The following is a 57671-nucleotide window of genomic DNA, read 5'->3' as shown; positions in this document are numbered from 1 at the left end:
ACGATCGCCAGCGCCAGCAACGCGCCGCCGACCGGGCGGATCAGCGTGTGGACCGTATCCCATGCGCTATCGATCCACATCACCTTGTCCGCGAAAAACTCCGCCAGCGCGCCAATGCCCGCCACCGCGATCACCCATGGATTGGCGAGCACATCGAGCATGTGGAGATGCGCAGGCATCGCGATCCAGCCGAAGTGCATCGCAAGCCCGGTGACGAACACGCAAACGTAGAGCCGCCACCCGCTCAACAGGCTGACGCTTGCCGCCAGCCCAAGGATCCCTGCCGCCGTCATCGTGATAATCTAACACGTTACGGGGGGACGCGCATCTGTCGCGTCCGCGGTTAGCGAACCCGCTCTACCTCGGCGCGGCGGCTCGGCGCGGCGGGAGCGTCCGCCAGCGGCATCCGCACGGTAAAGACGCTGCCCTTGCCCGGACCGCCGCTCGCTACCGTGATGGTGCCCCCATGCAGCGCGACGAGCTGCTTGACGAGCGCCAGCCCGATCCCAAGGCCGCCCTGCGCGCGCGCGCGATGATCCTCCACCTGCGCGAAGATCTGGAAGATACGCGATTGCATTTCGATCGGGATGCCGATGCCCGTATCGGCGACGACGATCTGCACCTCATCGCCCACGCAGCGCGTCGTCAGCGAAATGTCGCCACCGGCCGGGGTATATTTAGCGGCGTTGTTGAGCAAATTGCCGATGACCTGCGCCAGCCGCGTGTGATCGGCATCGATCCACACCGGCTCGTCCGGCCCTTCCTGCGTGAACACATGGCCGCCCGCCTCCAGATTGAGCCGGCTGGCTTCGACCGCTGAGCGCAGAACCTCGTTCAGCGCGATTCTTTCCCGCTTGAGCGAGATCTTGCCTTCACTGATCCGCGAGATATCGAGCAGATCTTCCACCAGCCGCGACAGGTGAAACAACTGGCGCCCCATCTGCTCGCGGATCGCCGCGGCCTGATCGGTATCACCACGCCGGTTGAGCAGATGGAGCCCCCCGCCCAGCGCCGCCACGGGATTGCGCAGCTCATGCGCAAGCACGGCGAGAAACTCGTCCTTGTGCCGATCGGCGTCCCGCAGCGCGCGGGTGGCGGCTTCCAGCTCGTCGCGTTGCGCGGCGAGTTGCTGGCGCTGGCGATGAAGATCGAAGAAGACGTTGGCCTTGCTGCGCAGGATATCCGGCTCGATCGGCTTCTGGATGAAATCCACCGCGCCCGCGCCATAGCCGCGAAAGCGCCGCTGGCTGTCGGCGCTGCCAGCCGTCACGAAGATGATCGGGATGTGGCGCGTGCGCTCGCTGCCACGCATGAATTCCGCCAGCTCGAACCCGTCCATGCCCGGCATCTGCACATCGAGCAGCGCGAGCGCGACATCATGGTGCAACAGCAGCTCCAGCGCCTCTTCGCCCGAACGCGCCTTGAGCACGACGAGATCGTCGCGCCGCAACAGCGCCTCAAGCGAAAGAAGATTGCCCTCCAGATCGTCGACCAGGAGAAAGTGGACCTGCTCCATTGTGTCCTTCATATCCCTCCGAGATCAAGCAGACGGGATGCGATCGCGTCGAGCGACAGCGCGCGCGCCGCGGTACATCCATGGAGCGCCGCTAACGGCATCGTCGATGAACAGGCGGTTGCCGGATCTTCCACCAATGCGATTCCGCCCGCCTCCTCCACCGCCGCCAGCCCGCGTGCGCCATCCTGATTGGCGCCGGTGAGCACCACCCCGGCCAGCGCCGGACCATAAGCCTCCGCCGCGCTTTCGAACAGCACGTCGATCGACGGGCGCGAATAGAGCACGGGATCGTCAGCCGATAGCGACAAGGTGCGATCAGTCTCCACCAGCAGGTGATAATCGGGCGGCGCGAAATAGACCGTACCGCCGACCACCGGCTCCTTATCGTCCGCCTCGCGCACCGCGATCCGGCATTTGGACTGGAACAGCGGCGTGAGCGAATTGCGCCGATCGGCCGGCACATGAACGACGACAAGCACCGGCAGCGGATAATCCGCCGGCAGATGCGGCAGGATTGCCGACAGGGCCTCCACCGCGCCGGCGGACGCGCCGATCACCACCGCCTCGATCCGCGTCGCGCTCATGCCTCGCGCCTTTGGTAGATTTTCTCGTCACGATCGAAATCGACGAAGGATCGCGCGTGATCGGAGAAGCGAAGGCTTTCCTTGGCGCCCAGCCCGAGGAAACCGCTACGCGCGAGCGAATCCCGAAACAGCCCGATCGCTCGGTTCTGTAACGGGCGATCGAAATAGATCAGCACGTTGCGGCAGGATATCAGGTGCATCTCGGCGAACACCGCGTCGGTGACCAGGCTGTGATCGGAAAACACCACGCGGCTGCGCAGGCTCTTGTCGAACGCCGCGCCGCCATAAGCCGTGCTGTAATAGTCCGAGAGCGACGATTTGCCGCCCGAACGCTGATGATTCTCGGTGAAGGTCTTGATCCGGTCGAGCGAATAGATGCCGCTCGACGCCGCCGCCAGCGCATCGGGATTGATATCGGTGGCATAGAATATCGTGCGCTCCTCCAGCCCCTCCTCGCGGAACAGGATGACGAACGAATATAACTCCTCGCCGTTGCTGCACCCGGCGATCCAGATGCGCAGCGACGGATAGGTGCGCAGGCGCGGAACGACCTTTTCGCGGAGCGCGCGGAAATATTGCGGATCGCGAAACATCTCGCTCACCTGCACCGTGAGATAGCCGAGCAGCGCGCTCAGCATCGCGGGATCGTGAAGCAGCGCCTCCTGCATCGCGGAGAAATTGCGCAGCCCCATCTGCTCGCGCGCCTGTCGCAATCGCCGCTTGATCGACGCACGCGCATAATTGCGGAAATCGTAGTGATAGCGCCGGTAAAGCGCGTCGAGCAGCAGCTCGATCTCGATATCCTCGATCTCGTCGCGCATCGCGGCCGGCCTTATCGCGGCATCCAGACGCGGACGAGCGAGAGCAGCTTGTCCACATCCAGCGGCTTGGCCATGTAATCGTTCGCGCCCGCCTCGATACAGCGTTCCTGATCGTCCGGCATCGCCTTCGCGGTCAGCATGATGATCGGAAGCTTGCGCCAGCGCGCATCACCCCGGATCGCGCGCGTCGCGGTCAGGCCGTCCATCACCGGCATCATCACGTCCATCAGCACGAGATCGATCGCCGGAGCGTCGTCCGCCGCCGCCTTTTCCAGCGCATCGACCGCCTCGCGCCCGTTACGCGCGATCTCCACGATCGCCCCGCGCGGCTCCAGGATGTTGGTGAGCGAATAGACGTTGCGCACGTCATCCTCGACGACGAGGATGCGCCGCCCCTCTAGGATCGCGTCGCGGCTGCGCGCCTTCTGGATCATCTTCTGCTGTTCGGGCGGCAGTTCGTTGACCACCTGATGCAGGAACAGGGAAACCTCGTCGAGCAGGCGTTCGGGCGAGCGGGCGCCCTTGATGATGATCGAATCCGAATAACGGCGCAGGCGCTGTTCCTGCTCGGACGACAGATCGTGCCCCGTATAGACGATCACCGGGGGAAAGGGGTGGGAGCCATCCGCGCTCAGCGTTTCGAGCAGCGAGAAGCCGGTCGCATCGGGCAGCGTTAGATCGAGCACCATGCAATCGAAGGTCTGCTCCTTCAGCCGCTCCAGGCACTCGGCGGCTGTGCCGGCGCCTACCGTTTCCACCTCGCTGGAAGCGAGCAGCTTGCCAACCGCCTCGCGCTGGCGCGGATCGTCCTCCACGATCAGCACGCGGCGCATCGTGCGCGTCAGCGTGGAGGAAAGCGAATCGAGCACGGTCGCCAGATCCTCACGCTTCACGGGCTTCATCAGATAGCCGATCGCGCCGAGCGACAACGCGGTCTGCGTATGATCGGCGCCCGAGATGACATGGACCGGAATGTGTCGCGTCGCGACATCGCGCTTCAGCCGATCGAGCACCGCCAGACCCGATTGATCCGGCAGGCCGACATCGAGCACCACCGCATTCGGCCGGCATTTCTTGGCCAGATCGAGCGCTTCCTCGGCGGTGCCGGCGACCAGGCATTGGAAGCCCATTTCGCGGGAGAGATCGCGCACGATGCCGGCGAAGGTCGAATCATCCTCGACGACGAGCAGGATGCGCCGACCATCGCTTAGCCCGTCGCGATCATCCTCCACCCGCCGTGGCAGTGCCGCCGGGCGTGAATCGCGGACGGGCGCCACCGGCTGGATCGCGGCGCGCGGATCGGCGGGTGTTGCCGGCGCCGCCGACATTTCGCGCGGCGCGACCAGCGCGGGATCGTAACCGAGCGGAAGGGTGACCGTGAAGCTGCTGCCCTTCCCCTCGGCGCTCGTCAGCGTGATCCTCGCGCCGAGCAGCCGCGCCAGCTCCCGCGAGATCGAAAGCCCCAGCCCGGTGCCACCGTATCGCCGGCTGATCGTGCCATCGGCCTGATGGAATGCCTCGAAGATGCCGCGCTGCTGCTCGGCCGCGATGCCGATCCCTGTATCGGTGACGGCGAACGCGAGGTGATCGTCGCCCGCGCGCTCGATCGTCAGCCGCACACTGCCCTCGGCAGTAAATTTGAAGGCATTGGACAGCAGATTCTTCAGAATCTGCTCCAGCCGCTGACGGTCGGTATCGATCGTCGGAGAGCAATCCGCCGCGATGGCGATTTCGAATTGCAGATGCCGCTCGTCCGCGACCGGCTGGAACAATGGGCGCAGATCGGCCGCCAGCCGCTCCAGCGCCACCGTTTCCGGCCGAATCTGAACATGCCCGGCCTCGATCTTCGACAGATCGAGGATATCGTTGATCAGGCCGAGCAGATCATTGCCCGACGAATGGATCGTCTGGGCATAATTCACCTGCTCTTCCGAGAGATTGTCGTCCGGATTGTCGCCGAGCAGCTTGGAAAGGATCAACAGCGAGTTGAGCGGCGTGCGCAGCTCATGGGACATGTTGGCGAGGAAATCGGATTTGTAGCGGCTCGCCTGTTCCAGCTCGCGCGCCTTCAGCTCCACCGAGGCATTGGAACGGGCGAGATCGTCGCGCTGCACTTCAAGCTGCTGCGCCTGTTCCTCGAGCTGTACGTTGGTCTGTTCCAGCTCCGCCTGTTGCTGCTCCAGCCGGCTCTGCGAGTCACGCAGCGCGCGGCCTTGCTCCTCAAGCTCCTCGTTCGAAACGCGCAGTTCCTCGCTTTGGACCTGCAATTCTTCCGACTGACGCTGGGTTTCCTCCAGCAGATTCTGCAATTCGCTGCGGTAGCGCGCGGAGCGGAGCGCGACGCCCATCGCCGAGGAGACTTCCCCAAGCAATTCCAAAACGCGGTCGTCGACCGGGTGCAGGAAACCAAGCTCGACGACGCCCTGCACCAGTTCGTCGGCGCGTGCCGGGGCGATCGCCAGATGCCGCGGGCGATCCCGCCCAAGCGCCGACCCGATCGTGAGATAGCCGTCGGGGATATCGCTCAGCACCATCGGCGCGCGATCGGCCGCGACTTGCCCCAGCAACCCCTCGCCGCGTGCGAATCCCTGGACGATCCCGGCATCCGCCGGCACGCCATAAGTCGCGACGCGGCGATAGTTTCGGCCATCGCCGACGAAGATCGCCCCCGCCTCCGCGCCCAGGAATCGCGCGAGGAAGGCGAGGATATTGTCGCCAAGCTGTTCCACGCCCGGATCGCCGAGCACCGCCGCAGCAAGCTCGAGCTGCCCGGACTGGAGCCATTCATGTCGATCGCGCGCCAGCGCGACGCGGCGGACCAGCGCGCCGATCGCGATCGCCAGCAGGATGCCGACCAGCGCGGTCAACGCGATCGTCAGCCACGCGACCCGATAGGCGGACGCCATCGCCGCGATCCCTTCGCGACGGATGCGGGATTCCTCCTGCAACATCAGGCCCAGCTGCTCGCGGATCGCATCCATCTCGGCCTTGCCGCGATCGTCGCTTACCACCGATATCGCCGCCGCCGCTCCCTTCGTACGGCGAAGTTCGATCGTTTCCGCAAGCTCCGCGAACTTGCCGCGAATATGGCGACGCAACACCACCATCCTCGCGGCTTCCGTCGGATTGTCGACCGTCAACGCCGCGACGCGCTCGACCTGCGAAGCGACACTGGAGGCAGCGTCACGATAGGGCTCAAGATAACGATCGCTGCCCGTCAGCAGATAGCCGCGCTGGCCGGTCTCTGCATCCTGCACGGTCGAGAGCAGATCGTCGATCGACCGAATAACGATATGCGAATGCTGGATCTTGGTGGAATCATCGAGCAAAACCCGCACGTTGAAATAGGTGACAACGCCGCTGACGATGAAGAACAGGATCATCGCCGCGAGGCCCAATACGGTTCGCGCGTCCAATCCGGTTTTTCTAGTCAAAGCCGAGCGCACGGGGGCAGAGTTCATTCGCATCTCGACATTTGCGGCCGAAAACTATCGGCACGGGCCTTGAGGAATAGAGAAATTACATATGTTAGCAAGCAGGTGAGGCTTTTTGGCGTCACCGCGCGACGAACCGGAGCGGTGACCGTTACATCGACGAACCGATCGCGCGCGGGGCCGCGCTCGACCGCGATAGCCGCCACCTCTCCACCAGCCGCGCCGCGCAGATCAGCGCCCCGATCAGCAACACCGGCCCGATATCGAACCGCGCACGATTATTCTCCCACACGTCGAACGAGCTGGAGATCACGATCACCCAGCCGCCGAACAGCAGGAGCGCCGCCTCGCTCGCCAGCGCCGGCGTCATGCTCGGCAACGCGCGCGCGCGGAGCAACGCGATCAACCGCACGGTGACCGACAGGGCGAAGCCGACATAGAGCAACAACGCGGCCAGTTCGGTGAGCGACACCTGAAGCAACGGCGCAGCGGTGCGCGCGGGATCGTCGATGCGCCCGAACCACGCCGCCGGCTGAAGCCCGACGACCGCATTGCCGATCCGCTCCCATGGCGCGATCACCGCGCGATTGCGCTCCAGCCCCTTGAACTCGCTCGGCGGCCGGTTGAAATGATAGAGCGAGGTCGCGAGCACGCCGACGAACCCGGCCGGATCCGCCGCCAGCCCGACCATCGCATCCCGCGCCCGCGCCGCGCCGATCTTGGTATAAAGGATGTGGTTCCAATTATCCTGGCCGGTCGATTTGCGCAGATTGTCGAGGCTCGGCTCGCCGGTCGGCGCGATCGGCGGGAGCATGGCGAGATAGACCGGCGGCGGGGAAAAGCCCTGCACCACCGCGAAGCGCGACAGCTTTCCCTCACGAATCATCACCTCACGCGTCGCCAGCGGCAGGCGATCGACGGTGGTGTGATCGACGTTGAGTGGCGCCCAGCTGCTCAGCGCGGTCGAGCCGAAAATAACGAGGTTCTTGAGCATCACTGCGCCGATCACCGCCCCGGGGAGCGCGGCGGCGATCAGCACGCGCCGCCGCTGCCCCGCGCCGGCGAGCAGGGCGATCACCAGCATCGCGACGAACAGCAGCGGGTGAATCATCGAACGCAGCAAGATCGTCGTCGCGAGCATCGCGAAACCGAACAACAGCCAGCCGAAGGAGCGGCGCGTCAGCCCGGCGTGGACGCCCCACAGCGCCATGCACAACAGCCACGGCACGAGCCCGTCGTAATAGAGCTTCTGCGAGAACAGCAGCACCGCCGGCGAGATGCACAGCCATGCCGCCACGATCAGCGCCAGCCGGGGCCGCCCGGTCAGCTCGCGCAGCAGTGCATGCACCGCGAGGATACCGCCCAACGTAACGACGGCGTAGATCGCGCCCATCACCCACGGAAACCCCGTCGCCCCGGCGCGGAGCGCCAGCCCGACGATCAGGTTGAACAGCGGCGGCTGGCTGTGGAGATACCAGAGCGTGCGCCACAGATGATCACGCAGCAGCGCGAGATCGGCGATCTGCATCCAGCTCGCGAGATTATCCGCGTCAAACCGTTGGCCGAGCGCCAGCACGATCAGCCGCACCGCGACGAACAGCGCCACCAATCCCAGCGCCGACCGCGCGTTTCTGCCCTGCGCCACCATGCCCCGCTTCTCCCCTTCTGCGAGCGCTGGTTAGCGGCGCAACGGTAAAAGCCGCGATAACGGCGCCGGGCTCAGAATATTCGTGCCGGCGCCCCCGCCGCGACATCGCTGCCCGATGCGACAAAGGCGAGCAATGCGCTGACCTTGGGCAATTCGCATTCGAAGAAGAAGCGGCAGGCGCGGAGCTTGCCATCGATGAAATCGTGATCAGGTGATCCGGCGCGCGCCTCAGCGGCAACCGCCTGATCGAGCCACAGCCACGCCATCACGACATGGCCGAATGCGTGCAGGAACGCGGTCGCATTATCGAACGCGGCCGGGCGGCCGGCCGCGCGCAACGCCTCGATCGTGATATCGACCGATTGCCACGCCGCCGCCAGCGCGCGGGCATGATCCTTCAGCGCCGCGACACCCTCAGCCGCGGCGACGGTCCGCGCGATCGCATCGCCGAGCACCGGCAATCCCGCGCCGTCGGCAAGGATCTTGCGGCCGACCAGATCGATTCCCTGAATGCCGGTGGTGCCTTCGTGGATCGGGTTCAGCCTGTTGTCCCGCCACAATTGCTCGACGTCGAAATCGCGCGTGTAGCCATAACCGCCGTGAATCTGGATCGCGATGTCGTTGGCGGCGAGGCCATATTCGGACGGCCAGGTCTTCACGACCGGCGTGAGCAGCCCAAGCAACGCGGCATCGTCCTCATTGTGCTCGGCCGTATCAACCAGCCGCGCGCAATAGAGGCACAGCGCCAGTGCGCCTTCGACATAGGTTTTCTGCTGGAGGAGCATCCGCCGCACATCGGGATGCTCGATGATCGCCACCGGCGCGCCGTTGCGCTGCCCGGCCGGCCGCCCCTGCAATCGCTCGCGCGCATATTGGACGGCGAGGCGGTGGCTGCGATAGCCGATCACGGCCGCCCCGATCCCCACGCCGATCCGCGCCTCGTTCATCATCTGGAACATCTGGCGCAGCCCCTCGCCCGGCTCGCCGACGATCCAGCCGATCGCGCCGTCCCCCTCGCCGAAATTGAGCAGGCAATTGGCGGTGCCACGATAGCCCATCTTGTGGTTCAATCCGGCGACGCTGATGTCGTTACGTGCGCCTTCCGGCAGGACTTTCGGCACGATGAACAGCGATATCCCCGCCGTCCCTTCCGGTAGCGTGCCGTCCGCGCCGGGCACCTTGGCCAGCACGAGATGGACGATATTGTCGGTGGCGTCCTGATCGCCGCCCGAAATCCACATCTTGTTGCCCGCCAAACGATAACGCTCGCCGAGCGCATCGCTGCCGTCGGGCACAGCCTTGGTGCGGATATCGGCGAGGCTCGATCCGGCCTGCGGCTCGGAAAGGCACATGGTGCCGAACCAGCGCCCCGCGATCTGCGGCCGCGCGAACGCCTCGAACTGCGCCGCGCTGCCGAAGGTCGCGATCAGCCGCGCATTGGCGACGGTGAGCATCGGATAGGCGGCAGTCGCGACATTCGCCGCCGCGAAGAAGGCGAAGGACGCGGCGCATACCAGATAGGGCAGCCCCAGGCCGCCCCGATCCTCGGGAAAGCCAGCCGAAAACAGCCCAAGCCCGGCATATTGCGCCAGCGCGTCACCGATCGCCGGGCAGATGCGAACCGTGCCGTCCTCCAGCCGCGGCTCCTCGATATCGCTGCGTTTGTAATGCGGAAGGAATTGCTCGATCGCCAGCTTTTCCGACAGATCGAGCAGCGCGTCGACCGTCTCGCGATCGGCGAGCGCACCCGCTCCCAACCACTCGTGGAGCAGGAAATCCATGTCTCGACGATCGAGCAAGGTATTGGTCATGTACGAGATAACTCCATTACCCGGCCGGCGCTATTTCTTCGCGGCGGCGGCCTGACAGATGGCGTGGAAGCCGGCCGCCATGAACGTTGCCATGTGCCGCCTGATCGAAACGAAATCGTTCGACGAGCATAGCCCTTCCGACAGATCGTCGAGCCGCCCGGTGCGCGCCATATTGTGCGTCATCGCCCCGGACAGGAAATGATAGCCCCAGAAGATCGTCTCTTCATCGCAATCCGGCATCGCTTTGCGGAGCAGATCGATCAGCGCGAGGACGACCGGATTGAAATATCTGGTCATCTTGTCGGCGCCCCAGCCATCGGCGCTGTTGGCCTGCGCGCTGATCTTGCCGAATGCGCGCCACTGGTCCTCATTCTCGATCTGCGTGTTCAGATCCGTATCGATCCATGCGTGCAGCGCGCCCTCGACGGTCACATTGTCGCCCACCTCGGCGGCATAGCGGCGCATCGCCTCCAGCCGGCTGAGCGCGGAAAACGGCGCCCGGCGCGCCCACACCGCCTCGTAGATGCTTTCCTTGCCGTTGAAATGATAATGGATCAGCGTCGAGCTGACCCCGACGCGCGTGGCGACATCCTTCAGCGTGACGCCATGATAGCCGAATTCGGCGAACAATTGCTCGGCCGCGTCGAGAATCCGCTCGATCGATGCCTCGCGCGCCCGGGCCTTGTGGTTGCGGGCCCGGGGAGCTTCCGGGGCGGACGCGCCGTCCAGCGCGGCTTGATCGACGCTGTTCATCGCGCACCACGCTGCCGACGGCGGCGCGGCGCGTCAACGCCACGCCGCCGCACCGGCCCGATCACAGATTGTAACCGACGCGTACGCCGAAGGTGCGCGGCCGCAGGATCGCATAGCGGCTGTAGATGAACGCCTCCGGATGGATATATGTCGTCGCGCGGCTGTTGCCGAGATTTTCGACGTAGAAGGTGGCGGTCAGCTTGCCGAGGTTGATCCCGGTTTGCAGGTTGATGAAGGTATAGCTGTCGGTCAGGTCATAGAGCGGGCTGACCACGCCCGGCTTCCCAGGCGTATTCGGGAAGCCGTTCGGGAACGAGCCGACATGCTGGACCTGGAAGCCGCTGAAGCCGGTCGCGCCATGGCCGAGGCCATAATTGTAGCTGCCGAACACCGATCCCTGCAGATGCGGCGACGCCAATCGCGAGCCCTTCACCGCGCCGGAGATCGCCGCCTCCTGCGCGGAAAGCCTTGTCACCTTCGCGTCATTGAGCGAGCCGTTCACCCCGAAGGTCACGCCACGCGCAGGCACCAGCACGATTTCCGCCTCCAGCCCCTTGCTCGCCGCGCGGCCGACGTTGGTGGCGAACTGCACCGAATCCGACTGACGGTTGGCCTGAACCTGGATGTTGCGCCAATCGATATAATAGGCCGCGAGGTTCGCGCTGAGCTTGCCACCCAGCCAGCGCCCCTTCAGCCCAAGCTCGTAATTGGTCAGATTGTCCGAACCCGCGCCGCCCGGAATGACCAGATCGTTCTTGTCGATAGTGCTGACGCTGCCGGCGCGCGAATTGTAAACCGGGGTGCGATAGCCGGTCGACACGGTGGCGTAGGTCGTCATGTCATGCGACGGCTTGTAGCTGACGCTCGCCTTCCAGGACGCTTTTTCCGCCGAAGGATAACGCGTGGTCGTGGCGCTGGTCGGCGTCATCGCGAGCGGGCCGTTGAGGCCATAAAGCGCATAGACGAAATATTGCGTGTCGAACCCGGCATAAGTGTCGACCGTGCCGCCATATTTGCCGTAGCGGAGGCCGCCGGTGAGCGAAAGTTCGTCGGTGAGATGATAGGTCAGCTCGCCAAAGCCCGCCAGTTCATAGGTGCGCGCATCGCTGCCGAACTTCGAGAAGGCGACGCCCGGCAGGCCGGTGATGCCACGCGCGGCGAGGAACGCCTTGTCGGTCTGGTTCTCGCCCAGGACTTCGGTGTCGCGGTGGAGATAGAAGCCGCCGACGACCCAGTCGAACTTGCCGCCCGGATCGGAGATCAGCCGGGCTTCCTGCACGAACGTCTTCGCGGTGTAGCCGTCCGCCAGATAGAAAGGCACCGTGAGCGCGAACGTGCCGGCGAGATCGACGTCGAACCGGCCCTTGCCGATCGAATAGGTCGACGAGCTGGTCAGATGCGCGCCGCCGAACTGATAATCGACGGTCGCGTTATAGATCTGCGTCTTGGTCGTATAGAGATCCGGGCGGGCGCTGTAACGCTTGCGATCGCCAAGCGACGGCGAGGTCAGCGACGCGTCCTGGGGATCGCTGTTTTCATATGATCCGAGCAGGCGGATGCTCAGCCGATCAGTCGGCTTGAACAACAGGATCGCGCGGCCACCCCAATCCTTCAGCGTGTTGGCGTTCTTCACGCCGGTGCCGATATTGTCGATATAGCCTTCTTCGTTGCGGGCATAACCGACGACGCGCAGCGCGAGCTTGTCGTTGACGATCGGCATGTTGACCATACCGTTATAGCGCTGGCGGATACCGCCGCCGTCCGGCGTCAGGCCGATATCGACCAGCGCGGAGGAATCATATTCGCCGAGATTCGGGCTCTTGGTCAGGATACGCAGCGCGCCCGAGAGCGAGCCTGATCCGAACAACGTGCCCTGCGGCCCGCGCAGGAATTCGACGCGCTCGACGTCATAGATATTGGGGTTGAGCGTCACCGTGTTGCCGATGGTGCTCAGCGGCAACTCATCGAGATAGATGGTGGTGGTGGTCTGCAGCCCGGCGCCCCAGCCATTGGTGGAGATGCCACGCGCGGTGAAGCGCGCGTTATTGTCGCTTGCCTGGTTGAGCACGACACCCGGCGTCTCGCGCGCGATGCCATCGAACCCGACGATGCCCTTCTGCGTGAGTTCCGCCTGCGAGAAAGCAGTGACGCTGACCGGCACATCGAGCAGGCGCTCGCTGCGGCGCGTCGCGGTGACGACAACGTCACCGGCGTCGATCGCGTCGCCCGGCGCAGCGCCAGTCTGCGCCGAAGCGGGCGCGGCGGCGATGGCCAGCGCGAGCAACGACGATGAGTAAGCCAAAAGGTTCATATCCCCTCCCCTATCGCCCCCGCATCTGGGTGGCGCCGTCCCACGACGGAGCGGCGACATGACATTCTTGTGACGCCCGAGTCAATATTGACTATTGAGTAAGTCAATATTGACTCGGGCGCGTTCTAGCGCCCGTATCGGCGGGAAATGAGCGGCAAACGGATCACAAAACCCCGGTTCTTCCATCGATTGAGCACGCGCCTCCGGCGAACAAATGACGGCATGCCGCCTCTTATTCATGCATATGATATTACGTGATAAATCGTTCAGCGGCGCCCTTCACCCAGCGCGCGCGAACGTCCCGGAATTGGACGTTCGATATATCGTTATAGACTCATGTATAAAACACCTGTAACTACGCTTCATGGAACGTCACACCGGCGTTTCTGCGACAAATAGTGGGACCCGTATCAGCGGGCCCACCGCGCTAAAAAAAGTCGACCAGCGAACCGCTGGCGGGGGAGGGGCGTGATTTGCGACATATTTCTTGGATGCTTGCGAGTGCCGCGTTCTTGGCGGTGCCGGTTGCGGCTCAAACACAGGACGCCGCACCGCAGACAAATCAGCCGGAGCCAGGCGCCGGGCTTGCCGATGTCATCGTCACCGCTGAAAAGCGCAGCGTAAACCTTCAGGACGTACCGCTGGCGATATCGGCGTACACGTCGGACGCGCGCCAGCTCGCGGGTATCAACACGCTGGGCGATCTCGGGAATTTCACGCCGGGGCTCAGCTATTCGGCAAGCAACGATCGCGTGTTCATTCGCGGCATCGGGCGCCAGACCAATACCAACGGCAGCGACCCCGGCGTCTCCACCTATACCGACGGCATCTATGACGCCGCGACCAATACGATCGCCGCATCGGATTTCTTCATCCAGCGGATCGAGGTGCTGCGCGGCCCACAGGGCACGCTTTACGGTCGCAACTCGATCGGCGGCGCGATCAACGCGATCTCCAAGCGCCCGACCGAGGATCTGAACGCCGATCTGCGCGGCACCTTGGGCAATTACGACGTCTATAATCTCGAAGGGTCGATTTCCGGGCAGCTCGTGAAGGGGCTCCGCGCACGGCTGGCGGGCGCGCTCTACAATCAGGATCAGGGCTATTACAAAAACCTCGCCGGCGGGATCAGCGAAGGCGGGCGCGGCAAGCGCCGCTATCTGGAGCTGCAGCTTGAGGCGGATCTCGGCCCAGATGTCGTCGCATGGGTGAAGGCCTTCACCGGCAGCACCGATTTGCACCCCCGCTCCAACAATCGCGTCGGGCCATATGATTTTGCACTTTATCCGACCGGCGCGATCACGCCGGGATCGGCATTCGGCTATCTGGTTCCGGGCGCGGTGACGGCCTATCCCGTTCCGCAGCCACCGGGCGCGACCGATATCCGCAATTTCAGCACCACGACCACCCAGCGCGAGCGGATGCGCGACAATTTCGGCGTGACCGGCGACATCAAATGGACTTTGCCGGCCTTCGACGTTCACCTGCTGGGCGGCTATCAGCATTATCTCATCGAGAATTCCTACGCGCTCGATGATACCGGGGTGGTTTCCTATACCTTGCCGGGCGCGCTATGCGGCTTCCTGCCGGGGTGTACGCCGGTGACGATCTATCCAGCGTCGCAGCTCAATCTGCGCAACAAGAAGTCGTTCGGCAGCGGCGAACTGAACCTCACCTCGAACACCAAGGGGCCGTTCCAATGGGTCGCGGGCGTCTATTATTATCAGGAGACGCTGGCGCAGGAATCGCACTTCAACGCGCCTAATCAGCCGCAATTGCGCGCGCCGGCCAACGGACCGGCCAACCCGCTCGGCGATTTCGTGTACGCGGCATCGACGCTGACCACCAAGTCGATCGCGGTGTTCGGCCAGGCCGACTATCAGATTACCGATACGCTTCGGGTGACCGGCGGCTTGCGCTACACCCACGACAAGAAGAGCGGCAGCGAATCTTTCCGTCTGCTGTGCTTCGGCTGCGGCGGCTTCTCGCCCGATCTCTACGGCTCGTACACCCCGGCGCTGGATATCACCGCGTCGCAGATTTCCTATGCGCCGGCGCCGGGTGTTACCTCCCCCGTTGCGATCGATCCGGCGACCGGCATCGCGCGTCGCGGTCTCGCGAACAGCTGGGATGCGCTGACCGGCACGGCGGCGATCGAATGGCAGCCGACACGAGACGAACTGGCGTTCGTGCGTTACAGCCGGGGCTATAAATCCGGCGGGTTCAATGCCGGCGGCATCTCAGCATTGCCACAGACCGGGGCGGAGCACGTCGACGCTTTCGAGGCGGGCTATAAGCGGACGCTGGGCGCGCAATTGCGCATCAATCTGGCCGGTTTCTACTACGATTATCAGGGTCTTCAGGTGCCGCTGACCGTCACCCAGCCCGGCGGCGCGCAGCTTACCCAGTTCTTCAACCTCGCCAGCTCGCAAAGCTATGGCGCGGAGGCGGAACTGGTGTGGCAGCCGGTGAAGGCGCTGCAATTCTCGGTCAATTATGGCTATGGCCACACGCGGATCAGCCAGGGATGCTGCTTCGTCGATGGGCAGGATCCGCTGGCGACACAGCCGGGCGCGCAGCCGTCCGGGCCGATCGTCGCGGGGCAACAACCGCAAAGTGTCGCGGGGGCGCAACTGTCCGATACGCCACGCCACAAGGTCGCGCTCAACGCGATGTATAGCCTGGATTTCGAACCGGGCACGTTCACCCTGTCGGGCAATTACGTCTGGCGCGGATCGGCCTACAGCAACATCTTCAACCGTTATTACAACCGGATGCCGTCTTACGATCAGGTTGATCTGCGCGCCATCTGGACGGGACGGAACGACAGCTATCGCGTTATCGGTTTCGTGAAGAACCTGTTCAATACCGTGGGTTATGACAGCGCGTCGGGCAGCCTGCTTGCATCGTCGCCCTCGGTCGTCGCGCAAACCTATTCGTTCACGCCGCCGCGAACTTATGGCGTGCAGCTAGAGTTCCGGTTCCGATAGGGCGCGCCGGTGTTGCGTACCACCTTGCGCCCCGCCGACGCGCTGCCACTCAAGACGCGGCTGCTCTATGGCTCCGGCATGATCGCTTTCGGGGTCAAGGATCACGGCTTCAGCGCGTTGCTGATGCTGTTCTACAATCAGGTGATCGGGCTACCGGCGGCGTGGGTGGGCTCGGCGATCATGATCGCGATGATCGCCGATGCGCTGCTTGATCCCCTGCTCGGGCAGATTTCGGACAATTTCCGCTCGCGCTGGGGGCGGCGGCACCCGTTCATGTATGCGGCGGCGGTGCCGATCGCGATCGCCTATCTGCTGCTGTGGATGCCGCCAGCGGCCTCGCATGGCGTGCAATTCGCGTGGCTGGTGGCGACCGCGATCGCTGTGCGCTTTTCGATCAGCGTGTACGAGATACCGTCCACCGCGATGCTGGCGGAATTTACCAGCGACTATGACGAGCGCACCAAGCTGGTCGCAATGCGCTACTTCTTCGGCGTGTGCGGCGCGATCGTCATGGCGGTCATCACGTTCGGATATTTTCTCCGCCCCACTCCCGCGCAGCCGGTCGGCCATCTGAACGCGGGCGGCTATACGACCTATGCCTGGGCGGCGGCGGCGATCATGCTGGTATCGGTGCTCGCGTCCGCGGTCGGCACGCAGAAAGAGATATTGAAACGCCCTCCCCCGCCGCCGCCCGAACGGGCGTCGATCGGGCAGATGCTGCGCGAGATGCTCGGTATCATGGTGCACCCGGCTTATGTGTCGATCCTGCTCGCCAGCCTTTTCTTCGCTGTGGCATCCGGGCTCTACACTGCGCTCGCGGTCTATTTCTCGACCTATTTCTGGGAATTGAGCGCCAGCCAGATCGCCACCGTGGCCTCCGCCAGCACCATCGGTATCTTCCTCGCTTTCGTCGTCGTCCTGCCGATCTCCGCTCGGTACGGAAAGAAACAATCGGCGATGCTGATGTTCGCGCTGTCGCTGGTGGTGAGCGCGACGCCGCTGGTCCTGCGACTGTTCGGCCTGTTCCCGGCCAATGGCGATCCGCTGCTGTTATGGCTGCTGATGGGGCAATTCGCGCTCTTCATCATGTCGACGATCGCCGGGGCAATCCTCGCCGTATCGATGGTGGCCGACGTGACCGATCAGATTCAGCTCGAAACCGGGCGGCGATCCGAAGGGCTGCTGTTTTCCGCGGCGACGATGGTCAACAAGGCGATATCGGGGATCGGCATCCTGCTCTCGGGGCTGGTGCTCGCCTTCGTGAAATTCCCGGAACACGCTCAGCCCGGCCATGTCGGCGGCGACGTGCTTCAATCACTCGCGGTGATTTATATCGGGGTGACTGCGCTCGCGACGGGGGCCGCGATCGTCTGCCTCGCGTTTTATCCGATCAGCCGATCGCATCACGACGAGAATATCCGGCGGCTTGGCGAGAACGCGGTCTGAGCGCCGATCACCCGCGGGAAAGCGGCAATCCGTTCGCCAGCAGCGCCTCAGCCGCATCGAGCAATCGCTCATTCTCGGCGACGAGATCATGCGCCCGGCCACTTTCGATCCAGCTATCGAACGCCATCCGCCCACCCGCGACCAGCATCGCCGCCGCCATTTGCGCGCGACGATCGTTGGCAGGATCGATGCCGAGTTCGTCCGCGATATAGTCGGTCATCAGGTCGATCTGGAGCCGCTGATGGGCGAACCACACCGGCAGCAATTCGGGCTCACCAGCCAGCGCGCGCCCCAGATTGATCTGGCCATCGCCATCACGCTCATACGCATGGGCGATCCGGGTGACCTGATTTCGCCAGAAGATCAGCACCGGCACGCCCTGTTCGCGCTGCGTCGTCACCACGTTTTCAAATCGCGTCCTCGCGCGTTCAGCGATGGCGGCGATCAAATCGCGCTTGGAGGCGAAATGCGTGAACAGGGTGGTGATGTGGATATCCGCGGCATCGGCAATCGCGGCCATGGTCGCATCGGCATAACCGAGCTTCACGAACAGATCTCGCGCCGCGTCCTCGATACGTTGCCGCGTGCGCGCCTTCGCTGCTGTCCGGCGCGGGAAGCTGACTTTGGTCGTTTCGCCCATGCGCTGCTTATAGCCGATGGCGCCGCCAGTACTAGCTATGAAACTTGATTATTCTATAAACATAGTGCAATCTCCGTGCGAGAGATTTTGAAGGCGAATGGCGATGACTGACCTGTCCATACGGCACGAGTTCGAACGCTGGGTGGAAGAGAGCCGCCCCCCGCTTCGCGAGCAGCCCGCGCTCGGCATCGCCTCGCTGATGACGATCGCCGCCTTTGTCGATCCGGTCGCGCAGGTACCGATTTTCGACGCGATCGCCGCCGCCATGGCGAGCAGCACCGACAACGATGAACGCGCGGCGAGCATGGCCGCCGCACTGCCGTGGGTGGTCGACGGGAAGCCGAAAGTGGCACTCCCGCCGGCGTTATGGGACGCATTCTGGGCGATCGTCGCCAAGGCGCCGTCGCTGGACGAAGGCGAACTCGATCTGACCACCGCCGTGGTCGCGCTGGGGCTTCATTACGATCAGCGCATGGTTGACGCCTGTGAGGCGGCATTGCTCGAATTCGCTGGCGTGCACGATCTCATCGCCCAGCCCGAAGTGCGGCTGAAGACCACCGATCTCGAAGGCCATGCCAGCGACAGCCTCGCCACCGATCTGCTCTCGATGCTGACCGCCAACGGCTATGATCTGGAGGTGATCGACGCCGATACGGTGGTGCTGCCGGGGGATTATCCCGCGCAGAACCGCACCAACCGCCGCATTCTGCAGCTTCACGACGTGTGGCATCTGGTCGGCGGATACGGCTTCACCGGCGCGGGCGAAGTGGCGATTTCCGGCTTCCAACTCGCGCAGTTCGGCCAGAATTATTCCGCGCGCTTTCTCGCCACCGTCGCCGCCAAGGCGGTGGTGCATACGCCGATGCTGGCGGAGCTGCTGCTCAACGTGACATTCGACGGCTGGCGCCACGGGCGGGCCACGCAGGAGCTGATCGCGGTGCCGTGGCACAAGCGCATCGCCGATCCGATCAGCCAGATCCGGCGCGATCTCGGGATTCAGCCAATCGACAGCGATGCGGTGCGGACGATGGAAGCGCTGATGCAGGCGGCGTGACGGCCGGGATTTACTCGGCCGGCACCGGAGTGTTCGACGGCCGGTAATGCGCCGAATTGGTCGTGAACTCGGCATGGCCATAGCTGGCCAGTTGCGCCTTCAGCTTCGCGATCAGCCGGCGATCCGCGATGTCCCGCACACCGGGAATTTGCGCCGCTAGCGCGTACAGGCGCATCCGCGCATAGATGAACACGCCCGCGATCGCCGCCAGCGCGACATCGCCGGGCGTGAGATTCACGCCGATCGACGCGGCCTTCGCCTTGTCACCCCCCATGAAGCTCTTGACGAAGAACAGCTTGGCAAAAGCGCGTTCGAACATCTCATGGGTCCGCGCGGGCAGCGAGTTATCCGGCCGCAGGTCCGCCGCCATCGTCGCGCGTAGCAATTCGCCGCAGGTGGCGTCGTCATATCCGCTGCGCAACGTGCCGCTGCGCGCGTTCATCAGATCGACGATCCCTTGCGGCGTATCGGCCAGCAAATCTTCGGGCAGCCCGAGCAGGAAGCAGCGATAGCGCGCCAGCTCGACCATCGCACGTTCCCGTGGCGTGAACTGATCGCGCCCCTCCTCGATCATCTTGTACGACAGCAGGAAGACCGAGATCAGCCCGGCGGGCATCTGATCGACTTGCGGAATGGGCACGCCATAGACGCCGAGATCCCAATCGCCCGGCCGCCGCAACACGTTGGCGCGCACCATAGAGTGCATCAACCGCACCATCGCCGCCGATTTGAAGCCGGGGCCATATCGCTCGAGCGCGCCCGGCAGCAGGGAGGTGGTGAAGAAGGTCGCGGTATCCTTGACGCGCTTGGCCGCCGTCTCGCTCGACAATGTATTGGTGATCGCCATCGGCAGCGCGGCATATTTGTTCATGAAGGTGGCGATGAAGGCGCCGCGAATGATGAAGGGGCCGAAATTCGCAGCCGAATTGCGATCGTTCCGCGCACCTTCCTCGACCAGCGTCATGTCGAGCCAATCGGGTATCCGCTCCATCTCGGCGATGAATTCGATCAATTCGCGCGGCGCATCCTCCACGGTGTGGACGCCTTGATCGCAGGCCTGCGTCAGCATGTCGATCAGCCGACGAAAGCCATATTCGCGCATCAGCCCGGCATAAGCGTCTGCCGTGGCGTCACCCATCATCGTATAGGCGCGGATGAATTCGATCCGCTCCGCATCCGCGAGCAGCGCCACGCGATCCGGGGCGTATTTGCCGGAGAGCGCGGTCGCATCGCCTTCGGTCGCGGTGAAGCGTTCGGGGACGGCATGGAAATCGATCTTGTCGTAAATCGCCGGCGCGCGCTCCCGCTGCGCCTCCACCTTGTTCCAAAGACTGTCGAGCGCCGCACGCGTCATCCGGATTCATCCTCTCTCGACCAATTGCCACGCATCATATATATCGCTTGATATATTTTCAAGCTGGACAAACGAACCTCTGACCATGGCCCGCCCCCCTTCCCCGATCGCCCCATTGCGCGCCGCCGTCAGCGGCTATCGCAAGGGCGAGGAAACGCGCGCGCGCATCCTGGACGTGGCGCTGGGCGCGTTCGGCGGCAGCGGCTTCGCCACCGTGACGACGCGCCAGATCGCCCGCGAGGCGGAGGTGAATCTCCCCGCGCTCACTTATTATTTCGGGAACAAGCGCGGCCTTTATCTCGCCTGCGCGCATGAGATCGTCGCGCGCTATCGCGAGGGGATGGGCGCGGTGGCGGAGACGTCGTTCGCGGCGCTGAGCGGCCAATTGGCACCCGATGAAGCGCGTGCGTTGCTCAAACGCGTGTTCGCCGCGCTGGCGCATTTCCTGCTATCCGCGCAAAGCACCCGCAATCACTCGCTATTCGTCCAACGCGAGATCGCGAGCCCCGGGCCGGCCTTCGAAATCCTCTATGCCGAGCTATGGCGGCCCGGCATCGAACTCGCCACCGATCTGATCGTGCGGACCACGCAAGGGCGGCTCAGCGAAACCGAGGCGCAGGTGCGCGCGGTGCTGATGATATCGAGCCTGACGGGGTTCCTCTCGGGCCTGCCCGTGATCGCGCGTACCGCAGGCAAGGGCGATTATGCAGCGCTCGTCATCGCCGCGCTGGACGAACAGATAGATTCCCTCGCAGCCCCTGCCGCGCACGCCCTGCGCCAGAGCGCGAGCGCGTGACGATTGCGCGATAGTGAATTGAGCTCACCAATCACACCATCCAAATCGTTTGTCACCGAGCGAGACGATCCCCGAAACCCGCGCCGCCAGATAAATTCGGGGAGAGGCGAATGTTTCGCGAGATCGATTATGCCAGCGTAAGCGAGATTGTCGCGCAGGCACCGGCAGGCATGACGAAATTCAGGATCGAGGTTGACGATCACGGCGTGGCGTTGGTCACGATCGATCGCCCCGACAAGCTCAACGCCTTTTCCATGGGCTATGCCGCCGATCAACCGCGCCCGGGCGGATGGTCGCTGTTCGATCGCTACATGCGCGCGGTGACGCAGGAACTGAAGCACGATCCGGCGGTGAAGGTGATCGTCCTCACCGGCGCCGGGCGCGCCTTTTCCGCCGGCGCGGACATCAAGGACTGGTCCGGGATGGAAAGCCACGCGGCGGACGGCAAGTCCCCGTTCGTCAAGGATGGCCTGCTGTTCGACGAGCATACCGCGATGATGCACATCTGGTTCAAGCACCTGATCAAGCCGACCATCGCGATGGTCAACGGCCCCGCGGTGGGGATGGGCGCCGATCTCGCGGCGGTGTGCGACATCCGCATGATGGCGGATACGGCGTTCCTGCAATGGGCCTATGTACTCAACGGCCTCGTGCCGACCGAAGGCGGAATGTGGCTGCTCCAGCGGCTGGTGGGTCAGGGAAAGGCGTTCGAATGGCTGATGACCGGCCAGCGCATCCACGCGGAGGAAGCGTTACGCACCGGCCTCGCCAATCATGTCGTCCCGGTGAATGAACTGCGCGATCGCACCTTGGTTCTCGCCCGCCACATCGCCACGCTGCCGACATCCACGGTGCAGGCGACGCGCTTTGGTCTCAACGCCGTCGCCTCCATGTCCTATCAGGATTCGATCGGGCTGGCGTATCTCTCCGGCTACGCGGTGCGGCAGGATGTCCACGAGCGCGTGCGGGAACGCGCCGCCGCGATCACCGACGCCGACAAACGATGAGCGTCGGGCATGAATGCGGGCGCGAGCCGTGAAGTGAGGTCAACTGCGCGCGCCTGAATTAATTCGGCGCCGCGCCCGCGTCATGCGATCCGCGATGCCACTTCCACCACGGTCGAATCCCGGCCGTTCGTGGAAAACGCGCACAAGCCCGCGCCACCCAGCGCGGCAGAGACATGGGAGGGCGGAAATGAAAACCCGGATCACCGAATTGTTCGGCATCGAGCATCCGATCGTACAGGGTGGCATGCACTTCGTGGGGCTGGCCGAGCTGGCGAGCGCCGTCTCCAATGCCGGCGGGCTCGGCATGATCACCGCGCTGACATTGCCCGACGCGGAAGCGTTGCGCGCCGAAATCCGTCGTTGCCGCGAGATGACCGATCGCCCGTTCGGCGTGAACGTCACCTTCCTGCCGATCACTCGGCCGCCCGATTATGCCGCGATCATGCGCACGATCGTCGAGGAAGGCGTCCGTGCAGTCGAAACCGCGGGCAACAACCCGCAAAAGTGGACCGCCCCGCTGCAGGAAGCGGGCGTGAAGATCATCCACAAATGCACCTCCGTCCGCCACGCGCTCAAGGCGCAGTCGATCGGATGCGATGCCGTGAGCGTCGACGGCTTCGAATGCGGCGGTCATCCGGGCGAGGACGACGTGCCGAACTTCATCCTGCTGCCGCGCGCCGCCGATGAGCTGGATATCCCGTTCGTCGCCTCTGGCGGGATGGCCGACGGCCGCTCGCTGGTCGCCGCGCTCGCGCTCGGCGCGGACGGGATGAACATGGGCACCCGCCTGCTCTGCACCCGTGAGGCGCCGGTTCACCCGAAGGTCAAGGAAGCGATCATCGCCGCGAGCGAGCTTGATACCCGCCTCGTCATGCGCTCGCTGCGCAATACCGAACGCGTGCTCAATAACAGCGCCGTCACGCGGCTGCTGGAAAAGGAGCGTGCGCTCGGCGCCGAACTGAGCTTCGCCGACATCGCCGAAGAGGTCGCGGGAATCTATCCGCGCGTGATGAAGGATGGCGAGGTCGAGGCCGGCGCATGGAGCTGCGGCATGGTTGCCGGGCTGATCGACGATGCGCCGCCGGTTGCGGAGCTGATCGGGCGGATCATGCAGCAGGCGGATCGCCTCATCAACGATCGGCTCGCCGGTTTCGCCGGGGTCGCCGCCTGATGCCCCCGTATGCGCACGACGGCGACATGCAACCCTTCCCGGTGAGCCACCGCATCGACACCCTGTCCGATCTGATCGGACAGACCCCGTTGCTGGCGATCCACCTGCGCTGGAAGGGCGCGCGGCGGATCGTTTACGCCAAGGCGGAACACTATAACCTCACCGGCAGCATCAAGGATCGGATGGCGCTCAACGTGCTGCGTCAGGCTTATGCCTTTGGCGCGTTGAAGCCGGGCGATACGATCGTCGAGGCGACCAGCGGCAACACCGGCATTTCCTTCGCATCGCTCGGGCGGATGCTCGGCCATCCGGTCCGCATCCATATGCCGGATTGGATGAGCGAGGAGCGCAAGGCGCTGATGCGCTCGCTCGGCGCGGAATTGCGCCTTTTCAGCCGCGCGGAAGACGGCTTCCTCGGCTCGATCGCGGCGGCGCAGGAAATGGCGCGCACGCGTGACGACGTGTTTTTGCCCGATCAATTCGCCAATCCGCACAATTGCGAGGCGCATGAGGAATCGACCGGGCCAGAACTGATCCGGCAACTGGCGAGCCGCAACCTGTGCGCGGATGCCTTCGTCGCGGGCGTCGGCACCGGGGGCACCGTGATGGGTGTAGGCCGCGCGCTGCGGCGGATCGCGCCACGCGCGTGCGTCCACCCGGTCGAGCCGCTCGAATCCCCGACACTCTCAACTGGCTACAAGACCGGCGCGCATCGAATTCAGGGCGTTTCGGATGACTTCATCCCGGCGGTGGTCGATCTCGGTGAGCTTGATGCGGTGCTCAGCGTCTCGGATGGCGATGCGATCATCATGGCGCAGCGGCTGGCATCCGAACTTGGCCTTGCCGTCGGCATCTCATCGGGCGCGAACCTTGTCGCCGCGCTGCTGGCGCAGGATCGGCTCACCCCGGACGCGGTGGTCGCGACAGTGTTCAGCGACGACAACAAGAAATATCTGTCGACCGATCTCGCGCGCGTCGAGCCGATGAAGCCGGGCTATATCGCGCCCGAGGTGGAACTGATCGGTTACGAGGCGATCGCCTGCCCGCCCGAGGCGCGCGCCGCCTGAGCCCCGCCGGTCAGCGCCCCGTGAACCGCGCGGGGCGCCGATCGCGCAATGCCGCGATGCCTTCACGGAAATCGTCGCTGGTGCGCATCGCCTCCACCATGCGCGCGGCGGCGAAGGCCTGTTCCACCGGGCCTTTGGGCAACGTCTCCAGTGCGATCGCCTTTAATGAGCGCACCGCGAGCGGCGCATTTCCCGCGATCCGCCGCGCAAGCTGCATCGCGCGATCGAACGCGGCGCCTTCTTCCACCACCTCGTTGACGAAGCCAATCTCGCGCGCCCGTTCGGCCGCCATCGCCTCGCCGGTCAATATCCATTGCAGGCCGGGCTTGTAGAGCATCCGCCCCGCGAACCCCGCCATCAGGCCACCGTGGAAGCCCATCGTCGCTTCAAGATAAGCGAAGCTCGCGCGCGGATCGGCGATCACGATATCGCTCATCAGCACCAGCGAACACGCCATGCCGAGGCAGGCGCCCTCCACCGCGACGATGATCGGCTTGTCGCACGGCACGGTGGTATTGGGCAAAGCGCCGTCATCGTTCGCGGGCGGGTCCTTGAAATCGAGCCCGGCGGAAAAGACCGGGCCGGCCGCGCGCACCACGCAGACGCTGGCGTCATCGAGCGCGGCGAAATCAATCCAGACGCGGCGGAAAGCCTCCACCATCGCGCCGTTCCAGGCGTTGCGCTTTTCCGGCCGGTTCAGCGTGACGACCATGATCGGCCCGTCCATTTCGACCGTTACGCAATCCATGCCTGTTCGCCTCTTCTGTTCGCCAATCAATCACCGCTCCGTCAATCGGCGGCGCCGCTCAAGCGAAATAGCCGTGCCGCGCGTGAAATCATTTCAATATCGCGCTAGGCGCGGCGATTGAGCCGGCGCGCGTCCGGGGCTAATCCGCCTGCGCGCTTCACGCAGCGGCGCCCCCGATATGTTGCTGCGTCATTCGCGAGGATCGCTGCTTGAGACAATCGATGCCGCCTCTCATCCTGTTGCAGACGCTGGAGGCGGTCACCCGTCTTGGCAGCCTGAAGCGGGCGGCCGAGGAAATGCACCTCACCCCTTCCGCGATCAGCCACCGCATCCGGCTGGTGGAGGAACAGTTCGGCCAGCGCCTGTTCGAGCGCGATGGTCAGGGCATCCGGCCCACCGACAATGCCCGCCAGCTCTCCGCGACGGTCGCGCAGGCCATCGCGACGATCGACCAAAACTGGCGCGAACTGACAGACCACCCGGAAACGCGCCGCGTCAGACTGTGCTCGATGGCGGCGTTCACCGAACAGTTCATCCTGTCGAACCTCGACGAATTCCGCCGCCGCTTCCCCGATTTCCAGGTCGATTCGACCAGCGCGACGATCGCGGAAGGAGGAATGCGGGGCGAATTCGATATCCTGATCGGCATTGGCCCCTACCCCGGCGAGGGCTGGGAATATGAAGATCTGATGCCGTTCACGCTTAAGCCGGTCTATTCCGCCAGATCGGAAACCCCGATCGTCGCGGATAATGTCGTGTTCGGCCCGATCCTCAATTCGAGCACCGATTTCATGCCGTGGGAGAATGCAGCGCGGAAACTGGGCTTCACCATCGCTCCGTCAGCACGGCAGGTGCGATTCGATTCAGTGCTTACCGCCTGCCACGCGGCGGCGCGCGGCAAGGGCATCACGCTCGCCCCGGCATGGATCGCGGACAAGCTCGTCGCGCAGGGCGAGGTGCTGCCGTTCGGAAATGACGTGATCAATTCGGATCTGTCCTATTGGATTGCGGTGCGCAAATCGCGCAAGCTCCAGTCCACTTATGGCCGCTTCCGCCGCTGGCTCGACAGCGCGATCGAGCGCACCAGCTAAGCCAGCGCCGGCGGGTTGGTGAACCACGATCATCTATCGCCAATCCAAATCGTTTGTTCGCCGGCACCGGCTGGGGGAACCATCATGGCAATCACGCCTGCCAAGCGCGTGACACCTTGAAGGAGACCCGTGTTGACCGTTCCCGCCCAGTTCCGCGATCATCTGAGGCTTCCGGTAATCGGCGCGCCGATGTTCATCGCATCGGGGATCGAGATGGTCGTCGCGCAATGCGCCAGCGGTATCATCGGCACCTTCCCGGCACTCAACGCCCGTCCGCAGACCACGCTGACCGATTGGATCCGTGAAATCCGCGAGCGACTGGCGGCGATTCAGGCAGCGGAGCCGGCACGCAAGGTCGCCCCGTTCGGGGTCAATCAAGTGATGTCCGAACGCAACGATCGGTGGGAGCAGGATCTCATCACGATCGTGCGCGAACAGGTGCCGCTCATCATCACCAGCCTGCGCGCGCCGCCGCGCGAAATCCTTGACGAGGTGCATCGTTATGGCGGGCTGGTCTTCCACGACGTCACCAACCTGCGCCATGCGCGCAAGGCGGCATCGATGGGGGTCGACGGCCTGATCCTCGTCGCGGCCGGCGCCGGTGGTCAGGGCGGCGACAAGAGCCCGTTCGCGCTGGTCAATCAGGTGAAGGAATTCTTCGACGGCACGATCATCCTGTCGGGCGCGATGAGCACCGGGCGCGATATCTATGCCGCACAGGCGATGGGCGCGGATTTCGCCTATCTCGGCACCCGATTCCTTCCGGCGGTGGAATCGAATGCGTCAGATGTCCACAAGCAGGACGTGCTCGCATCCAGCGCGGACGACATCATCTACACCAACATGTTCACCGGCATTTACGGCAATTACATCAAACAGACCATCACCGCCGCCGGCTTCGATCTCAACGACCTGCCGAAATACAGCCCCGAAACCGCCAAATATCGCAAGGGCGACGATGGCGAGATCAAGGTGTGGAAGGATATTCGCGGCTGCGGCCATGGCTGCGGCTCGATCTCCGGCGCGCAGCCGATCGCCGAGATCGTCGATGAGCTTGAGCGCCAGTATCGTGCCGCGGCCGACGCAATGAACCGCCTCGTCGCCGCCTGAATCGCGCGAAACAGGATAGGGCATGCCCAACTTCATCGACCATGCGATCGCTGCTGCCGATCGCCCAGCCGCGATTTTCCCGGCGAGCGGGATCACGCTGACCCGTGGCGAGCTGAACGCCGCCGCCAATCGCGCGGCGCATGCCTTTCGTTCGCTCGGGCTGAAACGCGGCGATTGCGTCGCGCTGTCGATCACCAACCGGCCGGAATTCCTGTCCGCGATGCTCGCGGCGCAGCGCAGCGGACTGTTCTACGTTTTGCTGTCGACGAAGCTGTCGGTCGAGGACGCGGCCTATGTCCTCGCCGATTCCGGCGCGCAGGCCGCGATCTTCTCCAATGGGAGCTTCGCCGCCGAGGACACGTCGGCGTTGCGCGCGATCCATGACACGATCTTCGGCATCGAGCTGGGTGAGAACATTCCCGATTGGCATGCGCTTACCTCGCGTATGCCCGATACCTTGCCGGACGATTGCTCGCCCGGCGCGGCGATGCTCTACAGTTCGGGCACGACCGGCCGCCCCAAGGGCATCCGCAAGGAATTGCCGGACGGGCCGATGGGGATAACCGATCCGGCGAACGACGGTCTTATCATGGGCTATGGCGTGGATCAGGACACGGTATTTTACTGCCCCTGCCCGCTCTATCACGCCGCCCCGCACCGCTTCGTCTCCGCCGCGCTTTCAGCGGGCACGATCGTCGTCATCCCCGATCGGTTCGATGCCGAGCGGACGCTGGGGCAACTCGTGCAATATGGGTGCACGCACAGCCTGTGGGTGCCGACGATGTTCCACCGCCTGCTGCGCTTGTCGCCGGAGGAGCGCGCGAGGCATGATCTGTCGCGCCACCGCCACGCCGTCCATGGCGCGGCGCCGTGCCCTGTCCATGTAAAGCGGGCGATGATCGAATGGTGGGGCCCGATCCTCGACGAATATTATGGCGGCAGCGAGGGGATCGGATCATCGAGGATCAACTCGATCGACTGGCTGCAACATCCCGGGTCGGTCGGACAGCCATCTGGTTGCAAGGTTCATATTCTCGACCCCGACGGCAATGAGCTGCCGCCGGGCGAGACGGGCGACATCTATTTCGAATCCACCGCCCGGTTCGAATATTGGAAGGACGATGAGAAGACCCGGCGGGCGACCAACGATCGCGGCTGGCGCACCTTCGGCGATGTCGGCCATGTCGATGCAGATGGATTCCTCTATCTCACCGATCGGCGCCATTTCATGATCATCTCCGGCGGGGTGAACATTTATCCGCAGGAAATCGAATCCGTGTTCCTGGAACATGATCAGGTGCGCGATGCGGCCGTGATCGGGATTCCGCATGAGGAATTCGGCCAGGTCGCGGTGGCGGTGATCCAGCCGGTCGAGGGTGTGGCAGATGCCGATACCTTGCGTGATGCGCTGCTCGATTACGCGCGCCGCCGGCTCGGCCCGGTCAAGGCGCCCAAGCGGATCGAACTCGCCGACAGCCTGCCACGACACGACACGGGCAAGCTCTACAAAAGCGAGCTTCTGGCGCGCTTCATCGACTGACACGAAAATCGACGAGAGAGGATTGGGGATGCACCGGAAATACCGGATCGAGGATTGCGGAGCCGCCGCAGTCCCAGCGGTTGCGGCGCGCGCCGTTCGGTGGAAAGGCGCGGCATGACCGTTTCGACCGACCAGCCGCTCTCGCGCGGGCAATTGCTGGCCTATTGCATCTACGCCATCCCGCTGATCGCCACCACGGCCGCAATCGGCAGCTTTATCCCGCCATTCTACAGCCAGGCGCTCGGCATGCCGCTGGCGCTAGTCGCCTCTTCGCTGATGCTGATCCGGGTGATCGACGCGATCTGCGACCCGTTTATCGGCATCGCTATCGATCGCGCCCGTTTCCGCCAGAAGCACCGCCCATGGCTGCTGATCGCACTGCCGCTCTATCTGATCGCGGTATTGTTGATCTTCATGCCGATCAAATCGCTGGTCGGGCCGGTTTACCTGATCGCCGGCGGCGGCGCGATCTACATCGCTTTCACCATCGGGATGATCGTGCATCAGGCGTGGGCGGCGGCGATGACCGACGATCCGCGCACGCTTTCGCGCCTATTCGGCTATCGCGAGGTCGGCGTGATCGCGGGCATTCTCGGCGTCTTCGGGCTGGTCGCCACCGGCAGCCATTTCTACGGCAGCGACATCACCGCACAGGCGCGCACCGCCGGGCTGTTCATCCTCATCTCGATCACCTTGTGCACGATCATCACTTATTGTTTCACCCCCGATCGTGAGGGGCGCACGAGCGCGCATTCGGTGGCGAGTTGGGCGATCCTGCGGCCGTTCCTGCTCAGCCGCGATTTCGTGCTGCTGTCGCTGGCGATCCTGATCTACAACAGCGCCTGGACGGCCGTGGCGACGATGGGCTTTTTCGTCGCCGAGCATCTCTATCACGCCCCGAAATATTTCGCGCTCAGCATGACGCTGACCTTCGCCGTCGCGCCGCTCGGTATGGTCGGCTGGATGAAGCTCGCCAACCGGTTGGGCGACCGGAAAACGCTGCTCGTGGCCGCGATCTTCCTCGGCGGCGTGGTAATGCTGCTGCCGCTCGCGACCCGGATGGGTGCGATCGGGCTGTTCGGCATACAGGCGCTGATGGGGCTGGGCTTCGGCGCCGGGCCATATCTGCTGCGCTCCATCACCGGGGTGCTGGCCAACGCCTATATCGCGCGGACCGGCTGCGAGGTGCGCGGCGCGGCCTTCGCGATGACCAATTTTTTCGACAAGCTCGGCAGCGGGCTGGGCGCGTCGGCGCTGTTGCCGCTTGCGCTGCTCGGCTTCGATCCGAAGGCGGCGGCGAGCGACGGTTCGGCGCATATGCTGCTGATCGTCGCCACGGGGGCGCCGCTGATCGGCTTCGCGCTCACCGCCCTCCTCGTCCACGCGCTCCGCACCGACGGAGCGCCCGCGCGGAGCTAGTTCAGACGAGGTGGCTGCAACAGGAGCCGCGACAGCCTTCGACGAACTTCGCCTGATGCCACCAATAAGGCGAGCGAGGCAGTTCCGACGCCGCGAGCGCCGGCGCGACTCCAACGCCTGCCGCGCGGAATGGCGCGAGTAGCGATGGGATGTCGTGGCGCACCCCGCCCGCGATCACCTGACGGACGTTCGCGGCATCTTCGATCCGCTCCAGCGGGTTCCCGCTGACGATCGCAAGATCAGCGCGCGCGCCACGGGCGATCTCGCCGAGCCGCTGGTTGAGCATCTGCCCGGCGTTGCGCGTCGCGGTGAACAGCGCATCGACCGGCACCACACCGAAGCGCACCATACCGCGCAAATTCATGTGCAGACTGGTGCCCGCGAGATCGAGCGGCGCATCGGTGCCCGACACGATCAGCCCGCCCAGCGCCATCAGCCGCCGGACATGCCCGACATTATGCTCCAGGATGCCCAGTTGCGCCGCCCTCGACTTCTCATCGGCGGAACCGACAAGCTCCTTCAGGCGCGCATATTCCCATGGCGGCAACAGCGTGCGGAGCCGCTCGTCATCCACCAGCGCGGGATCGTCGCGATAGAGCACCGATGCCTGAAACAAGGTCGGCACATGCGCCGCCCCGGTATGGGCGAGCGCGGCCTCGACATCGCCATAAACCTGGCCGGTCTGCGAAACGGTATGCGAATAGCCAAGCTTGTTGGTGGCGCCCATATGCTCCAGCCCGTCCATGCCGTAAAAGGCGCCGGGATAGAGATAATGCGAAGTCGCCGGCAGGCCGTGGCGATGCCCCCAGCGCACCACCTCGCGCTGCGTCTCGGCCGGCAGCCGGACATAGCATTTCATCACGTCGTAAGAGAGCGCCTCCGCACGCTCCAGTTCGCGGGCGAGCTGCCCCGGCTCGGTCACCGGACGCATCATGTGATAGAAGATGCGCGGCCCGTCGATCGCCTCGCCTGTGCCGACGACATGCGGGCCGACACGCCGCCCGCTCGCGATCGCCTCGCGATATTCGACCATGTGATAGGCGGGGCCGGCGAGCGAGCGAATGGTGGTGATCCCCAGCGACAGCCACAGCCGCCCCTCGCGATCGCCATATCCGTGCCCCGTCATCTGGAGATGCGTATGCGCGTCGACCAGCCCCGGCATGACCATCAGCGACAATGCGTCGACGAACTCGACATCGCCGCCCGGCTTCTCGCCCGATGCGGGAGAGACCGAGGTGATAGTGCCGTCGACAATACCGATATCGATCATGTCCAGCGCGGCGCGGCGTTGGCCGTCCCACATCTTCCCCGCGCGAACCACCAGCGGGCGGGGGCGCTTGGGCACCGCCCATCGAAACTGCATCGGGATGGTGACCGGCTTGCCGCCGGACGGATCGGCAAGGCGCAGTTTGCCCGCCGACAAATAGAGCAATTTGCGACCGTCCGCGCTCCACGATGGGCAATCCGCGACCTCATCGTTGATTGCGCGCGGCTCGCCCGTCGGCGTGCCATCCGGCCCGACCGGCCACACCCACAAGCGTGACGCGACGACGAAGGCGATATGGCTGCCGTCAGGCGACCAGACCGGCCCATCGTCTCCGCGCGTCGCGATCGAAGCCTCACCGGGCAGCGACAGATAACGCGCCTTGCCGCTCGCGACGTCCACCAAAAGGATCTGGTTCCTGCCCTCGCGGAAACGCGCCGACGATGGCACCAGCGCGGCGAGCGCCAGCGTCTTGCCATCCGGCGCCCAGCTCGGCTTGCCGGGCAGAAACACCGGATCCTGCACCTTGCGCGTCTCGCCGCTGGCGACCGAGCAGACGAACAACGCGCCCTTCTGGTCGATGAACGCGATCTGCGTGCCATCGGGCGACCACGCCGGGCCGCTCACCGCGCCCTCGTAACGGGTAAGCTGGCGCAACGCACCGCTGGCATCGTCGCGCAGCCAGATGTCGAACGTGCCGCCGCGATCGCTGGCGAAGGCGAGTTGCCTGCCGTCGGGCGACCAGACGGGATCGACCATGCAATAGCCGTCGGCCAGAATCTCGCGCGGCGGCTGGCCGATCGGCATGACCCACAGCGCGTTCAATGCCCGGAACGCAATCTGAGTGCCATCCGGCGAGAGCACCGGCGAGCCGATCCCGCGCACCTGCTGCGGCCCGCTGACGGCATTGGATGCGCGGGGCCGGCGCGGCTGGTTGCGTGGCAGCGCCAGCGACAGCTCGAATGGAACCTCAGCCACCCCGCCCTCTCGCGCGCGCCTGCGAATCCCGCCATCGGCCGAATAAAGGAAGCCGCCGTCCGCCAGCCAGCGCGGGCGGAAGGGAAAGACATCCTCCCCGGAAACCAGATCCGCGCCGCCACCGGTCCGCATCCGCGCGCGCACGCCGATCACCTCGACATAGGTCACGCCGCTGCCGTCGGGCGTGAAGGCGGGGCCCGCGACAAGGCTGCGATCGAGCGGGTTGCGCCCACGCGGAACGGTGGCGATCTCGCGCGCCGGGCCGGTCAGCGGTGCGGCTACGATCCGGTGGCCGTCGATGACGCAGGCGATCTCCCGCCCGTCCGGAGACCAGCTCGGTTGCGCCGCTTCGCCGGGGATGTCGTTCCACGGCGTGCTTTCGCGCGTCGCGAGATCGAGGATGTGGACGCGGCACCGCCGGCCGCGATCGTACACATAGGCGATACGCTTGCCATCGGGCGACACCGCCGGCTCGCGGCTGTCCGATGCGCCGGTGGTCAGTTGCTGCAACGCCCCGCTCGTCGCATCCACGCGCCAGAGCTGGAAATAACCTTGGGTATAGGCCTGAAAGACAAGGCCGCTGCCATCGCGCAGCCAATCGGGCTGGCTCGCCTCCAGCATCGGATCGGTCAGGCGCCAGGCCGTGCCGCCCGTAGCAGGGAGCAGCCAGATCGTCCCGCCGAGGTCGATCGCGAGCTTCGATCCGTCCGGCGCGGGCGCAACGGCGAAATTGGTGCCGGCGGTGACCTTGATCAGATCGCGCGCGCTGCCCCGCGTAACGATCGGCTCCGGGCGGGGGGCGGACGCCGCGGTGCCAGCACCTTCGGCCAGGCCAGCTCCTTCGGCCAGCATAGTGGCGCCAACAGCGCCCACGATGCCCACAGCCATGGTCTGCCGCCGATTGAGCTTCCAGTCCACGGTCTAGCCTCCTTCGCCTCGAACGCAGCCTCTGCCGCGATCGGCTGGTGGCCGCGAGTATATTCAGTTTCCGGCCGGCCGGGGCCAGTGCCCCGGCCGGTTCCGGTTGTCGATCAGAAGCGAAGCGTTCCGCGAATTTCCACGGTCCGCGGCTCGTTGATCGCCGCACTCTTCGTGCCGCTGAAGAACGGGTTGTTCACGACATAGGTCTTCGCGCGAACATCGCCCAGGTTCTTGCCGAGCAGCGCAATCGTCAGACGGTCTGACGGCGAGATCAGCTCGATGCTGCCATCGATCGTCGCATAGGCCTTCTGCAACCCGACCGGATCGAGATCGGGGGCGACATAAGCGGAGCTGCGATAGTTGGTGCCCGCGTTCAGCTGCATCCGCCAGTCGTTCATCAGCGCCTGTTCGAAATTGGCGTTGAAGCTCGCGGTCCAGCGCGCCGAATCCGTCAGCGGACGGCCGCTGAGATCCTGCGTGCACGAGCCCAGCTTGCCCGATGCGGTGAAGGCCGCCGCCTGCCCGGTGGTGCAGGTCGCGCCACGATAGTCATCGTAATGCGCATCGAGATAGGCGGCGGAACCCGAGAGCGTCAGCGGCGCGATCGGCCGCCAGCGCGTTTCAAACTCCACCCCGCGCGAGCTGGCGCGGGCGGCGTTCGTGGTGATGAACATGATGCCGTTATAGGCTTGCGACTGCAGGTTGTTGAACCGCGAGTAGAAGCCGGTCAGGTTCATGTTGAGCTTGCGGCTGGCATCCCATTTGATCCCGGCTTCGTAGGACGAAACGTCCTCGCTCAGGTAAGGCTTGGCCGAACCGATCCCGTCCGACGCATCGAACCCGCCGCTTTTGAACCCGCGCGAGAATTTCGCATAGCCCATCAGGCCCTGATAGGGCTTGTATTGCAGCGTGATCGCCGGGGTGAGCTGACGCTCATTGAGCTTCTGATCGAGGCCGAAGTTACGCACACCGAAATAACGCTGGGCCAGGGTCAGCACGGTAGCGTCGGTTTCCGGCAGGCCGGTCAGCGGGTTGAGCACGACGAGATCGCGCGCCACGCGCTTCTTCTCGGCCACGTAGCGACCACCACCGATCACGCGCAGCCCCTGCGCCAGTTCGATGCTCAACTCGCCAAATGCGCTGTACGTATCGGCATGCTGATCGAAATGGCGCGCGTTATTGACGTCGAACAGCCCGACCGTGCTCGCGGTGATCGTGTAGAACGGATCGTTGAGATAATGCTGGGTCTGATAGAATGCGCCGATCGTATAAGCGATCTTGTCGCTCGACGGTGAGGCGTAACGCAGTTCCTGGCTGAACTGGGTGAATTTCTCGCGGTTGCTGAACTGGATCAGCTTGACCGGCGTGAAATCCGAATCCTCACGATCAGACCGCACCTTATAGGTCGAATAGCCCGTGTCCGACGTCAGCTGGCCACGACCGATCGGGACGCTCACCCGCAACGAGGCGTTGTGCGATGCGACCGCGTTGCGATCGGAGCCGGGCGCGCCGACGCTGTTGTGCAGATCGAGCTTGCTCTCGAAGTTCGGATCGATGCTCTTGAACAACGCCTCGCGGCCACCCGCCTCGATGATCTGGAACAGGCTGCCGTTGCGGATCTGATCCGAATATTCGTACTTCGCGTTCACTTCGAACACGCCTGGCTGCCATGCCAGCGACACGCGCGCGACATCGCCCTCGCGCGTCGGCTCATAGGCGTTCTTGAGCGAGTTGTAGATCGGCCCGTGCAGGCGCTGCTCACGGCGCACCGCGATGCGCATCTGCAGGTTGTCGGTCAGCGGCTGATTGGCGATGGCCGAAACATTGTAGCCGCCGAAACGGGTTTCATAGCCCGCCGACATCACCAGTGACGCGTCCTTTGTCGGCTTCGCGGTGATGATGCTGACAGCGCCGGCCACCGTATTCTTGCCGAACAGGATGCTCTGCGGGCCCTTCAGCACCTCGATCCGCTCGACGTCGAAGAACGGCGAGGAGAATTGCGCCGCGCGGCCGGCATAGATGCCATCGACGAACAGCCCGACCGACTGTTCAAAGCCACGATTGGTGCCCGAGCTGATGCCGCGGAGCGTGATGCGGTTACCGCTGGCGGTTTCGGACACGTTGAACGTCGGCACGTAGCGCGACATTTGCTCGAAATTCGAAAGGTTCAGCCGCTGGAGGCTCTCGCCCTGGACGACATCGACCGAAATCGGCACGTCCCCGAGCTTTTCCTGCCGCTTCTGCGCGACGACGAGAATGTCATTGAGGGCGCCGGTGTCGGCTGCGGCGTCGCGCTCGGCAGCCGGCGCGACCTGCGCGAATGCCGTGGTCGCCTGAAGCATCGCCGCGAATGCCACCGCGGCGGTAGCCTGCTTGAAATTGACCATTGCTCTCCCTGTCCTGAAACCGATTTGTTTGTTGGTGAACCGCGGTCTCCGGCGAGGAAGCAGACGGTATCGAGAGGGCAGGCTAACGACTTCCCATTTTCGCCTTCAAACGAATTGCGCCCGCAATAGGTGAATGCAGCTCATCCATCATGAGCGCTCGTCACGGTTTCAGGAGAAATGCGCCGCGCGAACGATGAACGCGCGTCCGCGCCATCGTCCGGTCGCCGATGCGGCCCACCATCGCCGCCCGAGCGGAGCGAAATATCAGCCCTGCGCAATGCCCTGGGGCACGATCGTCTTGACGATCGACGCATCGAGCGCCTCGTAATCGTGCAGCCCGATCGTATCGTACAATTCGGCGCGGGTCTGCATCCGATCGACTATATTGTGGGCGCCGCCGTCACGAGCGATCGCGGCGTAGAGATCGGCCTGCGCCTTGTTCGCGACACGCAGCGACGAAACCGGCCAGATGACCATCTTATAGCCCATGCTCTCGAATTCCTGTGCCGTATAGAATGGTGTCCTGCCGAATTCGGTCATATTGGCGAGCAGCGGGACGCTCGGCATCGCGGCCGCGAATTTTTCGAACATCTCCCGCGTGTTGAGCGCCTCGGGGAAAATCGCATCGGCGCCGGCCGCGACATAGAGTCTGGCGCGCTCGACCGCCGCGTCGGAACCCTCCACGCCCGCCGCGTCGGTCCGCGCGACGACGACGATATCGCGCGCCGCGCGTTTCGCCGCCGCCACCTTCGCCGCCATGTCATAGGCGTCGGCCAGCTTCTTGCCGTTCAGATGGCCGCACTTCTTGGGCAGGATCTGATCTTCCAGATGCACCGCCCCTGCCCCGGCATCCTCGAAGGTGCGGACCATGTGCATGACGTTGAGCGCCTCGCCATAGCCAGTGTCGCCGTCGACCAGCAGCGGCAGGCCCGACGAGCGCACGATCTGGCGGATGAAGAACGCCACTTCATCGACGGTGATGATGCCGAGGTCTGGCAACCCCATCGACGCCGTCATCGCCGCACCGGATAGGTACAGCCCGTCGAAACCGGCGTTCTTCGCCTGAATCGCGGCCTGTCCGTTGTGCGCGCCGGGCAGTTTGTAGATGCCGGGTCGCGCCAGCGCCGCGCGGAAGCGTTTGCCGGCGGTTTCTGTCGGAAGGTCGGCTGCAACGAGATAAGGCAAGGTGATGCTCCTTCAGGCGGCCATGTCTTCGCCGCGCGCGGCGAGCGGCACCCATGCAAGATCCTCGGGGCCGGTATAATTGGCCGAGGGGCGGATGATCTTATTGTCCTGACGCTGCTCGATAACGTGCGCCGCCCAGCCGGAGGTCCGCGCGATCACGAACAACGGCGTAAACATCGCGGTCGGCACGCCCATCAGATTGTACGAGACGGCCGAGAACCAGTCGAGGTTCGGGAACATCCGCTTGGCATCCCACATCACGCTTTCGATCCGGTCGGCGACCGAGAATTGGCGGTGCGCGCCGGTTTCGTCGGCCAATGCCCTGGCGACACGCTTGATCACCACATTGCGCGGATCGGACTCGGTATAAACCGGGTGGCCGAAGCCGATGATGACCTCCTTCGCCTCCATGCGGCGCCGGATATCGGCTTCGGCCTCATCGGCGCTCGCGTAGCGCTTCTGGATTTCATAGGCGACCTCGTTGGCGCCGCCATGTTTGGGCCCGCGCAGCGCGCCGATCGCGCCGGCGACCGCCGAATACATGTCCGAGCCGGTTCCCGCGATCACCCGCGCGGCGAAGGTCGAGGCGTTGAACTCATGTTCGGCATAGAGGATCAGCGAAACGTGCATCGCGCGCACAAAACTGTCCGATGGCGCGGCGCCGTGGAGCAGATGCAGGAAATGGCCGCCGATACTGTCATCGTCGGTCTCGACCTCGATCCGCCGGCCATGGTGCGCGAAATGATACCAGTAGAGCAGGATCGACCCGAGCGAGGCCATCAGCCGGTCCGCGATATCGCGTGCATCGGGCAGGTTGTGGTCATGGGTTTCCGGCAGCACGCAGCCAAGCGCCGACACGCCTGAGCGCATCACGTCCATCGGATGTGCGGCGGCGGGGATCGCCTCCAGTGACTCCTTCACCGATCGCGGGAGCCCCCGCAGCCCCTTGAGTTTCTTCTTGTACGCGGCGAGTTGCGTTGCACTCGGCAAGGTGCCGTGGACGAGCAAGTGCGCGATCTCCTCGAACTCGCTGGTCTCAGCGAAATCGAGAATGTCATAGCCACGATAATGCAGATCGTTGCCGGTGCGGCCGACGGTGCACAACGCGGTGTTGCCCGCCGTTACGCCCGAGAGCGCCACCGACTTCTTCGGCTTGAAGATGGGTTGATCGTTCATTTGGTCTATCAAACCTCTCGCTTGGATTTCGGTGTCAGAAAGCGTCGCCGGGAACGCACACCCGGCCTTCCATCAGGATGCGGGCGCTGCGGCTCATGATCGCTTTGGCGACGGTCCATCGCCCGTCGACCAACCGCGCCTCCGCCCCGACACTGAGCGTGCCGGAGGGATGGCCGAACCGGATCGAGCGGCGTTCGCCGCCGCCCGCAGCCAGATTGACCAGCGTGCCGGGCACCGCGGCGGCGGCGGCGATCGCGACGGAGGCGGTGCCCATCATCGCGTGATGTAGCTTGCCCATCGATATGGCGCGGACCAGCAGGTCGATATGATCCGCCTTCACCGTCGCGCCGCCGGCGGCGACATAGTCGGCGGGTGGCGCGACAAAGGCGATCTTCGGGCTATGCTGGCGCGTGGCGGCGCCTTCAGGCGTATCGATCAGCCCCATGCGGATTGCCCCGATCGCGCGCAGTTGCTCCAGCCGCGCAAGCGCGGCCGGATCGCTGTTGATCGGCTCGCGCAATTCGGTGCCGGTGCAACCGATGTCGGCGGCCGGGACGAAGATGGTCGGGATGCCGGCGTTGATCAGCGTCGCCCGAAGCCTGCCGCCGGCAACCAGCGCCTCAGGCACATCGAGCACGTCGATCAAATTGCCGGTCGGGAACATCGATCCGGCGCCGCCGGTTTCCTCGGCGGGATCGAGAAATTCGAGGACGATCTCCGCCGCCGGAAAGGTCACTCCGTCGAGCTCGAAATCGCCGGTCTCCAGCACCGCGCCATCCGCTACGGGGACGTGCGCGATGATGGTCCTGTCGATATTGGCCTGCCAGATCCGGACGGTGCAGACACCGTTCGTGCCACGCGCCGGATCGACATAGCCCGCATGGATCGCGAACGCGCCCGCCGCCGCCGACAGGTTTCCGCAATTGCCCGACCAGTCGACGAAATCGGTGTCGATCGAGATTTGGCCGTAGCAATAGTCGATATCGTGACCGGGCCGCGCGCTTGGGGAGATGATCACGCACTTGCTGGTGCTGGAGGTCGCGCCGCCCATGCCGTCGATCTGCGCGCCATAGCGATCCGGGCTGCCGATCACGCGCTGGAACAGCCGGTCGCGCGGCGGGCCTGGGACGCGGCACGCCTCCGGCAAGTCTTCAAGGCGGAAGAAGACCCCCTTGCTGGTGCCGCCGCGCATATAGGTGGCGGGAATGCGGATCTGCGGCATCACGCGGCCTCCCGCTGCCCGGCGAGAAAATCCTGCGCGAAACGCTGGAGCACGCCGCCGGCTTCGTAGATCGACTCTTCTTCGGCGGTATCGAGGCGACACGTCACCGCGACCTCGGTGATCACGCCGTTTCTACGCCGTATGACCAGCGTCAGATCGCCACCTGCGCGGCGCGTGCCGGCCACGTCATAGGTTTCCGTTCCATCGAGCCCGAGATTGAGGCGCGTGGTGCCTGGTTTGAATTCAAGCGGCAGCACGCCCATGCCGATCAGGTTGGTGCGATGTATCCGCTCGAAGCCCTCGGCGACGATCGCCTCCACCCCGGCGAGCCGCACCCCCTTCGCCGCCCAGTCGCGCGACGAGCCCTGGCCGTAATCGGCGCCGGCGATGATGATCAGCGGCTGGCCGCGCCCGAGATAGGTTTCGATCGCCTCCCACATGCGCATCACCGCGCCATCGGGCTCGACGCGCGCCAACGATCCCTTTTTCACCACGCCGTCGATCACCGCCATCTCGTTGACGAGCTGCGGATTGGCGAAAGTCGCGCGCATCGCGGTCAGGTGATCGCCGCGATGGGTGGCGTATGAGTTATAATCCTCCTCCGGCACGCCCATTCGGGTCAGATATTCGCCCGCCGCAGAGGACGGCAGAATAGCGTTGGACGGCGAAAGATGATCGGTGGTGATATTGTCGGGCAGGATCGCCAGCGGCCGCATCCCGGTGAGCGTCCGCGGATTGGCGGCCAGCGCCCCCGTGCCCTCGGTATCCCAATATGGCGGGCGACGGATATAAGTGGATGCCGGCTGCCAGTCGTAGAGTGGATTGACCTTCTCGCCGGCACCGCGCCGCGCGCCGAACATCGGATCATAGACCTGGCGGAACTGCTCGGGCTTCACCGCCGAGGCGACGATCGCATCGATTTCCTCGTCCGACGGCCACAAGTCCGAAAGGCGGATCTCCCGCTCGTCGACGATCGCCAGCACGTCGCGCTCGATATCGAACCGCATCGTCCCCGCGATCGCATAGGCGACAACCAGAGGCGGCGAGGCAAGAAAGGCCTGTTTGGCATAAGGATGAATGCGCCCGTCGAAATTGCGGTTTCCGGACAGGACGGCGGCGGCATGGAGATCGCGATCGACGATCTCCTGCTGGATCGCCGGATCGAGCGCGCCCGACATGCCGTTGCAGGTGGTGCAGGCGAAGGCGACGATCCCGAAGCCGAGCTGCTCCAATTCGGTCAGCAGGCCGGCTTCCTCCAGATACAGCCGGGCGACGCGCGAGCCGGGCGCGAACGAGCTTTTGACCCACGGCTTGCGGGTCAGGCCAAGTGCATTGGCCTTTTTCGCGAGCAATGCCGCCGCGACCACGTTGCGGGGATTGGAGGTGTTGGTGCAGCTCGTGATCGCGGCGATAATCACCGCGCCATCCGGCAGCAGGCCGGCACGTTCCTCCGCCCGAGCCTGTTCCAGCCCCACCGCGATGCCGCGCTGGCCTAGCTCCGCGGTCGGCAGGCGCCGATGCGGGTTGGACGGCCCGGCCATGTTGCGCTCGACGGTCGACAGATCGAATTCGAGCAGGCGCTCATATTCGGCCGCGCCGAGCGCATCGGCCCACAGGCCGGTGATCTTCGCATAGCTCTCGACCAGCGCCACTTGGTCGGGCGCGCGACCGGTGAGGCGAAGATAATCGATCGTCTGCCGGTCGATGTAAAACATCGCGGCGGTCGCGCCATATTCCGGGCACATGTTCGCGATGGTCGCGCGGTCGCCGATCGTCAGGCTGTCGGCGCCCTCACCGAAGAATTCCAGCCATGCGCCGACGACGCGCTGATCGCGCAGGAATTCGGTCAGCGCCAGAACGATGTCGGTCGCCGTGATGCCCGGCTGGCGTTGACCGCAGAGCTTTACGCCGACGATATCGGGCAGCCGCATCATCGAGGCACGGCCAAGCATCACCGTCTCGGCCTCAAGACCACCGACCCCGATCGCGATCACGCCCAGCGCATCGATGTGCGGCGTATGGCTGTCGGTGCCGACGCAGGTGTCCGGAAAAGCTACGCCGTCGCGAATCTGGATGACCGGAGACATCTTCTCCAGGTTGATCTGGTGCATGATGCCATTGCCGGCCGGAATCACATCAACATTCTTGAACGCGCGCCGGCTCCATTCGATGAAATCGAAACGATCCCGGTTGCGCCGATCCTCGATCGCGCGGTTTTTTTCGAACGCCTGACGATCATTGCCGCCATGTTCGACCGACAGGCTGTGATCGACGATCAGCTGGGTCGGCACCACGGGATTGACCTTGGCGGGATCGCCGCCCTCATCCGCAATGGCATCGCGCAGACCCGCAAGGTCGACCAGCGCCGTCTGGCCGAGAATATCGTGGCAGACGACGCGCGCCGGATACCAGGGAAAATCGAGGTCACGTCTGCGATCGACGATCTGCACCAGCGCATCCCGCAGCAAGGCCGGGTCGCAACGGCGCACCAATTGCTCCGCCAGCACGCGCGACACATAGGGGAGCGTGTCATAGCTGCCCGGCCGAACGGCTTCGATCGCCGCGCGGGTGTCAAAAAAATCGAGCGCGGTTTCGCCCAGCGGCTTGCGATAGGAACTGTTCATGATTGTCCTGTTGCCACGACGGAGAAGGTGAACCGGCCGGCGACCACCACGCGCTCGCGACCCACTTCGTCGCGGCAGCTCGCGATCGCGCTGATCGTGGCGTCGCCATTGCCGTCGCGGACGCACCACGCCTCGAAATGCGGATCCGCGTGGCCGTGTCTGATTTCGATATGGTCGCAGCGCACCAGCGCGATCCGCTCGCCAAGCACGATCCGCGCGCGGGCGGCGGCCGCGTCCAGAACACGCTGAAACAGGTCGGTACCTTGAAGTTCTGGGCTCGCGAGCATATTCGCATAATCCGCAAACCCGCCGCTCTTCGGAAGGACTGAAAGAGCGAAAGACTGCGAATGAAGGTTGGCGAATTAGCGAATTTTGCGAAGATCGGATTGTTATGCGCAAGGCTTATATGGGCGTTCGGCTGCGACGGTTGCGCGAGGAGCGCAATCTGAAGCAGGTCGAGCTTGCCCAGGCACTGGCAATCTCGCCGAGCTATCTGAACCAGCTCGAACAGAATCAACGCCCCCTGACGGTGCCGATCCTGCTCAAGCTCAACGCGGTATTCGGGGTCGACGTGCAGCTCTTCTCCGAGGACGAGGAGGCGCGGCTCATCACCGACATGCGCGATGCGATCGCCGATGGCGGCGAGAGCGTGTCGGTGGCCGAACTCCGCGAACTGGCGGCGAACATGCCCGCCGTCGGGCGCACGCTGATCGAGCTGCATCGGCGCTATCGAGAGGCGGCCGAGCGGGCCGACATCATGGCGGCCGAGCTTGGCGACGAATGGGCCAGCGACGCGCGGGCGCGACAGCCGTTCGAGCAGGTCCGCGACTTCTTCTACGCGCGCCACAATCATATCGAATTGCTCGATGAGGCGGCCGAGCGGATCTATCGCGATGCGGGGCTGACGCCGCGCAACATCCATGTCGGGCTGACGAACTGGCTCAGGCACAAACATGGGGTCGAGGTGGCGATGGCGGAGGCCGGCCCGCTGCAACGCCGCTATGATCGCGGCACCCGTACCCTTCACCTGTCCGCCGCCCTCACGCCGGGGCAGCAGGCATTCCAGATGGCGACCCAGCTCGCCTTCCTCGAACTCGACGATGCGATCGCGCGGCTGACTGACGATGCGATCCTCTTAGGCGACGAGGCGCGCCGGCTCGCCCGCATCGGCCTCGCCAATTATTTCGCGGGGGCGCTGGTGCTGCCCTATGCCGACTTCCTCGCGATGGCCGAGGCGGAGCGTTATGATATCGAGCGGCTCGGCCAGCATTTTGGCGTCGGCTTCGAAACCGTCTGCCACCGCCTGTCCACCCTGCAGCGCGCGGGCGAGCGCGGCGTTCCGTTCTTCTTCATACGCGTCGACCGCGCCGCCAACATCTCCAAACGGCAATCGGCGACCGATTTCCATTTCTCCCGGGTTGGGGGGACGTGCCCGTTGTGGAACGTTTATGAGGCCTTCTCCCGGCCGGGTCGTGTCACGCGACAGATCGCGCAGATGCCCGACGGGCGGACGTATCTGTGGATCGCGCGCACGGTGACGACCGGCAGCGGAGCTTTCGACAAGCCGGGCAAGGTGTTTGCGATCGGCCTTGGCTGCGACATTCGCCACGCCAGCCAGTTGATTTATTCACGCGGGCTCGACCTTGGCGATCCCGCCGCCGCGACGCCGATCGGCGCCGGCTGCAAGGTGTGCGACCGTCCGGCATGCCCGCAACGCGCCTTCCCGCCGATCGGCCGGGCGCTGACGATCGATGAGAACACCGCGGCCTCCGTTCCCTATCCGGTGGCATGATCGGGCGAGTGCGCGTTTGCAGCTATCGCGCGATCTTCGCGCGCGCGGCCGGAAGCGATGCGTCATCGTGGGCACGATCGACGCGCCTGAGCACAGATCGACGATTCGGCACGGCGCACCCGATCGCGACTAGGTGAATCATCAACCCAGCCGCAAAGCCGTTCAGCCCAACTCTGCTTCCATGATCCGGCGCATCTCGAATTTCTGCGCCTTGCCGGTGATGGTCATGGCGAAGGCATCGACGATACGAATATAGCGCGGCACCTTGTAATGGGCGATGCGCCCCTTGCAGTGCGCGAGCACTTCTTCAGCCGTCAGCGTGATTCCGGGACGGGGAATGATCCAGGCGCATACTTCCTCGCCATAAGTTGCGTCCGCGATACCGAAAACCTGCGCATCGGCGATAGCATCATGGGCCAGCAGGAATTCCTCGATCTCGCGCGGGTAAATATTCTCGCCACCGCGGATGATCATGTCCTTGATGCGGCCGGTGATGCGCACATAGCCGCGCTCGTCCATCGTCGCGAGATCGCCTGAGTGCATCCAGCCGTCCGCGTCGATCGCCTCGGCGGTCCGGTCGGGGTCGTCCCAATAGCCGCGCATCACCGCATAGCCGCGCGAGCAATATTCGCCCTGCTCGCCACAAATCAGGGTCGCGCCGTCCGGGCCGACGATCTTGGCCTGCGCATGAGGATGCACGCGACCGACCGAACCGACCCGCTCCTCGATCGGATCATTGGTGGCGGTCTGGGTGGTGAGCGGGCTGGGCGGTGAACCGCAAGCGCGTTGAACCTATCTAGCGTCGAGAAGGGCTGAAGGTGCCGCAAAAGCGGCGCAAGCGTGGTCGGCTGTGGTTGAACGAAGAATCATGCATCCGGCTGCGACCCGAATGTCCCTGGCACGTCTGGGCATATGACTTTGTCGCGAGGTGCACGCACGAAGGCCGCAAGTTCCGCATCCTGACGATCATCGACGAGGCGAGCCGGGAGTGTCTGACACTCATCATCGGCGGGCGCCTTATAATCAGGATGAGCTGGCGGCGCCGGCCGAACTGTTTATCGCGCGGGGCCCACCAGCCAATATCAGATCGGACAACGGCAGCGAGTTCGTCGCCAAGACGGTACAGGTGTGGCTTGGGCAGATCGGACTGACCACGCTCTACGTCGCTCCGGGCGGCCCGTGGGAAAATGGGTACGACGAGAGCTTCAACGGATCGCTGCGCGATGGGTCCTGTCAGTAATTTTGTGCGCAGAGCCAAATTTGTCCATCAGATGACGAACCGCTCACCGAAGATAACGGCAAACTGTGTTTTAGCCTCCAACCACTCGCGCGGGGCCCGTTCCATTCGTCGGCCGAATGATTGAGCACAAGATATAGCTGCGTCATCGCGGTATCGTCACCTGGGAAGTGGCCGCGGATGCGAACGGCGCGCCGCAACTTTGAGTTGAGCGCCTCGATCGCGTTGGTGGTGTAAATAATCCGACGGATCGGCTCGCTGAACGCAAAAAACGGAATGACCTGTTCCCAGTGACGACGCCCGCTTTGTGCGATTGCTGGATATTTTCGGCCCCAATGGCCCTCCTCGAGCGCGTCCAGTGCGGCGCGACCGGCATCGGCATTTGCTGCGCGATAGACGCTGCGCAGGGCACTGGCGATGGCCTTGCGGTCCTTCCAGGAAGCGAAGCTCATCGAGTTTCTGATGAGATGAACCACACAGGTCTGAACGCTGGTTTCCGGGAATACGGCGTTGATCGCTTCCGGGAAGCCTTTCAGCCCATAGACCACGCCAATCAGGATATCGGCGACACCACGGCTTCTCAGCTCGTTCATGACGCGCGGCCAGAATTTGGCGCCCTCGGTTTGCTCGATCCAGATGCCGAAAATCTCCCTCGTCCCGTCAGGAAGGAGGCCCAGTACGATATACACCGCCTTGTTACGAACGAAGCATTCGTCGCGGATTTTCACCCGGATCGTATCCAAGAAAACGAGCAGATAACAAATATCAAGCGGGCGGCCGCCATTCCGCAACCGTTTCTAGCACCGCGTCCGTGCCCCTCGAAATCAAGTCCGGCGAGACATCGATGCCGTACAACTCCTCGAGGTGCCCGCGGATCTCGCGCACCGTAATACCGCGCGCGTACATCGAGATGATCTTCTCGTCGAAATCGGGAAAGCACCGCTGGTATTTGGCGATCAGCTTGGGATCGAACGTCCCCGCCCGATCGCGTAGAACGTCCAGCGTCACCTTCGACGTTCCCGTCAGAATCGTTTTCCACGAGGAACCGTTGCGCTGATTGATTGCACCTTCGGCGTCCTCGCTTTCCAGATGATCGTCAAGCTCTGCCGATAGCATCCGCTCCGACAGTGCCTTCTTCAACTCAGCGAGTGACCCGTCCTTAGCAAATAATTCCTCGGAATCCGGCCCCGCCAGCAACTGATACAAAACGTCCTTGTCGATCGCCATATCGATGGTCCTTCCTGTTCCATCTTATGACCTCGCGCACAAAACTTCTGACAGGCCCGCGCGATGAGCTGCGCGATGGCGAATCCTCTACACCCTCGCCGAAGCACGGGTGCTGATCGAAGCCCGGCTGCGACATTATAACGCCGTCCGCCCGCGCCCGAAGCCGTTCCGTCGCTAGTGCCGCCCTCAGGTTCCGCTTCGCTCCACCTGCGGCAAGCACTGGCGACGCAGGTCATGATGCATTAACAATCAACCCGGACCACTCGGTGGGGGCCGATCACTACCCACGGGCCTTTCTCTCAAACTGACGGCCCGCTCGCCGGCGAAACCACAGCCAGGATAGCGCTGCGATGATCACCGCCCCTGCGAGCAACATCCCGATCCGCGCCAACGGCAGGAGCGGGCTGGCCGCCCCCCCGGCTCGCAGAACCGCGACTTCTTTGGCCGTGACCTGCGCCCTTGGGTTCCCCCACTTCTGAGTTAGATAGTTTACTAAGTTGGCGGTTTGGGTGTCGGAGAGAGTGTATCCGAACGCGGGCATGTTCACGTCAGGCTGCCGGCGCAATCCGTTCAGCACCACCATCACCAGATTGTCAGGGCGCGAGCGACCAAGGGCGGCGTTGTGAAACAATGGCGGCAGAGCGCCGTCGAAACTTCCCTGCCCCTGCGCCTGATGGCAACTTGCACAATTCGCGTCGTAGAGCTGGGGACCGGTCATGTCGTCGAGGTTCTTGGGCAGCGCGACACCGCGAATGGCGGCCAGATCGTCGCCCGGTTTTCCCCAGGCATAGGCGGCCCGACTGTCCGCCGCATCGCGCACGGGAGCTGTCGATTTGAGATAAACGGCGATCGCGCGCAAATCGGAGTCCTTGAGATGCCGCAGACTGGCATCGATCGCCTCTGCCATCGGACCGGCGGACTGGGCTTTGCCGGCGGCATGGCCGGTGCGCAGATACGTCGTAAGCTCGTCCGCGCTCCAACCGCCGATGCCGCTGACCGGATCCGAGGTTATGTTGGGGGCGAACCACCCGCCCAGAGCCGCGCCGGCCAAGGCCGTGTCGGATTTCTCGGCCATCAGGAAGTTGCGGGGCGTGTGGCACGATCCGCAATGCGCCGGCCCCTGCACCAGATAGGCCCCGCGATTCCATTCGGCGCTGCGTGCCGGGTTGGGCCTGAAGGGCGCCCGATCAAGGAACAGCATGTTCCAGGCCGCCATCGACAAGCGGATGTTGAAGGGAAACGGCAGGCGCGTCTTTTCGGGCGTCGCCTCGACCGGTTTTACCGCCTGCATGAAATAGGCGTAGAGCGCGCGCATGTCATCGTCGGTCAGCCGGGCATAGGCGGTATAGGGCATGGCGGGATAAAGCCGCGCGCCATCACCGCGCACCCCACCCCGCACCGCGCGATCAAACTGGTCGAAGCTGTACTGGCCGATGCCGTGAGACTTTGACGGCGTGATATTGGTTGAGACGATCGTTCCTAGCGGCGATGCCATTTTCAGCCCGCCGGCCATCGGCTTTCCGCCCGGCGCGGTGTGGCAGGCGGTGCAGTCGCTTGCGGTGGCGAGATATTCGCCCTGTTCCGTCAGGCGGCTATCGGCGGTTTGCGCGCGCGCTATCGCCGGCCCCATGATGGCGGCCGAAGCAGACAAAGCCACAAGCCAGCGCCGCAAGGTTCGCGGCCCGCTCATGAAGCCCTCGGTGAGGTGCCCAACGGCTTGCCCGCAAGAATGTGGTGGACGCTTCTGAGCGCAACGGCGAGGCCGTTCTCCGTCGAATTGCAGGTGCCCGAGGTCGGCAGCACGCCCGTCCCCGTGAAGAACAGATTTTCATGATCGTGCGCCCGACCATAACCGTCGCAAACCGAGGTACGGGGATCCATGCCCATGCTGAGCGTGCCGCAGATGTGCTGATTGTTGGCGAAATCCCCGTCTTTGCTGAATTTGAGGTTCGTCCCCCCCATCAAGTCCGCGATGCGCTGGAAATCGCGCTTCCCGCGCTCGTGCCCGCGCCGCGTATAATCATCGATCGCATAATGCGCCTGCGGTTTGGGAATGCCCATCGCGTCTTTCTGGTCCGACAGGGTGATCCGCCGATCCGGATGCGGCAGCACTTCGAGCACGGTCTTGACGTTCATCTCGCGCGCGGCGCTGTGACGCAGGCGTTTTTCGAATTCCGGCCCATACACGCCGGCGGCGATGAGCGCTTTCGTCGCTCCATCGACCCGGGAGATATTGGTGAAATCCAGCCGATAGGCCGCATGCCCGTTACGAAAGCCGCCATCGCGCATCGTGTTGATGGAGCTTGGACTTTGCGGCCCACGCCCGAGCCAGAGATCTTCATCGGCATCGAACGTCAGCGAAGTGCTGGGGTGGTCCATCAGATTGCGGCCCATCATGCCGCTGCTGTTCGCCAGCCCGTTGGGAAATTTGTCGCTCGCCGAAAGTAGCATCAGCCGGGGGCTTTCGATGCCGTTGGCGGCAACGATGAACGTCCCGCCGGTGACCCGGTGCGAGACCTTGTCGGGATCGTAATAATGGGCGGCGAGTATCCGTCCGTCCGGGCCATGTTCCAGCCGATAGACATTGGCGTTGACCTGGAGTTTCACGCCCGCCGCCTCGGCCGAAGCCGCCGCAATGCCGCCGTGATACTGGGCGTCGATCGGGCAGATCGGCTGGCAGCTGTTGTTACCGCAGCACGGCGGGCGGCCATCATAGCTGCGGCTGTTCCGGGCGGTGGTGTTGCTGACGACGTCGAAGGTGCCGGCCAGCCGCTCCCGGATGCGGCGCATGGCGAAGGGCTCCGCCACGGGCTCCATCGGAAATGGTTTGGCGCGGGGGGAGCCGGTGTTCGGCGCGCCAGAGACCCCAATCAGCTCTTCCGCCTCCTGATAGAAGGGCTCGAGATCCTCGTAGGAAAAGGGCCAGTCGACGCCGACGTCATAGAGGCTTTTGATGCGAAAATCGTTGGGAACATGGCGCCACGCATGGGCCGCCCAGTGCCACGTCGTGCCCCCGACCTGACGGATATATTCGGCCGGATACGGATACGGGCCAGCCTGGATGAGATAGCCGTTGTCCTGCGGTTCATAGACCGGGTGAGGCGCCCAGGGAGATGGCGGATAAGGGGACATCCAGTCACCACGCCGCGGCGAATTGCGAAAGCGGGCGACCAATTCCCCGCGCGTAACGCGTGGTCCCGCCTCGAGAATGAGCACGGAAGAGCCGGATTCGGCCAGCCTGCGCGCGGTCAGCGAGCCGATGATGCCGGAACCGATGACGACGAAATCGGCGGATTGGTCAGCCATGGGCGCCAGGCTCCGCCAAGAGGCTTTGCGGAGCGCCAATCGCCGGGAGCGATCCGGGCTGTGGCGCAGCGGCCCAGCTGCCATAGCCGCCGTAAGCGTAGGTCGGAGGCTTGAGCACGTCCGCCACCATCACCGCGTTCAGCGCCGTCTCATAAGCGAAGCAGCGCGCGCGCGGACCGGCGCCGACAATGCCAAGGCACCATGCGGTGACGATCTTGCGCGGGAGCGCCGCCAGAGGCGAGTTTTGCCCGTCCAGCAATTGCTGAAGCTGCAGCGGATCAACGGTCTTCGCGTTGATAATTGTCAGAAGGGCGCGGGTGTCCTGCGGAAAGGCTGAATCATCGGCGGCGAGCCCGTCGAACAATCGCGCGGCTTGTTCCTGATCGAGCGCCTGACGGCCGACGAGGAAGGCTGAAACGGCGAGAAAGGCACTCCGATCCTCCGGGCGCGCGACAGACAATGCCCCGCTCCAGGGGATCAGCGCCAGTGTCGATACGGTCAACAGGCCACCCAGAAGCCCGCGACGCGCGATGCGCCATACGGCGCCATTCTGATATTGCCCTGGCTGATCGGGCCCCGGATCGCTGCAATTCGGCAGTGGCATTGCATGCCTCCCCTTTATTGCTTTTCGCCAGGATATCCTGACGCGTCTGCGGCCGTTCCGGGCTGAGGAGCAACCGACTCCACGCGCGGCTACCGCGCTTGGGCGCATTATGCGCCCTCAATGCGCAAGATTAAAGCGCCATTGGATGACACTTTGCTTGCTGCCAATTGTTACGCGCAAAGCACCGGGCATCGAGCGGACTCGCCCGAACCGGCATTTGCTATCCGCGCCATTTCATTTTACTTGGAATGGTCACCGGCAGACGAGCGACTCACCTGCTCGCCCATGGCAAGAAAATTGCTGGTTACATCGCTGGTTAAATGGCTCGAAGATCGTGTTTGCTTGGAGGCCGCCATGCGCAGACGACGTGACGCGAAAATCATCTCCGCACTTGCGATATCTTTCGCTTGTTCGAGCATCGTATGGGCGGACGCGCCCCCGCAAGGGGCGCCGGTAGTTCGGCTCGCCTCGCTGCCGCGCCTCGGCCAGATCGATGATAGATATCAATCCTATAACGTCGAAATGGCCGAGATTGTCGGTGGCAATTTCTGGAAGCCTTACGGCCCGGGCGGCAAGCTTAACGTCACGCCAAAGGCGCCGCTGGGGGGCGGGGTCGCCGGGCAGGATCCCGATCTCTTCCAGTCGCTCCCGCCCCTCGACACCGCAAACCCGCGGCTCCGCAAGCTGACCGCCGCGCTTGGCCCCGCCTATATGCGGGTCAGCGGCACCTGGGCCAATTCCGTCTATTTCCATGACGACGATTCCCCGCCGCCCGCGAAGGCGCCGGAAGGCTTCAACGGCATTCTCACGCGCGCGGAATGGAAGGGCGCGATCGATTTCGCGCGGGCTGCGAACGCGGAGCTGGTCTCGTCTTTCACCATAAGCTCCGGGGTGCGTGACGGCAGCGGATCCTGGACGCCCGATCAGGCAGCGAAATGGCTCGCTTACACCAAGGTTGCCGGCGGAAGGATCGCGGCGGCCGAGTTCTTCAATGAGCCGACGATGCCGACTTATGGCGGCGCGCCGACCGGGTATGACGCCGCTGCCTATGCGCGCGATTTCGCCGTCTTCCATTCGTTCGCGAAGCGCGAAGCGCCCGATATGGCGATCGTCGGGCCCGGCACCGTGGGCGAAGCCACGATCATGCCGGTCGGCGGAATACCGGGGATGATCCGGAGCGACGCGCTATTGTCGGCAAACCCGCGCCCGATATTCGATATCTATTCGTACCATCATTATCCCGCCGCCTCCATCCGTTGCGCCTCGATGGGCCCGCAAACGCAGACCACGGCGGCGGCCGCCTTGTCCGAACAATGGCTCAGCCTCGCCGACAAGAGCAACGACTTCTATGTCGCGCTACGGAATCGCTTCGAGCCGGGCAAGCCGGTGTGGGTAACGGAGATCGCCGACGCCGCGTGCGGGGGCAATCCGTGGGCGAAGACGTTCCTCGACAGCTTTCGCTACGCCGATACGCTGGGTCGCCTCGCCCGGGGTGGTGTAGCCGTGCTGTTCCAGAATACGCTCGCTTCCAGTGAATATGGTCTGCTCCAGTCCGGCACTTTCGAGCCACGCCCCAATTACTGGACGGCGCTGCTCTGGCGGCGGCTGATGGGAACGACGGTGCTCGACGCCGGCCCGTCGCGCGAAGGGCTGCACCTTTACGCGCAGTGCCTGCGCGGCCATCCCGGCGGAGTCGCCGTGCTCGCGATCAACAACAGCAAGACCGCAAGCAGCGCCATCGAGATGACAACGCCGAGCGAGCGTTACACGCTGGCGGCCGATGGCTTGCAGTCCGAGACCGTGAAGCTGAACGGCGCGGCGCTGACTCTCGGCGCCGACGATGCGTTGCCGTCGCTGGCCGGCGTTGCCGAACGTGCCGGACGCGTGAGCTTCGCCCCCGCCACCATCACCTTCCTGGCAGCCCCGGCGGCAGGGAACCCGGCATGCCGTATGCCTTGAACGACGCTGGCGCGCAGCCGGGCTTGTCCCGACGCGCCTTCATGGGAACGGCCGCGGGCGCGCTGGCGATGCCGTTGATGGCGCGTGCCGGCTATGCCGCCACCCCCGACAGGGCGTTGCTGATCAGCAATGTCCGGATATTCAACGGCATCGACGAGCGGTTGAGCAACGGCCACCTGCTCGTCGTTGGTGACCGGATCGCGGACATATCCTCGGGGCCAATCTCGCCGCCTGCCGGTACCTTACAGATTGACGGCGGCGGCCGCACCCTGATGCCCGGCTTGAGCGACGCGCACTGGCATATGGTATTCGCGCCCAACACGATGGCGAACATGCAGGCCGCAGACACCGGCCTTATGTACGCCCATGCCGTGGCGGAGGCCGAACGCACGCTCATGCGCGGTTTCACCACCGTGCGCGACGTGGGCGGCCCGACATTCGGGCTGAAGGCCGCAATAGATGCCGGGGTAATTCCCGGTCCACGGGTCTATCCCAGCGGGGCGCTCATCTCGCAGACCGCCGGCCATGGCGACTTCTCCCCCGCTTATGCCGATCCGCGCATACTCGGTGGCCAACCCTCGCGTTTCGAACAGATCGGCGCGTTCATGATCGCCAATGGCGTGCCCGAGGTGATGGCGGCGGTCCGCACCCAACTCAAGCGCGGTGCGAGCCAGATCAAGCTTGCGCTTGGCGGCGGCGTGATCTCGGATTCGGACCCGATCGACACGCTTCAATACACACTCGACGAGATCAGGGCCGCGGTGCAGGTGGCGAGCGACTGGGGAACGTATGTCGCGACGCACGTTTACACGGTTCCCGGCATTCGCTGCGCGATCGAGGCGGGCGTCCGCTCGATCGAACACGGCCATATGGTGGATGAGCCCACCCTGAAGCTTATGGCCGATCGCGGTGTCTGGCTTAGCCTTCAACCGTTCCAGGCGGGCGACAATCCACTGACCCCGGCGCAAATCGCGAAAGCCGAGCCGACCAGCCATTGGGAGCGGGTCGCGGCATGGGCCAAGGCTCGCGGCGTCAAGGTCGCCTTCGGAACCGATGTGCTGTTCCAGCCCGATAGCACCGACATAGAGACGGTCATGCTGACGCGGTTCGCGCAGGTGTTCGGCAATGTCGGAACGCTGCGGATCGCCACATCCGGCAACAGCACGCTATTCGCGATGAGCGGTGAGCGCGATCCCTACAAGGCCGCCAAACTGGGCGTCCTGCAGCGCGGCGCCTGGGCCGATATGCTGCTGGTCAACGGCGATCCGACGCAGGACATCAATCTGCTGAAGGATCATGATCGCAACCTCGCCGTAATCATCAAGAACGGCGTCGTTCACAAGAACATGCTGGTTTGACGAGACGACCGGGGCGAACATTCTCGGTCAGAATGTAATGCGCGCGTCGAGGCCGATCACCAGAGCATCAGGAATCTGCCCCGTCCCTCCCGGATGGAGGACGTATTGCAAGCCCGGCCGCAAGGAGAGCCACGGCGCGGCTTGAAAATTGTAATCGACCTCCGCAAACCTCTCGTAGCGCTGCACTCCCACCGAGCCGGGTAGGACGATGTCGCGATCCACCTGGTATTGCGTCAGCCGTGGATTGAACTGCCCGGATGCGAAGACCGCGGATATATAATCGTTATCCCGGCCCCGGAATGTGCCTTGATAGACCGCCCCTATCTCCCACGAGTTGCCGAACAGCGCGACATGCGGGTCGCCTCTGGCGTAGGACGCAAAAAGCGCGAGGCCGCGCTTGGAGCCAGGCTGCTCGACAAAGATCTTTTGGCTGGCCATCAGATAGAAGCCGAAGCGCGAGCGACGCTGAAGGAAGGGAGCGCCGGTGAGACCGGCGGACTGGCCATTTACATCGAGTAGAACGTCAGGCGAGGGTGACGTGTTGTAATACACACCCACCCTGTATTGGCCGGGCAACCGCGCGCTGCCGAGATTGGGTTCCCAACCGATTTCAAACGGCATGAGGACGCCGGTACTTTGAAAGGTGAGGTTGAAACCATAGTCTTTATCGCCGAGGTGCGGGTTCACCTGATATATGCCTGCGGCGGCATAGATGTCTTTGGGCATGGCGATCCGCAACCGGGCGCCCCATTGGGCGACAGGGTAATTGTGCGCGCCACCACTGTCTTGAGCAATGCCGATCGGCTTGCCGCAAACGCCGTTGTTCTGAAAATAGCAAGCGTAGGGATTTCCCGCGAAACTGTTTCCAAGCGGCGACCAGCCGATCTGGAATTCCACTTTACCGTCAAGGAGGCGTTGCACGTAACTCAGCTCTGAAAGACGGAGATTCTGGCCTGCGCCATAAAGCTGCTGGACCGGAAAGACGTTTCCAATGGCGTCGTTCGACAGGCTACCGCCGACGCGGTCGTCCAGGGCGATGCGCACTTCGCCCCCGTCGATGCCCGCCAGACGGGCAAGATCGAGCTCGACCAGCAAATCCAGCTGTTGTGTATAACGAACCGCCTGCTTGAACCCACCGACGGGATTGCCCGCGGTTTCCGACCAGTAATGGGCGCTCAACGTGACGCCTGCATCCTCTAGCTTCGTTCGCGCGCCTCCCCAGTCACCAGTCAAACGGGGATCGGTTGCGGGTTGCTCGTGGGCCTCTTGCGCGCGTGCGATTTGCGCCGGCAACAATATGCCTGCGATGGCGAGAGCGAAGCGGATAACTGGCGGTTTCATGAAGATAACTCCCGCAGCTCGGATCACTTCTGGTCGGTGTTATGCGGTGATCTGCCTCCTTCTGCGTGATTCAAAATCCATGTCATTCGAGATCACGATTGAGCCTGCTTTCATGCGTGGCACGGCCTTTTCAAGAAAACCGGCTTCTTTTTGCAGCAGGACAGCCTCGCCTGCCGTCATACAAAAGCTCGTTCCATCGGGCTTGGGTTACCGAGGGAAGTCTGTGGGCGCAGCTCGTTACGATCGATCTGCCACGCCTGACATTTTACCCCAGCCTCGGCGAAGCTCAAGAAGCAGAATGCATTCAGGCCTTCGCCGCGAACGGGGCCATCGGGGGATTTCGCGGATGCTTTGTCCGTTGGCTCCCGGGGGTCGTTAAAGTCGTGGATGGCACGGTGAGCTTGCGCGCCATGATGCGTCGAGCGCCAATTACGAACGGATTTACCGACGGGTGGCAGAGGAACTGGCACAGCATCTGCCATCCGCGGACGGCAATGTCGCTCGAGAGGCCGTTCGCCCGCTGATGGAAGCCATCGTTATCCGGCCCGGCACCGGACGTGGCGGTAAACGCCGGAAAATCCAGCTTCACGGCGATCTGTTCGAGATGTTGGCGTTTGCGACAAATGCCGCAGCGGACGGCGACTCCGGTACGAAGGCACCGCCGCCAAAATGCACAAAGCCCCCGATCCGGAGGGATCGAGGGCTTTAGTGCTATATTGGTGGTTGCGGGGACAGGATTTGAACCTGTGACCTTCAGGTTATGAGCCTGACGAGCTACCGGGCTGCTCCACCCCGCGCCACCGATAGCGATCCTTGTGAGGATCGCCTGAGCCGTTGAAATGCGAATACCTCCGACGATCGGATTTCATCGCACTGACGTGCTGATGAACTCCCTCGCGCGGAGGCTCGACGCGCCCTCGCGGGCAGAAACTGTGAATGGGTTCATCCGTATATTATCGTGCTCACCAGCTGCAATGCCTGGCGACGACCTACTCTTCCATCGCTTAAGCGATAGTACCATCGGCGCAGTCGGGTTTCACGTCCGAGTTCGAGATGGGATCGGGTGGGACACCGACGCTATGGCCACCAGGCAATGAAGCGGGTGAGCGACGAGAATATACGGGTTCAAAATCGATGCGTGCACTTTACGTGTATAATATTCTGGCGTCGACTTGGATCATCCGACCAAGTGACAGCAGGTGTTACCCAGAGCTGTCATTGATGGTGGGACTCTCAAGCGCGAATAGGACAATTAGTATCGGTTAGCTCCATGCGTTACCGCACTTCCACATCCGATCTATCAAGGTCGTGGTCTCCGACCGTCCTAAGAAATCTTATCTCGAGGGAGGCTTCCCGCTTAGATGCTTTCAGCGGTTATCCCGTCCGTACATAGCTACCCTGCTGCGCCGTTGGCACGACGACAGGTACACCAGAGGTACGTTCAACCCGGTCCTCTCGTACTAGGGTCAACTCCTCTCAAATTTCGACGCCCACGGCAGATAGGGACCAAACTGTCTCGCGACGTTCTGAACCCAGCTCACGTACCACTTTAATTGGCGAACAGCCAAACCCTTGGGACCTGCTCCAGCCCCAGGATGTGATGAGCCGACATCGAGGTGCCAAACAACCCCGTCGATATGAGCTCTTGGGGGTTATCAGCCTGTTATCCCCGGCGTACCTTTTATCCGTTGAGCGATGGCCCTTCCACGAGGGACCACCGGATCACTATGACCGACTTTCGTCTCTGCTCGACTTGTCAGTCTCGCAGTCAGGCGGGCTTATGCCATTGCACTCTAACAGTCGGTTTCCAACCGACCTGAGCCCACCATCGCGCGCCTCCGTTACTCTTTAGGAGGCGACCGCCCCAGTCAAACTACCCGCCACAGAGGGTCCCTGATCCCGCTTCAGGGATCGAGGTTAGACATCAGAAAACAACAGGGTGGTATTTCACCTATGGCTCCACATCAGCTGGCGCCAATGCTTCAAAGCCTCCCACCTATGCTACACAGTTCTTTCCTAATGCCACTCTGAAGCTGCAGTAAAGGTGCACGGGGTCTTTCCGTCTAACCGCGGGTACTCCGCATCTTCACGGAGAATTCAATTTCGCTGAGCATGTCCTGGAGACAGTGGGGAAGTCGTTACGCCATTCGTGCAGGTCGGAACTTACCCGACAAGGAATTTCGCTACCTTAGGACCGTTATAGTTACGGCCGCCGTTTACCTGGGCTTCATTTCAGAGCTTGCACCCCTCCACTTAACCTTCAGGCACCGGGCAGGCGTCAGGCCCTATACGTCGTCTTGAAGCCGACTTAGCAGAGCCCTGTGTTTTTGCTAAACAGTCGCTACCCCCTGGCCTGTGCCCCCCGACAGAGCTTGCGCTTAGCCGGGGCCTCCTTCTTCCGAAGGTACGGAGGCAATTTGCCGAGTTCCTTCAGGACACTTCTCTCAAGCGCCTTGGTATACTCTACCTGACCACCTGTGTCGGTTTCGGGTACGGTCTATACGGTGGGGCTATTTCCCGGGACAGTTTCGAAGCACGTCCAATCCGATAAGGACGTACAACACACACCATCCGTCACACACCACCAGGCCCACGAATATTAACGTGGTTCCCATCGACTACCCCCTTCGGGCTCGTCTTAGGGGCCGGCTCACCCTGCGCGGATTAGCCTTGCGCAGGAACCCTTGGTCTTTCGGCGAGAGGGCATCTCACCCTCTTTATCGCTACTCATGTCTGCATTCGCACTTCCGATACCTCCACGACCCATTACCAGATCGCT

General features: G+C 63.8%; 38 protein-coding genes, 1 tRNA gene, 2 rRNA genes and 4 pseudogenes (2 of these 45 running past the window's edge). 16 read left to right on the top strand and 29 right to left on the bottom strand.

Going from position 1 to position 57671, the window contains the following annotated elements:
* From P0Y64_08395 to P0Y64_08355, 9 genes are all read right to left on the bottom strand, one after another.
* Positions 1 to 293, bottom strand: partial view of a DUF4126 domain-containing protein gene (locus P0Y64_08395; GenBank protein WEK44778.1) — the 5' portion only. Its footprint begins 307 nt before the window's first position; only the first 293 of its 600 coding nucleotides appear in the window; its start codon is at positions 291 to 293; the stop codon falls past the left edge of the window.
* Positions 294 to 343: 50 nt separating this feature from the next.
* A complete protein-coding gene (locus P0Y64_08390) occupies positions 344 to 1528 on the bottom strand; it encodes a hybrid sensor histidine kinase/response regulator (protein ID WEK44777.1) in 1185 nt (394 codons plus the stop codon).
* Entirely contained in the window at positions 1525 to 2100 is a 576-nt protein-coding gene (locus tag P0Y64_08385; GenBank protein ID WEK44776.1) for a chemotaxis protein CheB, read from the bottom strand. Before P0Y64_08385 ends, P0Y64_08390 begins: the two co-directional genes overlap by 4 nt.
* Positions 2097 to 2921, bottom strand: coding sequence for a protein-glutamate O-methyltransferase CheR (locus P0Y64_08380; protein WEK44775.1), 825 nt, complete (start codon positions 2919 to 2921; stop codon positions 2097 to 2099). The genes P0Y64_08385 and P0Y64_08380 overlap by 4 nt, the downstream gene beginning before the upstream one ends.
* Before the next feature lie 11 nt (positions 2922 to 2932).
* Positions 2933 to 6388, bottom strand: a complete 3456-nt coding sequence (locus P0Y64_08375) for a response regulator (protein ID WEK44774.1) — start codon at positions 6386 to 6388, stop codon at positions 2933 to 2935.
* 118 nt (positions 6389 to 6506) lie between these two features.
* Positions 6507 to 8000 (bottom strand): hypothetical protein, encoded by a 1494-nt coding sequence (locus P0Y64_08370; protein WEK44773.1) that lies wholly within the window; start codon positions 7998 to 8000, stop codon positions 6507 to 6509.
* 74 nt (positions 8001 to 8074) lie between these two features.
* A complete protein-coding gene (locus P0Y64_08365; protein WEK44772.1) occupies positions 8075 to 9814 on the bottom strand; it encodes an acyl-CoA dehydrogenase in 1740 nt (579 codons plus the stop codon).
* A 30-nt stretch (positions 9815 to 9844) separates the two neighbouring features.
* Positions 9845 to 10567 (bottom strand): TetR/AcrR family transcriptional regulator, encoded by a 723-nt coding sequence (locus P0Y64_08360; GenBank protein ID WEK44771.1) that lies wholly within the window; start codon positions 10565 to 10567, stop codon positions 9845 to 9847.
* A gap of 61 nt (positions 10568 to 10628) precedes the next feature.
* Positions 10629 to 12878: a TonB-dependent receptor gene (locus P0Y64_08355; protein WEK44770.1), complete on the bottom strand. Its 2250-nt coding sequence runs from the start codon at positions 12876 to 12878 to the stop codon at positions 10629 to 10631.
* A 473-nt stretch (positions 12879 to 13351) separates the two neighbouring features.
* Between P0Y64_08355 and P0Y64_08350 the strand changes: the two genes are divergently transcribed.
* The gene (locus P0Y64_08350) at positions 13352 to 15868 is read left to right on the top strand and encodes a TonB-dependent receptor (protein ID WEK44769.1); all 2517 of its coding nucleotides are present in this window, start codon (positions 13352 to 13354) and stop codon (positions 15866 to 15868) included.
* A 9-nt stretch (positions 15869 to 15877) separates the two neighbouring features.
* Positions 15878 to 17314: an MFS transporter gene (locus P0Y64_08345; protein WEK44768.1), complete on the top strand. Its 1437-nt coding sequence runs from the start codon at positions 15878 to 15880 to the stop codon at positions 17312 to 17314.
* Between the two features lie 7 nt (positions 17315 to 17321).
* Here the strand turns inward: P0Y64_08345 and P0Y64_08340 are convergent, their stop codons facing one another.
* Complete coding sequence (locus P0Y64_08340; GenBank protein WEK44767.1) at positions 17322 to 17954, bottom strand: TetR/AcrR family transcriptional regulator; 633 nt, start codon at positions 17952 to 17954, stop codon at positions 17322 to 17324.
* Positions 17955 to 18057: 103 nt separating this feature from the next.
* Between P0Y64_08340 and P0Y64_08335 the strand changes: the two genes are divergently transcribed.
* Complete coding sequence (locus tag P0Y64_08335) at positions 18058 to 19008, top strand: Coq4 family protein (protein WEK44766.1); 951 nt, start codon at positions 18058 to 18060, stop codon at positions 19006 to 19008.
* Between the two features lie 10 nt (positions 19009 to 19018).
* On the opposite strand, the gene P0Y64_08330 is transcribed toward P0Y64_08335, so the two are convergent.
* Entirely contained in the window at positions 19019 to 20362 is a 1344-nt protein-coding gene (locus P0Y64_08330; protein ID WEK44765.1) for an oxygenase MpaB family protein, read from the bottom strand.
* Between the two features lie 85 nt (positions 20363 to 20447).
* Between P0Y64_08330 and P0Y64_08325 the strand changes: the two genes are divergently transcribed.
* The 4 genes from P0Y64_08325 to P0Y64_08310 all read left to right on the top strand — a co-directional run bounded on the left by P0Y64_08325 (position 20448) and on the right by P0Y64_08310 (position 24403).
* A complete protein-coding gene (locus tag P0Y64_08325; GenBank protein ID WEK44764.1) occupies positions 20448 to 21158 on the top strand; it encodes a CerR family C-terminal domain-containing protein in 711 nt (236 codons plus the stop codon).
* Between the two features lie 110 nt (positions 21159 to 21268).
* Positions 21269 to 22165: an enoyl-CoA hydratase/isomerase family protein gene (locus tag P0Y64_08320; protein WEK44763.1), complete on the top strand. Its 897-nt coding sequence runs from the start codon at positions 21269 to 21271 to the stop codon at positions 22163 to 22165.
* A 187-nt stretch (positions 22166 to 22352) separates the two neighbouring features.
* On the top strand, positions 22353 to 23336 hold the full coding sequence (locus tag P0Y64_08315) for a nitronate monooxygenase family protein (protein WEK44762.1): 984 nt from the start codon (positions 22353 to 22355) through the stop codon (positions 23334 to 23336).
* A 26-nt stretch (positions 23337 to 23362) separates the two neighbouring features.
* Entirely contained in the window at positions 23363 to 24403 is a 1041-nt protein-coding gene (locus P0Y64_08310) for a PLP-dependent cysteine synthase family protein (GenBank protein WEK44761.1), read from the top strand.
* Positions 24404 to 24413: 10 nt separating this feature from the next.
* Here the strand turns inward: P0Y64_08310 and P0Y64_08305 are convergent, their stop codons facing one another.
* Complete coding sequence (locus tag P0Y64_08305; protein ID WEK44760.1) at positions 24414 to 25151, bottom strand: enoyl-CoA hydratase-related protein; 738 nt, start codon at positions 25149 to 25151, stop codon at positions 24414 to 24416.
* 221 nt (positions 25152 to 25372) lie between these two features.
* Here P0Y64_08305 and P0Y64_08300 point away from each other — a divergent pair, with 221 nt between their 5' ends.
* From P0Y64_08300 to P0Y64_08285, 4 genes are all read left to right on the top strand, one after another.
* Positions 25373 to 26242 (top strand): LysR family transcriptional regulator, encoded by an 870-nt coding sequence (locus tag P0Y64_08300; protein ID WEK44759.1) that lies wholly within the window; start codon positions 25373 to 25375, stop codon positions 26240 to 26242.
* A gap of 132 nt (positions 26243 to 26374) precedes the next feature.
* The gene (locus P0Y64_08295) at positions 26375 to 27352 is read left to right on the top strand and encodes a nitronate monooxygenase family protein (GenBank protein WEK44758.1); all 978 of its coding nucleotides are present in this window, start codon (positions 26375 to 26377) and stop codon (positions 27350 to 27352) included.
* Positions 27353 to 27374: 22 nt separating this feature from the next.
* Complete coding sequence (locus P0Y64_08290) at positions 27375 to 28892, top strand: AMP-binding protein (GenBank protein WEK44757.1); 1518 nt, start codon at positions 27375 to 27377, stop codon at positions 28890 to 28892.
* 114 nt (positions 28893 to 29006) lie between these two features.
* Complete coding sequence (locus P0Y64_08285) at positions 29007 to 30311, top strand: MFS transporter (GenBank protein WEK44756.1); 1305 nt, start codon at positions 29007 to 29009, stop codon at positions 30309 to 30311.
* Between the two features lies 1 nt (position 30312).
* Here the strand turns inward: P0Y64_08285 and P0Y64_08280 are convergent, their stop codons facing one another.
* The 7 genes from P0Y64_08280 to P0Y64_08250 form a co-directional block, all read right to left on the bottom strand.
* Entirely contained in the window at positions 30313 to 33471 is a 3159-nt protein-coding gene (locus P0Y64_08280) for an amidohydrolase family protein (protein ID WEK44755.1), read from the bottom strand.
* A 113-nt stretch (positions 33472 to 33584) separates the two neighbouring features.
* Positions 33585 to 35861: a TonB-dependent receptor gene (locus tag P0Y64_08275; GenBank protein ID WEK44754.1), complete on the bottom strand. Its 2277-nt coding sequence runs from the start codon at positions 35859 to 35861 to the stop codon at positions 33585 to 33587.
* 264 nt (positions 35862 to 36125) lie between these two features.
* Positions 36126 to 37046 (bottom strand): methylisocitrate lyase, encoded by a 921-nt coding sequence (prpB, locus tag P0Y64_08270; protein ID WEK44753.1) that lies wholly within the window; start codon positions 37044 to 37046, stop codon positions 36126 to 36128.
* A gap of 12 nt (positions 37047 to 37058) precedes the next feature.
* Entirely contained in the window at positions 37059 to 38222 is a 1164-nt protein-coding gene (gene prpC / locus P0Y64_08265) for a 2-methylcitrate synthase (GenBank protein ID WEK44752.1), read from the bottom strand.
* A 34-nt stretch (positions 38223 to 38256) separates the two neighbouring features.
* The gene (prpF, locus tag P0Y64_08260; protein WEK45012.1) at positions 38257 to 39444 is read right to left on the bottom strand and encodes a 2-methylaconitate cis-trans isomerase PrpF; all 1188 of its coding nucleotides are present in this window, start codon (positions 39442 to 39444) and stop codon (positions 38257 to 38259) included.
* The gene (acnD, locus tag P0Y64_08255; GenBank protein WEK44751.1) at positions 39444 to 42068 is read right to left on the bottom strand and encodes a Fe/S-dependent 2-methylisocitrate dehydratase AcnD; all 2625 of its coding nucleotides are present in this window, start codon (positions 42066 to 42068) and stop codon (positions 39444 to 39446) included. Before acnD ends, prpF begins: the two co-directional genes overlap by 1 nt.
* Positions 42065 to 42355 (bottom strand): hypothetical protein, encoded by a 291-nt coding sequence (locus P0Y64_08250; GenBank protein WEK44750.1) that lies wholly within the window; start codon positions 42353 to 42355, stop codon positions 42065 to 42067. Before P0Y64_08250 ends, acnD begins: the two co-directional genes overlap by 4 nt.
* Before the next feature lie 104 nt (positions 42356 to 42459).
* Between P0Y64_08250 and P0Y64_08245 the strand changes: the two genes are divergently transcribed.
* Positions 42460 to 43860 (top strand): short-chain fatty acyl-CoA regulator family protein, encoded by a 1401-nt coding sequence (locus tag P0Y64_08245; GenBank protein WEK44749.1) that lies wholly within the window; start codon positions 42460 to 42462, stop codon positions 43858 to 43860.
* A 162-nt stretch (positions 43861 to 44022) separates the two neighbouring features.
* Here P0Y64_08245 and P0Y64_08240 read toward each other — a convergent pair.
* Positions 44023 to 44625, bottom strand: a pseudogene (locus P0Y64_08240) (AMP-binding protein).
* Between P0Y64_08240 and P0Y64_08235 the strand changes: the two are divergent.
* Positions 44619 to 45082: pseudogene (locus P0Y64_08235) on the top strand (DDE-type integrase/transposase/recombinase). The pseudogenes P0Y64_08240 and P0Y64_08235 sit on opposite strands and share 7 nt — an antisense overlap.
* A gap of 45 nt (positions 45083 to 45127) precedes the next feature.
* Here P0Y64_08235 and P0Y64_08230 read toward each other — a convergent pair.
* Positions 45128 to 46324: pseudogene (locus P0Y64_08230) on the bottom strand (IS256 family transposase).
* Positions 46325 to 46406: 82 nt separating this feature from the next.
* Between P0Y64_08230 and P0Y64_08225 the strand changes: the two are divergent.
* Positions 46407 to 46570, top strand: a pseudogene (locus tag P0Y64_08225) (IS3 family transposase).
* Between the two features lie 34 nt (positions 46571 to 46604).
* Here the strand turns inward: P0Y64_08225 and P0Y64_08220 are convergent.
* From P0Y64_08220 to P0Y64_08210, 3 genes are read right to left on the bottom strand one after another with little or no spacing between them, the layout of a single operon-like run.
* On the bottom strand, positions 46605 to 47954 hold the full coding sequence (locus P0Y64_08220; GenBank protein WEK45011.1) for a cytochrome c: 1350 nt from the start codon (positions 47952 to 47954) through the stop codon (positions 46605 to 46607).
* 56 nt (positions 47955 to 48010) lie between these two features.
* Positions 48011 to 49630 (bottom strand): GMC family oxidoreductase, encoded by a 1620-nt coding sequence (locus P0Y64_08215; protein ID WEK44748.1) that lies wholly within the window; start codon positions 49628 to 49630, stop codon positions 48011 to 48013.
* Positions 49623 to 50234 carry a sugar dehydrogenase complex small subunit gene (locus tag P0Y64_08210; GenBank protein ID WEK44747.1) on the bottom strand — a complete coding sequence of 204 codons (612 nt, stop codon included), beginning with the start codon at positions 50232 to 50234 and terminating at the stop codon, positions 49623 to 49625. Before P0Y64_08210 ends, P0Y64_08215 begins: the two co-directional genes overlap by 8 nt.
* 120 nt (positions 50235 to 50354) lie before the next feature.
* Here P0Y64_08210 and P0Y64_08205 point away from each other — a divergent pair, with 120 nt between their 5' ends.
* Together P0Y64_08205 and P0Y64_08200 are read left to right on the top strand one after the other, a co-directional pair.
* Positions 50355 to 52193, top strand: coding sequence for a hypothetical protein (locus P0Y64_08205; protein WEK44746.1), 1839 nt, complete (start codon positions 50355 to 50357; stop codon positions 52191 to 52193).
* The gene (locus P0Y64_08200) at positions 52178 to 53551 is read left to right on the top strand and encodes an amidohydrolase family protein (GenBank protein ID WEK44745.1); all 1374 of its coding nucleotides are present in this window, start codon (positions 52178 to 52180) and stop codon (positions 53549 to 53551) included. Before P0Y64_08205 ends, P0Y64_08200 begins: the two co-directional genes overlap by 16 nt.
* Before the next feature lie 27 nt (positions 53552 to 53578).
* Here P0Y64_08200 and P0Y64_08195 read toward each other — a convergent pair whose 3' ends face one another.
* From P0Y64_08195 to P0Y64_08175, 5 genes are all read right to left on the bottom strand, one after another.
* Complete coding sequence (locus tag P0Y64_08195; GenBank protein ID WEK44744.1) at positions 53579 to 54892, bottom strand: carbohydrate porin; 1314 nt, start codon at positions 54890 to 54892, stop codon at positions 53579 to 53581.
* Positions 54893 to 54931: 39 nt separating this feature from the next.
* Positions 54932 to 55072: a hypothetical protein gene (locus P0Y64_08190; GenBank protein WEK44743.1), complete on the bottom strand. Its 141-nt coding sequence runs from the start codon at positions 55070 to 55072 to the stop codon at positions 54932 to 54934.
* Positions 55073 to 55612: 540 nt separating this feature from the next.
* Positions 55613 to 55689, bottom strand: a tRNA-Met gene (locus P0Y64_08185).
* Positions 55690 to 55868: 179 nt separating this feature from the next.
* Positions 55869 to 55983, bottom strand: a 5S ribosomal RNA gene (gene rrf / locus P0Y64_08180).
* A gap of 141 nt (positions 55984 to 56124) precedes the next feature.
* A 23S ribosomal RNA gene (locus P0Y64_08175) occupies positions 56125 to 57671 on the bottom strand; it runs 1245 nt beyond the window's last position.

It is taken from the genome of Candidatus Sphingomonas colombiensis (genome assembly GCA_029202845.1).
In the GTDB taxonomy this organism is placed as follows: Bacteria; Pseudomonadota; Alphaproteobacteria; order Sphingomonadales; family Sphingomonadaceae; genus Sphingomonas; species Sphingomonas colombiensis.
Note: the sequence above shows the minus strand (reverse complement) of the source record. Positions and strands in the feature narration are given on the sequence as shown.

Coding starts and splice junctions, on each gene's coding strand:
- P0Y64_08390 (WEK44777.1), bottom strand. CDS start 1,528: ATGAAGGACACAATGGAGCAGGTCCACTTTCTCCTGGTCGACGATCTG.
- P0Y64_08385 (WEK44776.1), bottom strand. CDS start 2,100: ATGAGCGCGACGCGGATCGAGGCGGTGGTGATCGGCGCGTCCGCCGGC.
- P0Y64_08380 (WEK44775.1), bottom strand. CDS start 2,921: ATGCGCGACGAGATCGAGGATATCGAGATCGAGCTGCTGCTCGACGCG.
- P0Y64_08375 (WEK44774.1), bottom strand. CDS start 6,388: ATGCGAATGAACTCTGCCCCCGTGCGCTCGGCTTTGACTAGAAAAACC.
- P0Y64_08365 (WEK44772.1), bottom strand. CDS start 9,814: ATGACCAATACCTTGCTCGATCGTCGAGACATGGATTTCCTGCTCCAC.
- P0Y64_08360 (WEK44771.1), bottom strand. CDS start 10,567: ATGAACAGCGTCGATCAAGCCGCGCTGGACGGCGCGTCCGCCCCGGAA.
- P0Y64_08355 (WEK44770.1), bottom strand. CDS start 12,878: ATGAACCTTTTGGCTTACTCATCGTCGTTGCTCGCGCTGGCCATCGCC.
- P0Y64_08340 (WEK44767.1), bottom strand. CDS start 17,954: ATGGGCGAAACGACCAAAGTCAGCTTCCCGCGCCGGACAGCAGCGAAG.
- P0Y64_08335 (WEK44766.1), top strand. CDS start 18,058: ATGACTGACCTGTCCATACGGCACGAGTTCGAACGCTGGGTGGAAGAG.
- P0Y64_08330 (WEK44765.1), bottom strand. CDS start 20,362: ATGACGCGTGCGGCGCTCGACAGTCTTTGGAACAAGGTGGAGGCGCAG.
- P0Y64_08325 (WEK44764.1), top strand. CDS start 20,448: ATGGCCCGCCCCCCTTCCCCGATCGCCCCATTGCGCGCCGCCGTCAGC.
- P0Y64_08320 (WEK44763.1), top strand. CDS start 21,269: ATGTTTCGCGAGATCGATTATGCCAGCGTAAGCGAGATTGTCGCGCAG.
- P0Y64_08315 (WEK44762.1), top strand. CDS start 22,353: ATGAAAACCCGGATCACCGAATTGTTCGGCATCGAGCATCCGATCGTA.
- P0Y64_08310 (WEK44761.1), top strand. CDS start 23,363: ATGCAACCCTTCCCGGTGAGCCACCGCATCGACACCCTGTCCGATCTG.
- P0Y64_08305 (WEK44760.1), bottom strand. CDS start 25,151: ATGGATTGCGTAACGGTCGAAATGGACGGGCCGATCATGGTCGTCACG.
- P0Y64_08300 (WEK44759.1), top strand. CDS start 25,373: ATGCCGCCTCTCATCCTGTTGCAGACGCTGGAGGCGGTCACCCGTCTT.
- P0Y64_08290 (WEK44757.1), top strand. CDS start 27,375: ATGCCCAACTTCATCGACCATGCGATCGCTGCTGCCGATCGCCCAGCC.
- P0Y64_08285 (WEK44756.1), top strand. CDS start 29,007: ATGACCGTTTCGACCGACCAGCCGCTCTCGCGCGGGCAATTGCTGGCC.
- P0Y64_08275 (WEK44754.1), bottom strand. CDS start 35,861: ATGGTCAATTTCAAGCAGGCTACCGCCGCGGTGGCATTCGCGGCGATG.
- prpC (WEK44752.1), bottom strand. CDS start 38,222: ATGAACGATCAACCCATCTTCAAGCCGAAGAAGTCGGTGGCGCTCTCG.
- prpF (WEK45012.1), bottom strand. CDS start 39,444: ATGCCGCAGATCCGCATTCCCGCCACCTATATGCGCGGCGGCACCAGC.
- acnD (WEK44751.1), bottom strand. CDS start 42,068: ATGAACAGTTCCTATCGCAAGCCGCTGGGCGAAACCGCGCTCGATTTT.
- P0Y64_08250 (WEK44750.1), bottom strand. CDS start 42,355: ATGCTCGCGAGCCCAGAACTTCAAGGTACCGACCTGTTTCAGCGTGTT.
- P0Y64_08245 (WEK44749.1), top strand. CDS start 42,460: ATGCGCAAGGCTTATATGGGCGTTCGGCTGCGACGGTTGCGCGAGGAG.
- P0Y64_08220 (WEK45011.1), bottom strand. CDS start 47,954: ATGGGGCCGGCGATAGCGCGCGCGCAAACCGCCGATAGCCGCCTGACG.
- P0Y64_08215 (WEK44748.1), bottom strand. CDS start 49,630: ATGGCTGACCAATCCGCCGATTTCGTCGTCATCGGTTCCGGCATCATC.
- P0Y64_08210 (WEK44747.1), bottom strand. CDS start 50,234: ATGCCACTGCCGAATTGCAGCGATCCGGGGCCCGATCAGCCAGGGCAA.
- P0Y64_08205 (WEK44746.1), top strand. CDS start 50,355: ATGCGCAAGATTAAAGCGCCATTGGATGACACTTTGCTTGCTGCCAAT.
- P0Y64_08200 (WEK44745.1), top strand. CDS start 52,178: ATGCCGTATGCCTTGAACGACGCTGGCGCGCAGCCGGGCTTGTCCCGA.
- P0Y64_08195 (WEK44744.1), bottom strand. CDS start 54,892: ATGAAACCGCCAGTTATCCGCTTCGCTCTCGCCATCGCAGGCATATTG.
- P0Y64_08190 (WEK44743.1), bottom strand. CDS start 55,072: ATGACGGCAGGCGAGGCTGTCCTGCTGCAAAAAGAAGCCGGTTTTCTT.